The sequence below is a fragment of the Streptomyces vulcanius genome (assembly GCF_042653945.1).
Classification (GTDB): Bacteria; Actinomycetota; Actinomycetes; order Streptomycetales; family Streptomycetaceae; genus Streptomyces; species Streptomyces mangrovi.
The window spans coordinates 113005-168621 of the sequence record NZ_JBHSFK010000022.1 but is presented as its reverse complement, the minus strand read 5'-3'; the positions used below and the strand labels follow the sequence as shown (position 1 = coordinate 168621).

General features: G+C 70.8%; 54 protein-coding genes (2 of these 54 cut by a window edge). 32 read left to right on the top strand and 22 right to left on the bottom strand.

What is annotated here, in order from left to right:
* Window positions 1-102 carry the end of an aminotransferase-like domain-containing protein gene (locus tag ACFPIH_RS30850; RefSeq protein ID WP_381179362.1) on the top strand. It extends 1134 nt beyond the left edge of the window, so only the last 102 of its 1236 coding nucleotides appear in the window; its start codon lies beyond the left edge, outside the window; it ends in the stop codon at window positions 100-102.
* 25 nt (window positions 103-127) lie between these two features.
* Here ACFPIH_RS30850 and ACFPIH_RS30845 read toward each other — a convergent pair whose 3' ends face one another.
* The gene (locus ACFPIH_RS30845) at window positions 128-904 is read right to left on the bottom strand and encodes a DUF4253 domain-containing protein (RefSeq protein ID WP_381179359.1); all 777 of its coding nucleotides are present in this window, start codon (window positions 902-904) and stop codon (window positions 128-130) included.
* Window positions 905-1111: 207 nt separating this feature from the next.
* Between ACFPIH_RS30845 and ACFPIH_RS30840 the strand changes: the two genes are divergently transcribed.
* On the top strand, window positions 1112-1522 hold the full coding sequence (locus ACFPIH_RS30840; protein WP_381179356.1) for a hypothetical protein: 411 nt from the start codon (window positions 1112-1114) through the stop codon (window positions 1520-1522).
* A 29-nt stretch (window positions 1523-1551) separates the two neighbouring features.
* Here ACFPIH_RS30840 and ACFPIH_RS30835 read toward each other — a convergent pair whose 3' ends face one another.
* From ACFPIH_RS30835 to ACFPIH_RS30825, 3 genes are all read right to left on the bottom strand, one after another.
* The gene (locus tag ACFPIH_RS30835) at window positions 1552-2625 is read right to left on the bottom strand and encodes a helix-turn-helix domain-containing protein (protein ID WP_381179353.1); all 1074 of its coding nucleotides are present in this window, start codon (window positions 2623-2625) and stop codon (window positions 1552-1554) included.
* A 116-nt stretch (window positions 2626-2741) separates the two neighbouring features.
* Window positions 2742-3542, bottom strand: a complete 801-nt coding sequence (locus ACFPIH_RS30830; RefSeq protein WP_381179350.1) for a helix-turn-helix domain-containing protein — start codon at window positions 3540-3542, stop codon at window positions 2742-2744.
* Window positions 3539-4336, bottom strand: a complete 798-nt coding sequence (locus tag ACFPIH_RS30825) for a peptidoglycan-binding protein (RefSeq protein ID WP_381179348.1) — start codon at window positions 4334-4336, stop codon at window positions 3539-3541. The genes ACFPIH_RS30830 and ACFPIH_RS30825 overlap by 4 nt, the downstream gene beginning before the upstream one ends.
* A gap of 240 nt (window positions 4337-4576) precedes the next feature.
* Here ACFPIH_RS30825 and ACFPIH_RS30820 point away from each other — a divergent pair, with 240 nt between their 5' ends.
* Window positions 4577-4960, top strand: a complete 384-nt coding sequence (locus ACFPIH_RS30820; RefSeq protein ID WP_381179345.1) for a peptidase inhibitor family I36 protein — start codon at window positions 4577-4579, stop codon at window positions 4958-4960.
* Window positions 4961-5033: 73 nt separating this feature from the next.
* On the opposite strand, the gene argS is transcribed toward ACFPIH_RS30820, so the two are convergent.
* Window positions 5034-6800 carry an arginine--tRNA ligase gene (argS, locus tag ACFPIH_RS30815; RefSeq protein ID WP_381179342.1) on the bottom strand — a complete coding sequence of 589 codons (1767 nt, stop codon included), beginning with the start codon at window positions 6798-6800 and terminating at the stop codon, window positions 5034-5036.
* 135 nt (window positions 6801-6935) lie between these two features.
* On the opposite strand from argS, the gene lysS reads away from it, so the two are divergent.
* On the top strand, window positions 6936-8705 hold the full coding sequence (gene lysS / locus ACFPIH_RS30810) for a lysine--tRNA ligase (RefSeq protein WP_381179339.1): 1770 nt from the start codon (window positions 6936-6938) through the stop codon (window positions 8703-8705).
* Between the two features lie 79 nt (window positions 8706-8784).
* On the opposite strand, the gene ACFPIH_RS30805 is transcribed toward lysS, so the two are convergent.
* The 3 genes from ACFPIH_RS30805 to ACFPIH_RS30795 all read right to left on the bottom strand — a co-directional run bounded on the left by ACFPIH_RS30805 (window position 8785) and on the right by ACFPIH_RS30795 (window position 12093).
* Window positions 8785-10125, bottom strand: a complete 1341-nt coding sequence (locus ACFPIH_RS30805; protein WP_381179336.1) for a DUF2637 domain-containing protein — start codon at window positions 10123-10125, stop codon at window positions 8785-8787.
* 74 nt (window positions 10126-10199) lie between these two features.
* Window positions 10200-11120: a DUF3558 domain-containing protein gene (locus tag ACFPIH_RS30800; RefSeq protein ID WP_381179333.1), complete on the bottom strand. Its 921-nt coding sequence runs from the start codon at window positions 11118-11120 to the stop codon at window positions 10200-10202.
* Window positions 11121-11265: 145 nt separating this feature from the next.
* Entirely contained in the window at window positions 11266-12093 is an 828-nt protein-coding gene (locus ACFPIH_RS30795) for a DUF3558 domain-containing protein (RefSeq protein WP_381179330.1), read from the bottom strand.
* A gap of 194 nt (window positions 12094-12287) precedes the next feature.
* Between ACFPIH_RS30795 and ACFPIH_RS30790 the strand changes: the two genes are divergently transcribed.
* The gene (locus tag ACFPIH_RS30790; protein ID WP_381179445.1) at window positions 12288-13481 is read left to right on the top strand and encodes an RtcB family protein; all 1194 of its coding nucleotides are present in this window, start codon (window positions 12288-12290) and stop codon (window positions 13479-13481) included.
* 37 nt (window positions 13482-13518) lie between these two features.
* Here the strand turns inward: ACFPIH_RS30790 and ACFPIH_RS30785 are convergent, their stop codons facing one another.
* Window positions 13519-14349: an LAGLIDADG family homing endonuclease gene (locus ACFPIH_RS30785; RefSeq protein WP_381179327.1), complete on the bottom strand. Its 831-nt coding sequence runs from the start codon at window positions 14347-14349 to the stop codon at window positions 13519-13521.
* A gap of 155 nt (window positions 14350-14504) precedes the next feature.
* On the opposite strand from ACFPIH_RS30785, the gene ACFPIH_RS30780 reads away from it, so the two are divergent.
* Entirely contained in the window at window positions 14505-15029 is a 525-nt protein-coding gene (locus ACFPIH_RS30780) for a P-loop nucleotide/nucleoside kinase family protein (protein ID WP_381179324.1), read from the top strand.
* Between the two features lie 6 nt (window positions 15030-15035).
* Here ACFPIH_RS30780 and ACFPIH_RS30775 read toward each other — a convergent pair whose 3' ends face one another.
* The 3 genes from ACFPIH_RS30775 to ACFPIH_RS30765 form a co-directional block, all read right to left on the bottom strand.
* Entirely contained in the window at window positions 15036-15164 is a 129-nt protein-coding gene (locus ACFPIH_RS30775) for a hypothetical protein (protein ID WP_381179321.1), read from the bottom strand.
* The gene (locus tag ACFPIH_RS30770; RefSeq protein WP_381179318.1) at window positions 15165-15941 is read right to left on the bottom strand and encodes an SDR family NAD(P)-dependent oxidoreductase; all 777 of its coding nucleotides are present in this window, start codon (window positions 15939-15941) and stop codon (window positions 15165-15167) included. It abuts the gene before it with no gap.
* A gap of 75 nt (window positions 15942-16016) precedes the next feature.
* The gene (locus ACFPIH_RS30765) at window positions 16017-16355 is read right to left on the bottom strand and encodes a YnfA family protein (protein WP_381179442.1); all 339 of its coding nucleotides are present in this window, start codon (window positions 16353-16355) and stop codon (window positions 16017-16019) included.
* 114 nt (window positions 16356-16469) lie between these two features.
* On the opposite strand from ACFPIH_RS30765, the gene ACFPIH_RS30760 reads away from it, so the two are divergent.
* The 3 genes from ACFPIH_RS30760 (at window position 16470) to ACFPIH_RS30750 (ending at window position 18801) form a co-directional block, all read left to right on the top strand.
* Entirely contained in the window at window positions 16470-16937 is a 468-nt protein-coding gene (locus tag ACFPIH_RS30760; protein WP_381179439.1) for a hypothetical protein, read from the top strand.
* 110 nt (window positions 16938-17047) lie between these two features.
* Window positions 17048-18064 carry a permease gene (locus ACFPIH_RS30755; protein WP_381179436.1) on the top strand — a complete coding sequence of 339 codons (1017 nt, stop codon included), beginning with the start codon at window positions 17048-17050 and terminating at the stop codon, window positions 18062-18064.
* The gene (locus ACFPIH_RS30750; protein WP_381179315.1) at window positions 18061-18801 is read left to right on the top strand and encodes a TIGR03943 family putative permease subunit; all 741 of its coding nucleotides are present in this window, start codon (window positions 18061-18063) and stop codon (window positions 18799-18801) included. Before ACFPIH_RS30755 ends, ACFPIH_RS30750 begins: the two co-directional genes overlap by 4 nt.
* On the opposite strand, the gene ACFPIH_RS30745 is transcribed toward ACFPIH_RS30750, so the two are convergent.
* Entirely contained in the window at window positions 18767-19603 is an 837-nt protein-coding gene (locus ACFPIH_RS30745) for a DUF6597 domain-containing transcriptional factor (protein WP_381179312.1), read from the bottom strand. The genes ACFPIH_RS30750 and ACFPIH_RS30745 overlap by 35 nt on opposite strands.
* Window positions 19604-19720: 117 nt before the next feature.
* Between ACFPIH_RS30745 and ACFPIH_RS30740 the strand changes: the two genes are divergently transcribed.
* The 7 genes from ACFPIH_RS30740 (at window position 19721) to ACFPIH_RS30710 (ending at window position 26946) form a co-directional block, all read left to right on the top strand.
* Window positions 19721-20812 (top strand): LLM class flavin-dependent oxidoreductase, encoded by a 1092-nt coding sequence (locus tag ACFPIH_RS30740; protein WP_381179309.1) that lies wholly within the window; start codon window positions 19721-19723, stop codon window positions 20810-20812.
* The gene (locus ACFPIH_RS30735) at window positions 20809-21435 is read left to right on the top strand and encodes an FMN reductase (RefSeq protein ID WP_381179306.1); all 627 of its coding nucleotides are present in this window, start codon (window positions 20809-20811) and stop codon (window positions 21433-21435) included. The genes ACFPIH_RS30740 and ACFPIH_RS30735 overlap by 4 nt, the downstream gene beginning before the upstream one ends.
* A 105-nt stretch (window positions 21436-21540) precedes the next feature.
* Window positions 21541-22269 carry a response regulator transcription factor gene (locus ACFPIH_RS30730; RefSeq protein ID WP_381179303.1) on the top strand — a complete coding sequence of 243 codons (729 nt, stop codon included), beginning with the start codon at window positions 21541-21543 and terminating at the stop codon, window positions 22267-22269.
* Entirely contained in the window at window positions 22270-23691 is a 1422-nt protein-coding gene (locus ACFPIH_RS30725) for a sensor histidine kinase (RefSeq protein ID WP_381179300.1), read from the top strand. It begins immediately after the preceding gene.
* A 425-nt stretch (window positions 23692-24116) separates the two neighbouring features.
* Window positions 24117-25385 carry an ArgE/DapE family deacylase gene (locus tag ACFPIH_RS30720; RefSeq protein ID WP_381179297.1) on the top strand — a complete coding sequence of 423 codons (1269 nt, stop codon included), beginning with the start codon at window positions 24117-24119 and terminating at the stop codon, window positions 25383-25385.
* Window positions 25386-25505: 120 nt separating this feature from the next.
* Complete coding sequence (locus ACFPIH_RS30715) at window positions 25506-26186, top strand: hypothetical protein (RefSeq protein WP_381179294.1); 681 nt, start codon at window positions 25506-25508, stop codon at window positions 26184-26186.
* Window positions 26187-26304: 118 nt separating this feature from the next.
* Complete coding sequence (locus tag ACFPIH_RS30710; protein ID WP_381179291.1) at window positions 26305-26946, top strand: sigma-70 family RNA polymerase sigma factor; 642 nt, start codon at window positions 26305-26307, stop codon at window positions 26944-26946.
* A 53-nt stretch (window positions 26947-26999) separates the two neighbouring features.
* On the opposite strand, the gene ACFPIH_RS30705 is transcribed toward ACFPIH_RS30710, so the two are convergent.
* The 3 genes from ACFPIH_RS30705 to ACFPIH_RS30695 form a co-directional block, all read right to left on the bottom strand.
* Window positions 27000-27821: an SAM-dependent methyltransferase gene (locus ACFPIH_RS30705; protein WP_381179288.1), complete on the bottom strand. Its 822-nt coding sequence runs from the start codon at window positions 27819-27821 to the stop codon at window positions 27000-27002.
* 96 nt (window positions 27822-27917) lie between these two features.
* Window positions 27918-30419: an outer membrane protein assembly factor BamB family protein gene (locus ACFPIH_RS30700; protein ID WP_381179285.1), complete on the bottom strand. Its 2502-nt coding sequence runs from the start codon at window positions 30417-30419 to the stop codon at window positions 27918-27920.
* Between the two features lie 155 nt (window positions 30420-30574).
* Window positions 30575-31699 (bottom strand): FAD-dependent oxidoreductase, encoded by a 1125-nt coding sequence (locus tag ACFPIH_RS30695; RefSeq protein ID WP_381179282.1) that lies wholly within the window; start codon window positions 31697-31699, stop codon window positions 30575-30577.
* A gap of 237 nt (window positions 31700-31936) precedes the next feature.
* Here ACFPIH_RS30695 and ACFPIH_RS30690 point away from each other — a divergent pair, with 237 nt between their 5' ends.
* Window positions 31937-35584: an AfsR/SARP family transcriptional regulator gene (locus ACFPIH_RS30690; protein WP_381179279.1), complete on the top strand. Its 3648-nt coding sequence runs from the start codon at window positions 31937-31939 to the stop codon at window positions 35582-35584.
* Here ACFPIH_RS30690 and ACFPIH_RS30685 read toward each other — a convergent pair.
* The 3 genes from ACFPIH_RS30685 to ACFPIH_RS30675 form a co-directional block, all read right to left on the bottom strand.
* Entirely contained in the window at window positions 35551-36243 is a 693-nt protein-coding gene (locus tag ACFPIH_RS30685) for a serine hydrolase domain-containing protein (RefSeq protein WP_381179276.1), read from the bottom strand. The genes ACFPIH_RS30690 and ACFPIH_RS30685 overlap by 34 nt on opposite strands.
* 188 nt (window positions 36244-36431) lie before the next feature.
* Window positions 36432-36962: a GNAT family N-acetyltransferase gene (locus ACFPIH_RS30680; protein WP_381179273.1), complete on the bottom strand. Its 531-nt coding sequence runs from the start codon at window positions 36960-36962 to the stop codon at window positions 36432-36434.
* Window positions 36947-38200: a helix-turn-helix domain-containing protein gene (locus ACFPIH_RS30675; protein ID WP_381179270.1), complete on the bottom strand. Its 1254-nt coding sequence runs from the start codon at window positions 38198-38200 to the stop codon at window positions 36947-36949. Before ACFPIH_RS30675 ends, ACFPIH_RS30680 begins: the two co-directional genes overlap by 16 nt.
* 255 nt (window positions 38201-38455) lie before the next feature.
* Between ACFPIH_RS30675 and ACFPIH_RS30670 the strand changes: the two genes are divergently transcribed.
* Genes ACFPIH_RS30670 through ACFPIH_RS30650 form a run of 5 tightly spaced genes read left to right on the top strand, consistent with a single transcriptional unit; the run spans window position 38456 to window position 41782 of the window.
* Entirely contained in the window at window positions 38456-38959 is a 504-nt protein-coding gene (locus tag ACFPIH_RS30670) for an ATP-binding protein (protein ID WP_381179267.1), read from the top strand.
* Window positions 38960-39003: 44 nt separating this feature from the next.
* Window positions 39004-39306, top strand: a complete 303-nt coding sequence (gene tgmA / locus ACFPIH_RS30665) for a putative ATP-grasp-modified RiPP (RefSeq protein WP_381179264.1) — start codon at window positions 39004-39006, stop codon at window positions 39304-39306.
* A gap of 5 nt (window positions 39307-39311) precedes the next feature.
* Window positions 39312-40274 carry an ATP-grasp ribosomal peptide maturase gene (tgmB, locus tag ACFPIH_RS30660; RefSeq protein WP_381179261.1) on the top strand — a complete coding sequence of 321 codons (963 nt, stop codon included), beginning with the start codon at window positions 39312-39314 and terminating at the stop codon, window positions 40272-40274.
* Window positions 40264-41451, top strand: coding sequence for an ATP-grasp peptide maturase system methyltransferase (tgmC, locus tag ACFPIH_RS30655; RefSeq protein WP_381179258.1), 1188 nt, complete (start codon window positions 40264-40266; stop codon window positions 41449-41451). Before tgmB ends, tgmC begins: the two co-directional genes overlap by 11 nt.
* Before the next feature lie 31 nt (window positions 41452-41482).
* Window positions 41483-41782, top strand: a complete 300-nt coding sequence (locus tag ACFPIH_RS30650) for a DUF6087 family protein (protein ID WP_381179255.1) — start codon at window positions 41483-41485, stop codon at window positions 41780-41782.
* A 9-nt stretch (window positions 41783-41791) separates the two neighbouring features.
* Here the strand turns inward: ACFPIH_RS30650 and ACFPIH_RS30645 are convergent, their stop codons facing one another.
* Window positions 41792-42229: a hypothetical protein gene (locus ACFPIH_RS30645; RefSeq protein WP_010353923.1), complete on the bottom strand. Its 438-nt coding sequence runs from the start codon at window positions 42227-42229 to the stop codon at window positions 41792-41794.
* An 881-nt stretch (window positions 42230-43110) separates the two neighbouring features.
* On the opposite strand from ACFPIH_RS30645, the gene hemL reads away from it, so the two are divergent.
* From hemL to ACFPIH_RS30595, 10 genes are all read left to right on the top strand, one after another.
* On the top strand, window positions 43111-44430 hold the full coding sequence (gene hemL, locus ACFPIH_RS30640; RefSeq protein ID WP_381179252.1) for a glutamate-1-semialdehyde 2,1-aminomutase: 1320 nt from the start codon (window positions 43111-43113) through the stop codon (window positions 44428-44430).
* Window positions 44427-45122 (top strand): histidine phosphatase family protein, encoded by a 696-nt coding sequence (locus tag ACFPIH_RS30635; protein WP_381179249.1) that lies wholly within the window; start codon window positions 44427-44429, stop codon window positions 45120-45122. The genes hemL and ACFPIH_RS30635 overlap by 4 nt, the downstream gene beginning before the upstream one ends.
* Window positions 45123-45255: 133 nt before the next feature.
* Window positions 45256-46554, top strand: coding sequence for a polysaccharide deacetylase family protein (locus tag ACFPIH_RS30630; RefSeq protein ID WP_381179246.1), 1299 nt, complete (start codon window positions 45256-45258; stop codon window positions 46552-46554).
* An 88-nt stretch (window positions 46555-46642) separates the two neighbouring features.
* Window positions 46643-47233 carry a TlpA family protein disulfide reductase gene (locus tag ACFPIH_RS30625; RefSeq protein WP_381179243.1) on the top strand — a complete coding sequence of 197 codons (591 nt, stop codon included), beginning with the start codon at window positions 46643-46645 and terminating at the stop codon, window positions 47231-47233.
* A 1-nt stretch (window position 47234) separates the two neighbouring features.
* Window positions 47235-48008 carry a cytochrome c biogenesis CcdA family protein gene (locus ACFPIH_RS30620; protein WP_381179240.1) on the top strand — a complete coding sequence of 258 codons (774 nt, stop codon included), beginning with the start codon at window positions 47235-47237 and terminating at the stop codon, window positions 48006-48008.
* 4 nt (window positions 48009-48012) lie between these two features.
* Window positions 48013-49725, top strand: coding sequence for a cytochrome c biogenesis protein ResB (gene resB, locus ACFPIH_RS30615; protein ID WP_381179238.1), 1713 nt, complete (start codon window positions 48013-48015; stop codon window positions 49723-49725).
* Window positions 49725-50804: a c-type cytochrome biogenesis protein CcsB gene (ccsB, locus tag ACFPIH_RS30610; RefSeq protein ID WP_381179236.1), complete on the top strand. Its 1080-nt coding sequence runs from the start codon at window positions 49725-49727 to the stop codon at window positions 50802-50804. The genes resB and ccsB overlap by 1 nt, the downstream gene beginning before the upstream one ends.
* A 107-nt stretch (window positions 50805-50911) precedes the next feature.
* Window positions 50912-51505 (top strand): RNA polymerase sigma factor, encoded by a 594-nt coding sequence (locus ACFPIH_RS30605; protein WP_381179433.1) that lies wholly within the window; start codon window positions 50912-50914, stop codon window positions 51503-51505.
* A complete protein-coding gene (locus ACFPIH_RS30600; RefSeq protein ID WP_381179234.1) occupies window positions 51502-52428 on the top strand; it encodes a CU044_5270 family protein in 927 nt (308 codons plus the stop codon). Before ACFPIH_RS30605 ends, ACFPIH_RS30600 begins: the two co-directional genes overlap by 4 nt.
* A 207-nt stretch (window positions 52429-52635) precedes the next feature.
* On the top strand, window positions 52636-53331 hold the full coding sequence (locus ACFPIH_RS30595; RefSeq protein ID WP_381179231.1) for a class I SAM-dependent methyltransferase: 696 nt from the start codon (window positions 52636-52638) through the stop codon (window positions 53329-53331).
* 6 nt (window positions 53332-53337) lie between these two features.
* Here ACFPIH_RS30595 and ACFPIH_RS30590 read toward each other — a convergent pair whose 3' ends face one another.
* Together ACFPIH_RS30590 and ACFPIH_RS30585 are read right to left on the bottom strand one after the other, a co-directional pair.
* Window positions 53338-54894: a type 1 periplasmic-binding domain-containing protein gene (locus ACFPIH_RS30590; RefSeq protein WP_381179228.1), complete on the bottom strand. Its 1557-nt coding sequence runs from the start codon at window positions 54892-54894 to the stop codon at window positions 53338-53340.
* On the bottom strand, window positions 54895-55617 hold the end of the coding sequence (locus ACFPIH_RS30585; RefSeq protein WP_381179225.1) for a hypothetical protein. Its footprint extends 1389 nt past the window's final position; 723 of the gene's 2112 nt are visible here — the last part of the coding sequence; its start codon lies beyond the right edge, outside the window; its stop codon occupies window positions 54895-54897.

The following is a 55617-nucleotide window of genomic DNA, read 5'->3' as shown; positions in this document are numbered from 1 at the left end:
GCCGACCCCGACCGCTCCACCCTCCGGCTCTGCTTCGTGACCCAGACACCGGAGGAGATCGGTGAGGGGCTGCGGAGGCTGGGGCGGGGGCTCAGGGGGTAGCCGTCGGCGGCATCGGCCCCGGGTCTCAGTCCCACCAGAAGGACCAGGTGTGGTTGCCGACGAGGTCCTCGGCGTAGGCGGTCAAGGTGGCGTCCGTGTCGGGCAGCACGCTGGAGGGGCAGAAGGCGAAGTGCTCGGCGGTGATCGCCCGCGCCTGGGCGAGGTCGGCCGGCGGGGCCGCGACGGACACGTACAGGCGGTCGAAGCCCAGCGCGACGACGCGTATGCCGAAGCGGTCCTCCCAGGAGCGGAGGACGGCGCAGACACGGGCCACGTCCTCCTCGTGGTTCGCCGGGCCGGTCCAGCCGACGGCCGCCGGCAGGTCCGCGCTGCGGCGGGCGGACACCAGGGCCAGATGCGGCTCCTTGAAGCCGGGGACGCCTTCCGACAGCGCGTCGGCGACCTCGGTGGCGCGGGCATCCGGGGCGGCGGTGAGGGTGAGGCCCGCGGCGAGACCGGGCCAGCCGCCGTCCTCCTCCGCCGCGACCTCGGCCCAGTACTCCGCGAGCACCTCATCGGCGTCGTGGTCCCCGGGGTACGACATCGCTGCGGGCACCAACTCCCATTCCTCCGGGCCGCCCTGGCCGCCGCCGAGGTCCACGAGGACGGGCAGCAGCCCGGCTCGCCCGGCCGGACGGCCGAGAGCCTTCCAGGTGCCGGGTGCCGCCTGCTGTTCGGCGTGCCACAGCACGACCTCGCCCGTCGTCGCGTCGATCAGCCGCCCGAGCGGGAGTTGCAGCCCCAGGGAGCGCCCGCTGGGGTCGGTCGCGAGGTGGGGCAGCGGGTTGGGAAGAGTCGCCATACCGGTGACTGTAAGGGCAGGCACTGACAACGCGGGACGCGGTCGGCGAGCGTCTCAGGGGCGTCCCAGCCGGGCGGTGAGAAGCGCAGGTCAGAGGGGTGTTTTCGTCCCGGTGTCCCAGGGGGGCGGGTTTCCTTGCCGGGGTTTCGAAGGGTCTGCCAGCGTCGGGCCCCGAACCGGACGGACCCCAAAGGGTGGAGATCAAAAATGTCTGTACGAACCGCGAGGGCGAAGACGCTGACCCGGCTCGGCCTGGTGGCGGGACTCGCCGCCGCCGCGGCGGCCGTGACGGCCCCCACCGCCTCGGCCACCACCGCCCACGGGTGCGAGTGGCCGCGCGTGTGCTTCTACCTCACCGACGGCGACTGGGACAACGGCAACGGCACCCCGACGGCCGCCTTCCAGGACGTCACCTCGTCCTACCAGAACCTCGGTTCGCGCAGCCGGGGCGCCAACTGGGCGTACAACAGCCGTAACGACGACCGCGTCTTCCTGCGCTACATCCGCAACAGCACCGGCGCGACCGAATCCATCTGCGTGAACCCCAACACCGTGGCCAAGTTCACGTCGGACTTCACCGTGACGGGCATCCGGATCGAGACGGCGTCCTCCTGCTGAGCCGCTCCCTTCCGCTGCGCCGGCCGGGCTCACGGCCGGCGCAGCGCCTTTTCGCAGTAGGGCCAGTCGGCGAAGTCGCGGTCGCGGCTCCACAGGCGCTCGGCGGCCTCGATGTTCCACTCGGGGTCCAAGGCCTTGGCGGGAGTGCCGCCCAGCTCGCGCAGCCGAGCGTCGGAGAGCTGGAAGAGACCCCAGTTCCGGCTGCCGTTGGTGTTCGGCAGGATGTGCAGGGGGTCGAGGAAGGACTGGCAGTCGGCGATGGCCACGGCGTCGTCCGGTGCCTTGGCGAACACCTCGCGGATCCTCTTGCGGACCTTCGCCGGTGACCAGGTGACCATGCGTACCTTCGAGTCGTAGAGCGCCTTCATGGTGGCGTCGCCCACCACGCCGTTCGGCGGGATGCCCGCGAACACCTGGAACGCCGTCACCCGGCGCAGGGTCTGCGGGCCGAAGTCGCCGTCCACGTCGATGTCCGCGCCACGGCGTCGCAGCAGTGTCTGCACCTCGCTCACGCACGGGTCGTGCTGGCCCATGCTCACCACCGGCCGGCAGGCCTCCGAGAACAGCAGCCGGGTGTCCTCCGGCTCCTTCCGGGTGCCGGACGAGGAGGCGGCGGAGACTCCCCAGCCGACGAGCGCGAGCACGACGACTCCGGCGACGGCCGCGGTGGCGGTGCTGACGTGCGAACGGCGGTTCCTGTCCCACCAGTTCCGCTTCGGCTCCGGGGACTCCTGCAACTCCTGTCCGGGAGCGGGCACTTCGGGTTCGGGCTCGGGCTCGGGTTCGGCGGACTCGGCGGATTCGCGATCGGACTCGGATTCGCGTTCGCGTTCGGACTCGGGTTGCGGAGGGGTTCGGTCCGTGTCCGCCAGGGCCCAGAGCTGGTGCAGTTCGCGCAGTTCCGCGGGGGAGGCCCCGCAGACCGTGGCGACGCGGTGGGCCACGCCGTAGTCCTGTGGGACCGAGGAGCCCGCGCAGTAGCGGTGGAGGCTGGAACGGCTGATGCCGGTCTTCTGTGACAGCGCCTCGTAACTGAGCCCGGCCCTCTCCCGCAAGGCACGCAGACTGGCGGAGAACCGGTCGGTAGCCCCGTTTTGAATCATGAAGTCCCCCTTTGCTTACGGGACTTGGTCGGAGCCCCGGGGACAATGTGCCAGAAGTGAAGGGCTGTGCGCAGGTCTGGAGTACGCCTTGTGTTGTTTGTGTGAAGACGCGTCCTCTAGTCCACCCTGGCTCTGAAGCACTCCTTCCTGGCGCCCTTCGTGGGCAGGAAGCAGGCGCGGACCACGGTTCCCGGGCGGGTCGCCGTCATCGGGGTGTGGACGTAGGTGTCCGCCTCGGCGCGGTTGGCGACCCGGGCGACACGGCCCCGCAGTTCCACCCGGTCGCCGATCCGCGTGCCCCACATCCGTACCCAGGTCGCTCCGCACCCCTTGCTGTACCGCAGCTGCATCGACGCTCCGGTGGCGGTGACGTGCTCGGCCAGGGTTTCCGGTTCGGGGCCGCACTGCATGGCCACCGGGTCCCTGCCCTCGCATGCCCGGCCCCCGCAGCCCGGGCCGGTGGCGGACGGGGACGTCGGTGGCCATGCCGTCCCGCTCCGGTCGGGGAGGAGGAGAAGGGTCAGTACGACCGCACCGAACACCAGCGCGGACACCGACACCAGGACCGCCACGACCGTCGCTCCCCGGTGGCCGACGGCCGTGGACCCGCAGGGCGCCGGTGCCGAGAGGGGAGGAACGGGGGCGGGAGCCGGTTTCTGCCGCGTGTCGTTCCACTCCGACTGTGCCAGTTCCCGCAGCGCCAGGTACCGGCCCTCCGGTTCGCCGGCGAGTCGGCACAGCTCCTCGATCGCCGGGCGCGGTGGCAGTGTCCCGCCCTTGAGGTAGCGGTCCCAGGACGACTTGCTGAACGTGGTCTTCGCCGCGAGCCCCACCAGGCTCAGGCCCGTGCGGTCCTTCAACTCCCGCAGCCCGGCGGACAGTCGGGCGCTCTCCGGAGACGTCTCGGGCCCGGTCATCCGCGCAGCACCTTCCAGGTGTGCGGTCCGATCATGCCGTCCACCTCCAGACCGGATCGCTTCTGCACGGCTCTGACCGCCCGCCGCGTCAGGGGACCGAAGATGCCGTCGATGCCCCCTGGTGAGATACCCGCCCGGCGCAGCAGACACTGCGCCTCGGCCACGTCGGGACCGGCGTCGCCGGTGGCGAGGCCGGCGGTCCGGGTGCGGCTGATGCCCGCGTACCAGAGACCGGCGATCTGTTTGATCCGGCAGCTGTACACCGGGGCGGGCGAGGATCTGCCGGCGGTGGACGACGAGCCGGGCGGAGCGGCCACCGGTTCGCCGCTGTCGTCGTCGAGCCGCAGGACCAGGAGGACGGTCGAGGAGACGGCCAGCACCAGGGCCACCACCCCCGCGACGAGGGCGACGCGCAGGGAGGGACTCACCAGGAGGCGCGCGTGTCCGGCCTGCGCCGCCTCGGCGGCGGGCTCCGCGGAAGGCTCCGGCCCGGCCGGCCCCTCCGGCGCCGATAAGTTCACGCGTCTGTCGCCCCAGGCGGCCGCGGCGACCTCGTGCAGGGCGAGCAGCCGGACGGGATCGACCCCGCCGATCCGGGACAGTGCCTCCACGGCCTCGCGAGGCGGCAGCGACCGGCCGAGCAGATACCGCTCCCACGACTTCTCGCTGTATCCCGTCTTCGCCGCGAGTTGTCGCGTGCTCAGCCCGGTGTGATCTTTTAACTGACGTAACTGCGCCACCAACTGGCGTATACGCGGGTCCAGTTCGGCGGACAGCGCTTTGCGGCGCGCCATGTTGCCCCCAGTTGCGGTGATGGACCGTGGTCAGCGGCCTCCGCTTCGTCGCATTCTGCACGAGTTGCCCGATGTTCTGCCACAGATGTCCCGCTGTTCCGTCCCGACGGCTTGCGTCCGTGCAGGTCAGCGGATGGGACGTCCCGTGAGTACGTCAGTTCGGCGACGGCTGTGGCGGTCCCGTCCGCCGCCCCGCAGTCTCGGAGCCAACAGCCCGAACGAAACGAAGGGGGTAACGGCATGCGCATGACCAAGAAGCTCGCCGTCATAACCGGCGGTATCGCGCTGACCGGTGGTCTGCTGGCCGGAGGCACGGGGACCGCCGGCGCGGCCCCGGCCGCGCCGCAGGCGGCGTCGGACTGTCCGGCCGGCTGGTTCTGCGTCTGGGCCGGGCAGAACTACACCGGCCACATGCAGAAGGTCGCCGGGACGAACGCGAACCTCACCCAGTACTCGGTCTTCCAGAACTTCCAGTCGTGGTACAACCACGGCCGGTCCTGTGACTACAAGTGGTTCTCGGAGACGAACTACAACGGAACCAGCGCGGTCCTCGCGAGGGGGTCCATGGGGACCAGCAGCACGCACTACCGCCAGAACTCCAACAAGTGGGTCAACTGCGTCTGACCACTCGACCCACCGCAACGCCCGAGGGCGGCACCCCACCGCGGGTGCCGCCCTCGTCCGCTTTCGGCGTGCCTCAGAGCTTCTCGGGGGTCCTGATGCCCAGGAGGGCCATGCCCTGGTGGAGCGTGCGGGCCGTTACGTCGCACAGGAAGAGGCGGTTCTCCACCTGGGCGGGCGTGTCGGCCTTGAGGACCGGGCACTTGTCGTAGAACGTCGTGAACAGTGACGCCAGCTGGTAGAGGTACGCCGCCAGCTTGTGCGGGGCGTACTCCGCCGCCGCCTCCGCGACCGTCTCCGCGAACGCGTCCACGTGCAGGCCCAACGCCCGCTCCGCCGCCGCCAGTTCCAGTTCCGGGTGGGCCTGCGGGGCGATGTCGCCCGCCTTGCGCAGGATGGACCGGATACGGGCGTACGCGTACTGGAGGTAGACGGACGTGTCGCCGTTCAGCGAGACCATCTGGTCCAGGTCGAACTTGTAGTCCCGGTTCGCCGACGTCGACAGGTCCGCGTACTTCACCGCGCCGACACCCACCTGGGTGCCCCGCTCGGCGATCTCCGCCTCGGACAGCTGACGCTGGGTGTCCTTCTCCCGGACGACGGCCGTCGCGCGCTCGACCGCCTCGTCCAGCAGGTCCACCAGCTTGACCGTCTCGCCCTCACGCGTCTTGAACGGCTTGCCGTCCTTGCCGAGGACCGTGCCGAAGGCCAGCTGGTACGCCGTCACGTCCTCGCCCAGCCAGCCCGCCCTGCGGGCCGTCTCGAAGACCATCTTGAAGTGGAGCGACTGCCGCGCGTCCACCACGTAGACGAGCGTGTCCGCCTTCAGGCCGAAGACGCGGTCACGGATCGCCGAGAGGTCCGTCGCCGCGTAGCCGAAGCCGCCGTCGGACTTCTGGACGATCAGCGGGACCGGATTGCCGTCCGGGCCCTTGATGTCCTCGAAGAAGACGCAGAGCGCGCCCTCGGAGCGCACGGCGACACCGGACTCCTCCAGGAGGCGGCAGGTCTCGTGCAGCATGTCGTTGTAACCCGACTCGCCGACGATGTCCTCGTCCCGGATCTCCATGTCCAGCTTCTCGAAGACGGAGAAGAAGTAGATCTTCGACTCGTCCACGAACTTCTGCCAGGCGGCGAGCGTCCGCGGGTCGCCGGCCTGGAGGTCGACCACCCTGCGCCGGGCACGCGTCTTGAACTCCTCGTCGGAGTCGAAGAGCTTGCGCGCCGCCTTGTAGAGGCGGTCGAGGTTCGACATCGCCTCCTCGCCGCTGACCTGCGACTCCTTGTGGTCCAGCTCGTGCGGGTGCTCGTCCAGGTACTGGATGAGCATGCCGAACTGGGTGCCCCAGTCGCCGATGTGGTGGCGGCGCACGACGCTCTCGCCCGTGAACTCCAGAAGCTGGACCACCGCGTCGCCGATCACCGCCGAGCGCAGATGGCCGACGTGCATCTCCTTCGCCACGTTCGGCTGCGCGTAGTCGATGACCGTGGTGCCGGGACGGGCGGAGAGGGGCACACCGAGGCGGGCCTCGTCCGCGTACCGCGCGGCCAGGTTCTCGATGATCGCCCGGTCGGTGATCGTGATGTTCAGGAAGCCGGGGCCCGAGACCTCGATCTCCTTGATCACGCCTCCGGTCACGACCTGCGACACGACCTGCGTCGCCAGCTCCCGCGGGTTCGCCTTCGCCTTCTTGGCCAGCGCCAGGATGCCGTTGGCCTGGAAGTCGGCCCGGTCGCTACGTCGCAGCAGCGGGTCCGCACCGGCGGCCTCCGGCAGGGTGGCCGAGAGGGCGGACGCGAGGTGCTGCTGGACGGAGTCGCCGAGAGACGTGACCGAGGCCATAGGAGTGGGTGCCGTTCTCCTCGTGGGGATGGATAGACACCGCCAGTATCCCATGGGGGGTAAAGCGGTTTTCGCGGGTGCGGGGTGGTCTGGGAGTATGGGAGTCCCATACACAGGTTCCAGAATCAAGAGGACGTGCCGATCGTGGCTCAGAGCACCGAGACCACCGACTGGGTCTCCCGCTTCGCGGACGAGGTCATCGAGGAGTCGGAGCGTCGGGCCCCCGGCGCGGGGACATCAGTCGCTACCGCTCCGGTCGTCGTCGTCGCGTCCGGGCTCTCCCCCTCCGGCCCCATCCACCTGGGGAACCTGCGGGAGGTCATGACGCCGCACCTCGTCGCCGACGAGATCCGGCGGCGCGGGCACCAGGTCCGGCACCTGATCTCCTGGGACGACTACGACCGCTACCGCAAGGTGCCGGCCGGCATCGCGGGTGTCGACGACACCTGGGCCGAGCACATCGGCAAGCCGCTGACCTCCGTCCCGGCCCCCGCCGGATCCCCGTACCCGAACTGGGCCGAGCACTTCAAGGCCGCGATGACCGAGTCGCTGGGCGAGCTGGGCGTCGAGTTCGACGGGATCAGCCAGACCGCGCAGTACACCTCCGGCGTCTACCGGGACCAGGTGCTCCACGCGGTCGCGCACCGGGCCGACATCGACGCGATCCTCGACCAGTACCGGACGAAGAAGACGCCGGCCAAGCAGTCGCAGAAGCCCCTCGACGAGGCCGAGCTGGAGGCCGCCGAGGGGTCCGGGGCCGCGAGCGAGGACGACGGCAGCTCCGGGGCCGGATCCGTGGGGTACTTCCCGTACAAGCCGTACTGCGGCAACTGCGCGAAGGACCTGACGACCGTCACGGCCTACGACGACGACTCCACCGAGCTGACCTACACCTGCACCGCCTGCGGCTTCTCCGAGACCGTCCGGCTGAACGAGTTCAACCGCGGCAAGCTGGTCTGGAAGGTGGACTGGCCCATGCGGTGGGCCTACGAGGGCGTCGTGTTCGAGCCGAGCGGCGTCGACCACTCGTCCCCGGGATCGTCGTTCCAGGTCGGCGGCCAGATCGTCGGCATCTTCGGCGGGAAGCAGCCCATCGGGCCCATGTACGCCTTCGTCGGCATCAGCGGCATGGCGAAGATGTCCTCGTCCCGCGGTGGCGTCCCCACACCGGCCGACGCGCTGAAGATCATGGAGCCGCAGCTCCTGCGCTGGCTCTACGCCCGCCGTCGGCCCAACCAGTCCTTCAAGATCGCCTTCGACCAGGAGATCCAGCGGCTCTACGACGAGTGGGACAAGCTGGACGCCAAGGTCGCGGACGGGTCCGCGCTTCCGGCCGACATCGCCGCGCACTCGCGTGCGGTGCGGACGGCCGGCGTTGAGCTGCCGCGCACGCCCCGGCCGCTGCCGTACCGGACGCTCGCGTCCGTCGCCGACATCACCGCCGGGGACCAGGAGCAGTCGCTGCGGATCCTCAGCGAGCTGGACCCCGAGAACCCGATCGGGTCCCTGGAGGAGGCGCGGCCCCGGTACGACAAGGCCGAGGCCTGGATCAACACGCACGTCCCCGCCGACCAGCGCACCATCGTGCGGGCCGAGGCGGACGCCGAACTGCTGAAGTCCCTCGACATGGCTTCGCAGGAGTCGCTGCGGCTGCTCCGCGACGGGCTCGCCGAGCACTGGTCGCTCGACGGGCTGACGCACCTGGTGTACGGCGTCCCGAAGGTGCAGGCCGGCTTCTCCGCCGACGCCACGCCCAAGGAACTGCCGGCCGAGATCAAGACGGCCCAGCGGACGTTCTTCGCCCTGCTGTACCACCTGCTGGTCGGGCGGGACACGGGTCCCCGACTGCCCACGCTGCTCCTTGCGGTGGGGCAGGACCGGGTGCGGGCCCTGCTCGGGGAGTAGGCCGCGGTCGTGTTCTTACGGCGATGGGGGCGCCCGGTGTCGGTACCGGTCGCCCCCATCGCCGTACGCGCTGTCCGTGTTACGCGATGTGGTCCTCCTCCAGCTCCGCGTTGTAGCGGTGCTGGAAGCGTTCGTTGAGGGCCTTCAGGGCGCTCGGGCTGAGCATCGTGCCGTACGTCGCCTGGATGTTGTCGCCCAGGACGCCGGGGGTGGGGAAGCTGCCGTCTATCGACTGACGGAAGATCTTGTAGTACGCGTCCTCGTCCGGCTCGGGGGGCTCGGGGGTGCCGCCGCCCTCACCCAGCTCGCGGGTGCGGTTCGGGCCCACCGGGATGGGGAAGGTGCCCGTCTCCTCCGGGGAGGGTTCCTGGCCCGGGGCGGGGGGTTCCTCCTCGTACTGGTCGCGGTACTCGTCCGCCTGCTGCTGCTCCTCGTACCACTGGGCGTACTGCTCCGAGGGGTCGTAGGTGGGGTCGTAGCCGCCCTGGTACTGGGTGTTGGCGGGGGCGGCTGCCTGGAACCAGGGGCTTTCGTCGGGTTCCTGGACGGGTTGCTGTGCGTAGGGGCCGGGGGCTGGGACCTGGCGCTGCTCGCGGAGAGGTGCCGCTGTCTGTGGGACGGGCGCCGCCCCAGCAGCACGAATGCCCGCAGCCAGGGGGGCGGCTATGGCGGTTGCGGGGGCTGTCGGGGGGAGTTGCTGGTGTTGTTGGACCGGGGGGAGCAGGGCCGGTTCTATGCCTGCCGCTGCCAGGCCCGCCGGGGCCGTTTCCGCCAGGGGGACTCCGTAGCGGGCCAGACGCAGGGGCATCAGGGACTCGACCGGGGCCTTGCGGCGCCAGGCGCGGCCGAAGCGGGAGCGGAGCCTCGCCTGGTAGACGAGACGTTCCTGCTCCAGCTTGATCACCTGGTCGTAGGAGCGCAGCTCCCACAGCTTCATCCGGCGCCAGAGGAGGAACGTGGGCAGCGGGGAGAGCAGCCAGCGCGTGATGCGCACGCCCTCCATGTGCTTGTCCGCCGTGATGTCCGCGATCCGGCCGATCGCGTGCCGGGCCGCCTCGACGGCGACCACGAACAGGATCGGGATCACCGCGTGCATGCCCGTGCCCAGCGGGTCCGGCCAGGCAGCCGCGCCGTTGAAGGCGATGGTGGCCGCCGTCAGCAGCCAGGCCGTCTGACGCAGCAGCGGGAAGGGGATCCGGATCCAGGTCAGGAGCAGATCCAGGGCGAGCAGGACGCAGATGCCCGCGTCGATGCCGATCGGGAACACGTACGAGAAGTTCCCGAAGCCCTTCTCGAGGGCCAACTCGCGTACGGCCGCGTACGAACCGGCGAAGCCGATACTGGCGATGATCACGGCTCCGGCCACGACCACGCCTATGAGAACGCGGTGCGTACGAGTCAACTGGATTGGCGCGGCCACCTACTCCCCTCCCCTTGCGTGTTGCTGCGCGCAACAGGGTGGCACATGTGTGCGGCGAACGGGTTGCCGGACCGTCAGCTCTTCTTGGCGGACGAGGATGCCTTGGGGCTCGCCGACGTCGACTTGGACGGGGAGGCGGAGGCCCCCTTCGCCGGGGACGCGGAGGACGACTTCGAGGGGGCCGGGTTCGAGGGGGTGGCCGAACTGCCGCCACTCGCCTCGCCGTTGGCCGACTGGACCGCCGTCACCGCCTCCTTCGCCGCCTTGTTCGCGGCGGCGGCGAGAGTGTCCGCGCTCGGCGCCTTGTCGCCCGCCAGACCGGCGCCGTTGTAGTCGAGGGTGACGACCACGTTCTCGACGCGTGAGACGACCGTCTGCTGCTTGAAGCTCCCTTCCTTCTTCTTCAGGTCGTAGCGCACCGCCGTCGCCTCGTCGCCCGTGCCGGTGACCGTCTCGGTCTTGACGTTCTTCGCGTCCGTCACCGTCTGGGCGACCTTGACCTGCTTCGCGTAGTACGTCTCGGCCTGGGTCTCGGCGTCACCGGCCGCCGCGTCCGAGTCGAAGCGGAGGAAGGAGACGCTGAGCCAGCGGAACTGCGAGCCCTTCACACCGTTGTTCTGGAGGCTGGACCAGGAGCAGCCGGCGCGGGCGGCCGTGTCACTGGAACTGCCCTCCTTGCCGGAAGACGCTCCCTTCGGCACCAGGCCGGTCAGCGTCTTCTTCGACAGCACCTTGCAGGCGCCGGGCAGCGTCGCGTACGCGGCCGGCTGGACGGTGGGCGCGGAGGTCGTGGCCTCGCCCGCGCTGCCGGCGGCGCCCTGTGCGGATTCGTTCGAGCCGGAGGAGCCCGAGTCGGAGTCCGAGTCCGAGGAGCAGGCCGCGGCGAACAGCATCACCGGCACCGCGAGCGCGGTGGCGAGAACACGGTTCAGGCCTCCTGCGGTGCGGGTGGCGCGCTGGTCAAACTGGTCGTCTCGCTGGGCTCGTCGCTGCATGGTTCCTTCACTCATGACGCTTTTGACGCTCTCGGTTCCTGCGGTCGGATCGGGTCCGAGGGGCCACGGTACGCGGTGGGACAGCTGTGCGGTTCTGCTTCACCGGCTTTGCGAACGGGCGCCGGGCGGGCACCGAAGGGCGTTGTCAGGCCAGGGAGTCGGCCAACTGCGAAGCCAGTTTCCGGGCCTTGTCCTGCATTTCCTCACTGTCCGGAACCGCTCCGACCGTGGCCGGCTGCTCCTCGTACTCGATGGTCACGATGACGTTGGACGTGCGGAACGCCACAGTGATGGTCCGCTGCTTCACCGTCGAACCGGAGCTGCCGAGGACGTCGTCGAGGTACGCCTCGTCACCGAGGTCGTCCAGCAGGCGGGGCTGGAGGTCGGTGGGGGTGCCGGACGCGGAGGGCGAACTGGAGGGAGAGGCGGAGGAGGACGCGGACGGGGATGACGAGGCGGTGGCGGAGGCGGACGTCGAGGGGGTCGCGCTCCCGGATTCGGTGCCGGTGTCGGAGGCGGTGGGCTCCGGGAGATCGGCCGCGGTGATCTTCTTGCCGAAGAGGTCCTCGGCGTCGGTGTCGTCGCTGACGGAGGTGTCGTAGGAGACGACACGCTCGAAGTCGACGAGGAGGTGGTCGGTGTCGTCCGCCGACTGGACCTTCCAACGGCAGCCGACCTTGCGGTCCGTGTCGAAGGTCAGGGTCGCCTCGCCCGCGTAGGCGGTCGCGCGCTGCTCCTCGTCGGCGATCTCCCGGATGCCGGGCAGCAGCGAGTCGAGGGTGGCGCGGGGGACGACCCCGCAGGCCTCGGGGAGGGTGGTGTAGCGGCCGGGCTCGGCGGCGGCGGACGCGGTGCCGGCCTGGCCGGGGTTGGAGTTGTCCGTCGGACTGCCGTCGTCCGAACCGCTCGTGCAGCCTGCCAGCAGCGCCGCGAGGAGGGCGGCGACGCCGGGGACGTAGGCCTTCCGCTGCACGGTCGGCTCCTCTCGAACGGTCGTGACGTTGGCTTTAATCGGTTGCCGGGCGGGGGCGGCCCTTGCAGACAATGTGTATCGCACGCAACACCGTGGACGCCGGTCCACCGTCCTCTTTCGGTGACCTTGGCACCGGTTTTGCGGCTCATGGCTTTTGCTTTGCTTTGTTGTTTCTTCATGGGGATGAGGGCGATATGTCGTACGTGGAGATGCCGGGCGCGAAGGTGCCCATCCGGATGTGGACCGACCCGGCGGCGGTCGAGGAGGGCGCACTCCAGCAGCTGCGCAATGTCGCGACCCTGCCGTGGATCAAGGGGCTCGCGGTCATGCCGGACGTGCATTACGGGAAGGGTGCGACGGTCGGGTCGGTCATCGCGATGCAGGGTGCGGTGTGTCCCGCGGCGGTGGGGGTGGACATCGGCTGCGGGATGTCGGCGGTGAAGACCTCCCTGACGGCGAACGACCTGCCGGGCGACCTGTCCCGCCTGCGCTCGAAGATCGAGCAGGCGATTCCGGTGGGGCGGGGGATGCATGAGGATCCCGTCGAGCCGGGGAGCTTTCATGGCTTCGCCGCTGGGGGGTGGGACGACTTCTGGGGGCGGTTTGACGGGGTCGCAGAAGCTGTGAAGTTCCGGCGGGGACGGGCGGCTGCCCAAATGGGGACTCTGGGCGGGGGCAACCACTACCTCGAACTCTTGCTCGATTCTGCGGGGTCTGTGTGGCTCACTCTTCACTCTGGCTCCCGGAATATCGGCAAGGAACTGGCCGAGCATCACATCGGCGTGGCCCAGAAGCTTCCGCACAACCAGGGGCTGATCGACCGTGACCTCGCGGTGTTCGTCGCCGACACTCCGCAGATGGCCGCATACCAGAACGATCTCTACTGGGCGCAGGAGTACGCCAAGTTCAACCGGTCGATCATGATGGCACTCTTCAAGGACGTTCTCCGAAAGGAGTTCAAGAAGGCCCGGGTGAATTTCGAGCCCGAGGTGAGCTGCCATCACAACTATGTGAGCCGCGAGCGCTACGAGGGCATGGACCTACTCGTCACGCGTAAGGGAGCGATCAGTGCCAGGGCGGGCGAGTACGGGATCATCCCCGGCTCGATGGGTACCAGTTCGTACATCGTGAAGGGGCTCGGAAACGAGAAGGCATTCAACTCGGCCTCCCACGGCGCCGGTCGGCGCATGAGCCGCAACGCGGCCAAACGGCGCTTCTCGACGAAGGACCTGGAGGAGCAGACGCGGGGCGTGGAGTGCCGGAAGGACTCCGGTGTCGTGGACGAGATCCCCGGTGCTTACAAGCCGATCGAGCAGGTGATGGATCAGCAGCGGGACCTCGTGGAGGTCGTCGCGAAGCTGAAGCAGGTCGTTTGTGTGAAGGGCTGACCGATGAGGCCCCCGGTAGCCGGGGGCCTCACTCATGTCATTGATCGCCTGACGTCATAATCCGGCTGTTGCGGAATCGCCAGAGGCGCATACGGCAGCTCTGTTCGCTGCGTCCGAGTTTCGTGGCCACTGCCGTGACGTCGTTGGTCTCGAGGAGTAGCTGGTCTTCGGAGGCGGTCCAGCGCCTTGAGCGCACGATCCGCATGTCGTATGGGCGCCTCCAGGAGGCGACTGAGTCTGCTTTTACCTGCTTGCGTCCGAGGGACAGGCAGCCTGGGTAGTACAGGTCGGCTGCCAGAATCTGAGCGGCTTCCTTCTCGTAGACGATGTTGTAGACACCATCGCGCGTGTTGCGGTTCGTCATGCGCTCCACACCGGTGATCGACCGGGCATAGCTGCTCAGGTGGGCAGCGATTGCCGTGCTCGATGTGGTCAGGGAGACGAAGGGGATGCCTTGGCCTGCGTGGCCGATTGAGCCGTCGGCGTCGATGAGCCCTCGCAAGTAGTCTCGACAGGAGAAGTCGACGCTTGGTGGAGAGATTTGCCGCGATTTGCGACCATAGGGCAGGCCGAGGTTGTTGAGTTTCGTCCGCGCCTCAAGGGAGCACAGGGTCCACACCGCCGAGTGGTGGTTTTCGGCGAAGTTTGTGGACCGGGTGCGCTCGGTGACGCTGCTGTTGTATGGCGTCAGATGTTTGAACCGATACAGCAGATCGATGTCGCGGAAGTTGAGTTCGACGCTCAGGCGGCCCTTCTGTCCCGTGCCCTGGTAGAGGTGTCCGTCCGCCTGCAAGAAGCCGAACATGTACGCGTACTCCGGGACCGTCAGGTCCATGAACTGGTGGGCGATAGGCTCGCAGTCAGCCATGAGGAAGTCAGTCCTTCCTTGTTGGTCAGGCCCTCGCCAGGGATGCCGCCCCGGCGGGGGCCGTCGTGTTGATGTTCTGCTGCGAGGCTAGGTCTCCAGTTCGGGCGCCGAGCGGGTGATCGGGGTTGTTCACTCATGTGGGGGATGAGTCGCACGTGGCGACGTTGTTTTTAATGGTGGGGCTGCCGGGGGCCGGGAAAACCACGCGGGCTCGGGAGTTGGCCGATGTGCATCGTGCGCTGCGGCTGTCTCCCGACGAGTGGATGATTCCGTTGTTCGGGGAGTCCGAGGCGGGCGGGAAGCGCGCTGTGATGGAGGGGCGGCTGCTCTGGGTCGCGTTGGAGGCGTTGCGGGTGGGGACCGGGGTTGTTCTGGATTTCGGCTGCTGGTCCCGGGATGAGAGGTCGGCTGTCCGGTGGCTGGTGGAAGCCGTGGGCGGGGTCTGTCGGGTGGTGTATGTGCCAGTGGACCCTGAGACCCAGCGTGCTCGGATCGAACGTCGGCAGGCGACCACGCCGGATCAGACCTTTCCGATGAGCGAGGCGGACCTGCTGCGTTGGCGGGCGTTGTTCGAGGAGCCCGGGGCGGGGGAACTGGCCGGGGCGCCGATCGGGGCGCCCCCTGACGGGTGGTCGGACTGGGCGGCGTGGGCTGCCCATCAGTGGCCTTCGCTCGCCTGAGCCGGGCTACTTCGCGTGGCGCACCGCGTAGATCATGACGAACGCCACGAAGTGGATGCCGAAGAGGAAGTAGCCGAGCCACCACCACATCTGGCGTTCGTCATGAGGGTCCTTGTGAGGTTCCTTCGACGTCATCTACGACTCCCTGTGGACCTTGGTGTTCGAGGCCTGGGCCCGGGGGCGGAGGACCAGGAGGTCGACGTTGACGTGGGCGGGGCGGGTCACCGTCCAGGTGATGGTGTCGGCCACGTCGTCGGCGGTGAGGGGCTCGGCGACGCCCTCGTAGACCGCTGCGGCCCTGTCCTCGTCGCCTGCGAAGCGGGTCAGGGCGAACTCGTCCGTCTTGACCATGCCGGGGGCGATCTCGATCACCCGGACCGGGTGGCCGACGATCTCCAGGCGCAGGGTCTCGGCGAGGACGTGGGCGCCGTGTTTGGCGGCGACGTAGCCCGCGCCGCCCTCGTACGTGCCGTGGCCGGCCGTGGAGGAGACGACCACGACCGTGCCGTCGCCGCTCGCCACCAGCTTGGGCAGCAGGGCCTGGGTCATGTGCAGGGTGCCGAGGACGTTCGTCTCGTACATCGTGCGCCAGTCGGCCGGGTCGCCGGTGGCCACCGGGTCCGCGCCCAGGGCGCCGCCCGCGTTGTTGACCAGGACGCCGATGGTCTGGAACGCCGACGCGAACTCGTCGACCGCCTCGCGGTCCGTCACGTCCAGCTGGTACGCCGTCGCCGAGCCGCCCGCCGCGACGATCTCCTCGGCCAGCGCCTCGATACGGTCCTTGCGGCGGGCGGTGAGGACGACGCGGTAGCCGGCCGCGGCGAGCCGGCGGGCCGTGGCGGCGCCGATTCCGCTGCTCGCACCGGTGACGACGGCGATGCGGGAGGCGGCGGACGGGGCGGCGGTGGCCATGCGGTGCTCCTCGGGATGCCTTGGGATGCCTTGGGATGCCTTGCGGGTGGACTCCGACCCAGGATAGGTCGGGCCTCAGCCGCCGTTCCTCGGTGCCCACATGATGACCGCCATTCCCGCCACGCAGATCAGTGCTCCCGTCACGTCCCAGCGGTCGGGGCGGTAGCCGTCGGCGACCGTGCCCCAGGCGATCGAGCCCGCGACGAAGATCCCGCCGTACGCGGCCAGGATGCGGCCGAAGTGCGCGTCGGGCTGGAAGGTGGCGACGAAACCGTAGGCGCCCAGGGCCAGGACCCCGCCGGTGATCCACAGCAGGCCGCGGTGTTCGCGTACGCCCTGCCAGACCAGCCAGGCGCCGCCGATCTCGAAGACCGCCGCGACGACGAAGAGGGCGGCCGAGCGGAGGATGAGCATGGGCATGGGGAGCAGCTTGTCACCTGTTGGGGGGCGCCTCGGGTCGTGGGGCGCGGGGGATACATGGCCTGCGTACGACAGCCGTTTGCGAGTGAGGAGCGTGGCAGCGTGGCAATGCGCGCGATGCGGGGTTCGGTGCTGTGGGGGGCCGTGCTGGCGGTCGGGGTGGCCTCGCCCGCGGTGGCGGAGCCCGTCGAGGCCGATCTGTCGTATCACGGGTACGCCGTCATGGAAGGGGGGCGGGTCGACGTACGGCTGACTCCGCGCAATCACGGTCCGGCGGACGTCGCCGACGCGACCGTACGGCTGCGCTGGTCCGTGCCGCTGGAGGCGCGGACGGCGCAGCGGCTGCCGGCGGGGTGTGCGCGTACGGGTGAGCGGTCCGTGGTGTGCCGTACGGGGCCGCTGGCGGCGGACGGGCCGGGGGAGCGGATCTCGCTGGGGGTGTGGCTGCGGGGCCGGCCGGCGGAGGTGACGCTGGAGATGGACACCGTGTGGGCGGACGGGTCCGTGGACCGGAACCGTGACAACGACCGGCAGCAGGTGCTGGTGCTGGACACCGGGGACGCGTACTCCTTCTGATCCCCTTGCCCTGGTTCCCTGCCCTGATCCCTTGCCGTGGCTTTGCACTCCGCTGAGTACGATCTGCGGACGGTACCGGCGAAGCCGGGGGGCAGGGGGCGATGGGGGCGATGCAGGACACCGCGATACGGGCGGCCGAGGTGCCGGGGGCCGAGGCGCCGCCGGGTCGTCAACTGCCGCGCAACTGGCCGTTGCTGCTGCTGGGTGCCGCCGTGCTGCCCGGGCTGGTGCTGGTGGTCGTCGGGCGGTCGCTGGAGGAGCCGGCCGTGCAGGCGTGGCGGACGGTGGCGCTGGCGGTGACGGTGCAGGCGCTGCCGTTCCTGCTGCTGGGTACGGCGTTGTCGGGGGCGATCAACGCGTTCGTGCCGGCGAGTGTGTTCGGGCGGCTGCTGCCGAAGCGGCCGGCGCTGGCGGTGCCGGTGGCGGGGATGGCGGGGGTGGTGCTGCCGGGGTGCGAGTGTGCTTCCGTGCCGGTGGCGAACAGTCTGATCGGGCGGGGGGTCACGCCTGCGGCTGCCTTTGCGTTTCTGCTCTCCGCGCCCGCGATCAATCCCGTGGTGCTGACGGCGACCGCCGTGGCGTTTCCCGGCAGTCCCGAGATGGTGCTGGCCCGGCTGGTGGCCTCGCTGGTCACGGCGGCCGTGATGGGGTGGCTGTGGCTCTGGCTGGGGAAGGAGGAGTGGCTGCGGCCGACGGTTCGGCACTCCGGGCATGTGGTGGGGCGGAGCCGGTGGACCGAGTTCCGGCGCGGGTTTCAGCATGACTTTCTGCATGCGGGTGGGTTTCTCGTGGTGGGGGCGATGGCGGCGGCGACCTTCAATGTGGCGGTGCCGCGGTCGGTGCTCGACACGTTCTCCGGTTCGCCGTGGCTGTCGGTGCTGTTCCTGGCGGCCCTCGCGATCCTGCTGGCGGTGTGCAGTGAGGCGGACGCGTTCGTCGCGGCCTCGCTGAGCGGGTTCTCGCCGACGGCGCGGCTGGCGTTCATGGTGGTGGGGCCGATGGTCGATCTGAAGCTGATCGCGTTGCAGGCGGGGACGTTCGGGCGGGCCTTCGCGGTCCGGTTCTCCGGGGCGACGGTCGTCGTCGCGGTGGTGTGCAGCGCGGTCGTGGGAGGGGTGCTGCTGTGAGGCGGTTCGTGCAGGTCGCGTTGTTGGTGCTGAGTGGTCTCGGGTTGTTGCAGACCTCGCTGTTCACCGAGGAGTACCTGAGGTATGTGAAGGCGGGGATGCGGCCGTTGCTGGTGGCGTCCGGGGTGCTGCTGGTGGTGTTGGGGGTGCTGGAGGCGTGGGCCTCGTGGCGGGGGGAGCGTGAGCATGGTGAGGAGGGTGGGCATGGGCACGATCACTCTGGTGTGCCCCGGGTCGCCTGGCTGCTGTTTCTGCCCGTGCTGAGTCTGCTGTTCTACGCGCCGCCCGCGCTCGGGTCGTACACCGCCTCGCGGGAGCCGGCGAAGGTCGTCGCGACGGTGGACGACGACGGGTTCGATCCGTTGCCGAAGACGTCTCCGCTGCCGATCACGCTGACCGACTTCACCATTCGGGTGCAGCAGGACCGCAGCCTGGCGATCAAGGGGCGGGCCGTGCGGATGACGGGGTTCGCGTCTCCCGCGTCTTCCGCTGGTGGCGGTGGGTGGTATCTGACGCGGATCGTCGTCAGCTGCTGTGCGGCGGATGCGGCGACGTTGAAGGTGCGGGTGTACGGCATTGCCATGCCCAAGGCGGACACGTGGGTGACGGTCACCGGCGTGTGGCACGCGGGCGGGAAGCTGGGGACTTCGTCGGGGGCGGTGGCTCTGGACGCGCGGGGTTTGGAGCAGATTCGCAAGCCGTCTAATTCGTATATGGATGCGGTGCCATTGGGGTAGTGGGCCCCTGAGGGGCGCGGTGGCCGGCGTAGGTCGTTGGGGGGACGCCCACTGTCGCGGTGAAGTCGCGGATCAGGTGGGCCTGGTCCGCGTAGCCCAGGTCCGCGGCCAGGGACGCCCAGTCCACGGGCCCGTCCGTTTCCGCTCGTTCCAGGGCCTCGTGGATGCGGTAGCGGAGGATGACCCACTTCGGGCTTACGCCGATGTACGCGGCGAACAGGCGTTGTAGTCGTCGTACGGAGACTCCCTCCTCCTGGGCGAGGTCTGTGACCTTGCGGATGGTGCGGTCGGTGCGGATGCGGGCGGTGAGGGCCATCGCGTGGTCGGCCTGGGGGTCGGGGCGGGGGCCGAGGGAGAGGAGGTAGGTGTCGAGGGCGGCGACGCGGGCGTCCTCGTCGGGTGGGGTGAGGACGGGGGTGGGGTCGGTGTCCGGGAGGCGGATTCTCTTGCCCGTCCACTCCGACACCGGGCGATGAGGGGCGAAGGGGCGGAAGCCGCCGGGGCGGAACTGGATGCCGCAGACGCGGCCCCTTCCCTCCAGTTTCTGGGTGAAGAGGGTGAGGCCGATGCCGGAGATCTCGGCGAAGGGGGCCTGGTTCTCGTACTGCTGGAAGACGATGTTGACGGAGGGGTGCGGGACCACGTGCGAGGCGTACGGCTGGGGGAGGTTCCAGTCGATCAGCCAGTAGTGCTCTAGGTAGGGGCGCAGGGGTTCGGCGGGTTCGCGGCGGCGGAAGTCCACGTGCGCGAAGAGGTCGGTGGCGTCGACGATGCCTCGGGTGTCACGGCGTGGGGCGGCCATGTGATCGAGCGTACGGCGGGGCACTGACAACGCGTGGCAGCGGGCGGAATAGAGCGGAGGGGGGCTCTGTTGGGAGGGTATAGTTGAACGGTCAACAACCTTGGAGGGTGAGCGACCATGCAGTTCGGGATCTTCACGGTGGGCGATGTCACGCCGGACCCGACGACGGGCCGTACGCCGACCGAGCGCGAGCGGATCAAGGCCATGGTCGCCATCGCGCTGAAGGCGGAAGAGGTGGGCCTCGATGTGTTCGCCACCGGTGAGCACCACAACCCGCCGTTCGTGCCCTCGTCCCCGACCACCATGCTCGGCTATGTCGCGGCGCGGACCGAGAAGCTGATCCTCTCCACCTCCACCACCCTCATCACCACCAACGACCCGGTGAAGATCGCCGAGGACTTCGCGATGCTCCAGCATCTGGCCGACGGCCGGGTCGACCTGATGATGGGGCGCGGCAACACCGGGCCGGTGTACCCCTGGTTCGGGCAGGACATCCGGCAGGGCATCAACCTCGCCGTCGAGAACTACGCGCTGCTGCGCCGGCTGTGGCGCGAGGACGTCGTGGACTGGGAGGGGAAGTTCCGGACGGCCCTGCAGGGGTTCACCTCGACGCCCCGGCCGCTGGACGGCGTGCCGCCGTTCGTCTGGCACGGGTCCATCCGGTCGCCGGAGATCGCCGAGCAGGCCGCGTACTACGGCGACGGCTTCTTCCACAACAACATCTTCTGGCCGGCCGACCACACCAAGCAGATGGTCGAGCTGTACCGGAACCGGTACGCCCACTACGGGCACGGGACGCCCGAGCAGGCGATCGTGGGCCTCGGCGGTCAGGTGTTCATGCGGAGGAATTCGCAGGACGCGGTGCGGGAGTTCCGGCCGTACTTCGACAACGCGCCGGTCTACGGGCACGGGCCGTCCCTGGAGGACTTCACCGACCAGACCCCGCTGACCGTCGGCACACCCGAGCAGGTCATCGAGAAGACGCTGGCCTTCCGCGAGTACGCCGGTGACTACCAGCGCCAGCTGTTCCTCGTGGACCACGCGGGGCTGCCGCTGAAGACCGTCCTCGAGCAGCTCGACATGCTGGGCGAGGAGGTCGTGCCGGTGCTGCGCAAGGAGTTCGCGGTGGGGCGGCCGGCGGACGTGCCGGAGGCGCCGACCCACGCGTCCCTGCTGGCCGACGCGCAGAAGAAGGAGGTCGTGGCATGAGGCTCGTCGTCGTCTCGGCGGGGCTGAGCGTTCCGTCGTCGACCCGGCTGCTGGCCGACCGGCTGGCCGGGGCGGTCGGGCGGCAGGCCCCGGTGGACGTCGAGGTCGTGGAGCTGCGCGACCTCGCCGTCGAGATCGCGCACCACTTCACCAGCGGGTTCCCGGGGCGGAAGCTGGCGGAGGCGCTGGACGCGGTGAAGGCCGCCGACGGTCTGATCGTCGTCACGCCGGTGTTCTCGGCGTCGTACAGCGGGCTGTTCAAGTCGTTCTTCGATGTGCTGGACCAGGAGGCGCTGGCGGGCAAGCCGGTACTGATCGCCGCGACCGGCGGCTCCGCCCGGCACTCGCTGGTCCTGGAGCACGCCATGCGTCCGCTGTTCGCCTATCTGCGGGCCGTCGTCGTGCCGACCGCCGTCTACGCCGCCTCGGAGGACTGGGGCGCGGAGGGGCTGCCGGAGCGGATCGAACGGGCGGCGGGGGAGCTGGCCGGTTTGATGGGCGGGCTGACGGGCGGGCTGACGGGCGGGTCGACGGTGTCCGGGAAGCCCGCAGGGGAGGTCGGCGGCGCCTTCGACGTCGTACCGTTCGAGCAGCAGCTCGCCGCGTTGCGGCCCGCGGGGTGACGCAGCGCGACCGGTTCCGTCCAGGAGAGTGAGAGGGCAGTAAGAAGGGCGACGTAAGGAAGATCATCAGGTCGTCCGACGCTGAAAGCTTGGCAAACTGAACGCGTGCCTCAGACCGTGCTGCTAGCCGAAGACGACCGCGCCATCCGCAACGCGCTGGAACGCGCCCTGGCTCTGGAGGGCTACCAGGTCACAGCGGTGGCCGACGGGGTCGAGGCGCTGGCGCACGCCCACAAGTCGCCCCCGGACGTGCTCGTCCTCGACGTGATGATGCCCGGCATCGACGGCCTCCAGGTCTGCCGGGTGCTGCGCGCCGAGGGCGACCGTACGCCCATCCTGATGCTGACCGCGCTGGTGGAGACGGCCGACCGGATCGCCGGTCTGGACGCGGGCGCCGACGACTACGTCGTCAAGCCGTTCGACGTCGAGGAGGTCTTCGCACGGCTGCGGGCGCTGCTGCGCCGGACCAGGCCGGACGGCGCCGTCCCCGCCACCGAGACTCCTGTCGCCATCGCGCCCAGGCAGACCGGCGAGCGCTATCTGGAGGCCGCCGGGCTGCGCATGGACCCGCAGGCGCGGCGGGCCTGGCGCGGCGGGCGGGAGCTGGAGCTGACCCGCACCGAGTTCGAGCTCCTCGAACTGCTCGTGCGCAACGCGGGGATCGTCCTCGACCACTCCACCATCTACGACCGCATCTGGGGCTACGACTTCGGCCCCGGCTCCAAGAACCTCGCCGTCTACGTCGGCTATCTGCGCCGCAAGCTCGACCATCCCGGGGCCGGGCAGCTGATCCACACGGTGCGCGGGGTGGGTTACGTCCTGCGGGAGGACTGAGTGGCGCGGCCGGGCCGGCTGCGGCGGCTGCTGGTCCGGCCGCGGCCGAAGCTGGTGTCGCTGCGCACCACCTTCGCGGTGTCGTTCGCCGCGGTGACCGCCGTCGTGACGGTCCTGATCGGTGTGTCGTCGTACTCCGCCGCCGCCCGGCTGGTCAGGGTCGACCAGGAGTCGGTGTTCGACGAGGTCGTCCAGGATCTGCGGGACGAGGTGCGCGGGCATGTGATGGCGCCGGGGGACTTCTCCTCGTCCGCGCCGGGGCACGACATCGTCCGGCCGGCCCGGACCGACGTCCAGGTGCTGGGGCCGGACGGGTCGCTGGTCGACAGCGGGAGCCCCGGGCTGCCGGTGGTGGCCGCGGACCGGGAGGTCGCCGCGGCCCCGGCGGCCGGGGAGATGGTCGAGCACAAGGACGTGAACGTCGGCAGCGACGTCTACCGCGTCGCGACCGTCGCGCTCGGCGGCGGGCGGGGCGCGGTGCAGGTGGCGCAGGAGTTCAGCGACACCGAGGACCTGCTGCGGGCGCTCCAGCGGCGCACGCTCATCCTGATGGCGGCGGTGGTGACCGCGGCCGGGCTGTTCGGCTGGTGGCTGGCCCGGCGTATCACGCACCGGCTGGTCATCCTCACCACCGCGGCCGAGGACGTCGCGCGGACGCGCCGGCTCGGTGTGCAGGTGCCGGTCACCGGCCACGACGAGGTGGGGCGGCTTGGGCGGGCCTTCGACCGGATGCTGGGCCGGCTCGCCCAGTCCGAGGAGGACCAGCGGCGGCTGGTGCAGGACGCGGGGCACGAGCTGCGTACGCCGCTGACCTCGCTTCGTACGAACATCTCGCTGCTGCGGCGGATCGACGAGCTGCCCCCGGCCACCCGGGAGGAACTGGTGGCGGATCTGACGCAGGAGGCGCGTGAGCTGACCGATCTGGTGAACGAGCTCGTCGACCTCGCGGCCGGGCAGTCCGACAGCGAGCCGCCGCAGCGGGTGGACCTCGCCGACATCGCCGAGGAGGTCGCGGGGCTCGCCCGGCGGCGCACCGGGCGGGAGATCCTGGTGCGGGCGAGCGGTGACACCACCACCGACGGGCGGCCGGGGATGCTTCAGCGGGCGGTGTCGAACCTCGTGGAGAACGCGACCAAGTTCGACCGGGACGGCAGGGCGCCGATCGAGATCGCCGTCAGCGGGCCGGCCCGGCCGGGGCGGGTACGGGTCGAGGTGCTGGACCGGGGGCCCGGTATCTCCCAGGCCGACCTCACCCGTGTCTTCGACCGCTTCTACCGCGCCGCCGACGCGCGCTCCCTGCCGGGCTCGGGCCTGGGCCTGTCGATCGTGCGGGAGGTGGCCCTCTCCCACGGGGGCGCGCCGTTCGCCTCGCGGCGGGCGGGGGGCGGCTCGGTGATCGGGTTCACGGTGGGCGGACCGTGAGGGGCCGGCGGGGGCGGGGGCGGCGGGCGCCGGCGTGAGCGAGGGGGCGTCCCCGGGGTTCGGGCGAGTGGGCGGGGCCTCGGGTGTGTTTCTGGGGCGGGGTGAGTGGGCGGGGCTGCGGGCGCGTTTCCGGGCTTGGGTGAGTGGGAGGGGTTGCGGCCTGTCCCGGGGCGTCGGCGCGTGAGGGGCCCTGTGGGGCCTGTCCCGGCTGCCGGTGGGGCCGGAGGGGGCTGCCGGGTGTGCCCGCTGGGCCCTGGTGAGGTGCGAGGGGGCTGCCGGGTGTCCCCGTTGGGCCCTGGTGAGGCGCGAGGGGCTGGCGGTGTGTCCGTTGGCGCCGGTGATGTGCGACGGGGCTGGCGGTGTGTCCATGGGGTGTGGTGAGCAAGTATGCGTACGACTGGCCGGGTGGGACCGAGGGGATGCGCATGTTGACCGAGCAGGAGGCCGCCGTGCTTGCGGCCGTCGACGAGGAGAGTGCCGTACGGACGCTGCTGGAGCTGATCGCGATACCCAGCGTCACCGGCAGCGCCGCCGAGTCCGAACTCCAGCACCACCTGGCCGGACGGCTGGAGCGGCTCGGGATGGACGTCGACCTGTGGTCCATGGATCTGCCGGCGCTGCTCGACGACCCCGCCTTCCCCGGCATGGAAGTGCCGAGGGAAGAGGCGTGGGGGCTGGTCGGGGTCACGGAGGGCGGCGGTGACGACGGGCCGGCGCTGATCCTCCAGGGGCACGTGGACGTCGTACCGCCCGGTGATCCCGCGGCCTGGGAGGGGGACCCGTTCCGGCCCCGGGTGACCGGGGACCTCGTACACGGGCGCGGGGCCTGCGACATGAAGGCGGGGCTGGCGGCGCAGCTGGCCGCGCTGGCGGCGATCCGGGCCGCGGGGGTGCGGCTGCGCGGGCGGGTCGCGATGCACTGCGTCGTCGGGGAGGAGGACGGCGGGATCGGCGCGTTCGGGACGCTCCGGCGCGGCCACGGCGGTGACGCGTGCGTGATCGCCGAGCCGACCGCGGGGACGGTGATCACCGCGAACGCGGGGGCGCTGACCTTCCGGCTCACCGTGCCGGGGAAGGCCGCGCACGCCAGTTCCCGGGAGGCCGGCGTGAGCGCGATCGACGCCTATCTGCCGCTGCACGCTGCCCTGGCCCGGCTGGAGGCCGAGCGCAACCGGGACCCCGATCCGCTGCTCGCCGAGTACCCGATCCCGTACGCGCTGTCCGTCGGGACGCTGCGCTCCGGCGACTGGGCGAGCAGCGTGCCCGATCTGCTGGTCGCGGAGGGACGGCTCGGGGTGCGGCTGGGGGAGGATCCGGCGCGGGCGCGGGAGGCGCTGGAGCGGTGCGTGGCGGAGGTGTGCGCGGGCGACGCCTGGCTGCGGGAGCATCCGGTGGCGGTGAGCTGGCCGGGCGGGCAGTTCGCGAGCGGGCGGCTGGCGGCGGGGCATCCGCTGCGGGACACGGTGGCGGACGCGTACGCCGACGCGACGGGTGCGGCCCGGCCACGGGAGCGCGGGGCGACGTACGGCAGCGATCTGCGGCACTACACCGGGGCCGGGATACCGACGCTGCAGTTCGGGCCGGGGGACATCGCGGTCGCGCACAGCGCGGGGGAGCACGTGTCCCTACGGGAGGTGGGGGACGTGGCGCGGGCACTGGCGCTGACGGCGCTGCGGACGGCGGGGGTGCGGTGAGAAACCTCTGACACAGGAACGCCTCACGGCTGATGTCCCTCTTGGTCCGTGTGAGCGGGAGACGGGCGGTGTCCGTACTCCTGCCTGAGAGTCCCCGTACGGATGCGAGGATGAGGCGCCATGACTGCCGGGTGGTGTTCTCGCACGCTGAGGGCCGCGTTGTTCGCGGCCGTCTGTGTGCTGCTCGCCGCCCTGGGCCACGTCCTGATGTCCGGCGTTCCCGTGCCCGCGTGGACGCTGGCGGCGGGGGCCGCGGTGACCGGCGCGGCGGGGTGGTGCCTGGCGGGGCGTGAACGGGGGCTGACGGCCGTCGTCACGGTGGTGGTCGGGGCGCAGACGGGGCTGCACGCGGCGTTCGAACTCGCACAGTCGGCGTCGTCCTCCGCACCGGCGATGACCGGCATGCCGGGTATGACGGGTATGTCCGCCGCGGGTTCCATGAGTTCCATGGACGGCGGTCACATGGACGGTCACATGGCCGGCATGGACCACATGGCCGGCATGGGTGACATGAGCACCGCCGGTCTCTTCTCCTCCTCCCTCGGCATGCTCGCCGCCCACCTGCTCGCCGCGCTGCTGTCCGGGCTGTGGCTGGCCTACGGCGAGCGGGCCGCGTTCCGGATTCTGCGGGCCGTGGCCGGCCGGCTGGCGGCGCCGCTGCGGATGCTGCTGGCCCTGCCCCAGCCGCCGGACCGCCCGCGTGTCCGGATCCGGCGCCGTCGGTCGCAACGGGCGCCGCGGCTTCTTCTCGTCCACGCGATCACGTCCCGGGGTCCGCCCGTGGGGTGCGCTGCCTTCTGACGGCAGCCGGTGACCCGGGGCCGCCCGTGTGCGCCCCGGGCTTCGGCCGTACGTGCGCGCAGGCGCCGTAGGGCCGTTCCCCCGTTTTTCCCCACTTTCCCTGAAGGCGGACCCCAGGGTGATCACCCATGTTTCCGATGCCGCTGTTTCCGATGCTGCTGCTTCTGATTCGGCTGTTTCTGATGCCGTCGCTTCTGACGTCCATGTCTCGGATGCCGTCGCCTGCCCCGACGAGTCGATCACGGCGTGGGCGCTGGCCGCGCGTGCCGGTGACGCCGTCGCGGTGGAGCGGTTCGTGCGCGCGCTGCAGCGGGACGTCCGGCGCTATGTCGCCCATCTGTGCGCCGATCCCCAGGCTGTGGACGACCTCGCGCAGGACACGTTCCTGCGGGCGCTCGGCAGTCTGCACCGCTTCGAAGGGCGTTCCTCCGCCCGCACCTGGCTGCTGGCCATCGCCCGCCGCGCGGTGATCGACAGCTACCGGTACGCCTCCGTCCGGCCCCGCCCCTGTGACACCCCGGACTGGCAGCTGGCCGTCGAGTGGGCCCAGCCGCGCGGTCTGCCGGGCTTCGACGACGGCGTCGTCCTGCTGGATCTGCTGGCCGCGCTGCCGGACGAGCGGCGGGAGGCGTTCATCCTCACGCAGCTGGTCGGGCTGCCGTACGCGGAGGTGGCGCAGGTCAGCGACTGTCCCGTGGGGACGGTCAGGTCCCGGGTGGCGCGGGCGCGGGCGACCCTGCTGGACCTGATGGCGGCCTGACCGGGAAGGCGGGGGAGGGTGCGCGCAGGTCGCACCCTCCCGTTCGGTTCTCGTCAGGCGTCCTTGCGGGCCACCCCGCCGTAGATGCCGATCGGCGGGGTGCCGGGCCGGACGGGCTCGTCGGGGCGCCAGTCGGGGACCAGGACCAGACCCGGGTCGACGAGGGTGAAGTCGCCGAAGAAGTCCAGGACCTGGGCGCGGGTGCGGGGGTTCATGGAGGCGGTGGCGGTCTTGTAGACGGCCGCCGCGTCCTTGCGGCCGTCCTCGTGGACGTCCCCGGTGGCGTGGGAGAGGATCAGGTAGGAGCCGGTGGGCAGCGCGTCGCGGAGGGCGGCGACGACGGCGTTCGGGTCCTCCGCCTCGGTGACGAAGTGCAGGATCGCCACCAGCATCAGCGCCACCGGCTGGTCGAAGTCGATGATCTTGCGTACCTCGGGGTGGTCGAGGACGCCCCGGGGGTCCCGCAGATCGGCCAGCACGACGGAGGTGTCGGCCTCGTCGTCGATCAGGGCGAGGGAGTGGGCGCTGACGATCGGGTCGTTGTCGACGTAGGCGATACGGGTCTCGGGGGCGATGGCGCGCGCGATCTGGTGCACGTTGGGCTCGGTGGGCAGGCCCGTGCCGATGTCCAGGATCTGCCGGATGCCGCCCTCGGCGACGACGTGCCGGACGGCGCGGTGCATGAAACCCCGGTTGGCCCGGACCCCGACCCGTACCTCGGGGGCGGCCTGGATGAACTTCTCGGCGGCCTCCTGGTCGACCTCGTAGTTGTCCTTCCCGCCGAGGAAGTAGTCGTACATCCGGGCCGGGTGGGGCTTGCTCGTGTCGATCTCGAACGACTGGGCCTCGCTGTCGCCACCGCGGGGAGATTTCATGCTGCCTGGCTCCGTCCTGGACATGTGTGATGGTCAGATCATCGCAAACATCCGTGTGGCCAGGCGCAGTTCACCCCCCCCCTCGCGGCGATGACGTCACGCTCTCAGGGCGTAGACCTTGCCGTCGTCGCTGCCGACGTAGACGACGCCGTCCGCCACGGCCGGGGTGGATCTCACCGGACCCTCGGTGGCGTACGACCAGAGCCTGTCGCCGGTGCCGATGTCCAGTGCGTAGAGGGAGGAGTCGTGACTTCCGATGTAGAGCACGCCGTCGGCGGTGACGGGCGAGGAGTCGACGCGGTCGCCGAGGGTGTACGACCACTTCTCCGTCCCGCTGTCCGTCTCCACGGCGTGCACGGCGTCGTCGACGCCGACGCAGACGACGCCGTCCAGGACCAGCGGTCTCGTCGCCACCACGCCGTCGGTGGCGAACTGCCAGTTCCGGTCCCCGCTGCCGGCGTCCACGGCGTACAGATGGCTGCTTTCGGCGCCCATGTAGACGACGCCGCCGGCCACGGCGGGGGAGCCGGGCGCCGACTCGCCGCCGATGTGGTACGACCACTTCTCGCTGCCGGTCACCGCGTCGAAGGCGTAGAGGCAGCCGCAGTCGCTGCCGACGTACACCACGCCGTCCACCACGGTCGGCGAGGACTCCACGAGGTCGCCGGTGTCGTAGGACCACTCCTTCCTGCCGGTCGCCGCGTCGAGCGCGTAGAGGGAGCCGTCGTCGCTGCCGACGTAGACGATGCCGTTCGCCACCGTAGGCGAGGAGCGCACGTAGCCGCCGGTGTCGTAGGACCATGCCTTCTTGCCCGTCGCCGCGTTGACCGCGTGCAGGTGGCCGTCGTCGCTGCCGACGTAGACGACGCCGTTCGCCACGGTCGGTGAGGACCGCACGTCGGAGCCGATGTGGTACGACCACACGTCGTCGCCCGACGCCCCGTCCAGGGCGTAGAGGCAGCCGCAGTCGCTGCCGACGTACACCACGCCGTTCACCACCGTCGGCGACGAACGTACGAGGTCCCCCGTGTCGAACACCCAGAGCTTCGCGCCGCCCGACCCCCGGTCTCGGGGAGAGGGGTCGTCCGAGGTGGAGGCGGAGGAGTCGGTCGGGGTCGGCGAGTCGGAGGGATCCGCACTGCCGCCCTGTTCGCCTTGCCCGTTCAACTTCCAGCCGACGAAGGCCGCCCCGCCGAGCCCGACCGCGGCTGCCGAGAGCCCCAGGAGCAGGCTCCGGCGCGAGGGGGATGCCGTTCCGGTTGTCCCGGCCGCACCGGTGTGCGATCCGGGCGGTCCGACGATGACCGGAGGGGGCCAGCCTGCGTGGGGCTGCGGGGGCGGCCACCCTGCTTGGGGCTGGGGCTGGGGCTGGGGCTGGCTGGGAGGCGGGGGTCCCCAGGGGTGGGTGGTCGGGGCTTGGTGGACGGCCGGAGTGACTGGCGGTGGCGATGTGGGGGGCGGGAGCGGTGGGGCTGTCTGCTCCGGCTTGTCGGTTGCTGTCGGCGGGGCGGTGGGGGCCGGGGGTTCTTGTGGTGCCGGCACCGGTGCCTGTTGGAGTGCCGCGGCGGGCTTCGCATCCGCCGGCTCCGGTAGGGGCGCGGGCTCCCGCGGATCGGCCGGCCGGGGAAGGGGCTCGGGTTCCGGTGACGGTGTGGGCACCGGCACCGGCGGTGGAGTTCGGGGCAGGGCCGCGGACGTCTGCTCGCGTACCTCCTCGGCGACGGTCGCCGGCATCCACTCCGGCTCGGTCAGCAGGCCCGCCGTGCCGCCGTCGGCACCGCCCGCCCCGACCAGCCGTTCCAGGAGCGCGGCCACATCGGGGCGGCGGCCGGGGTCCTTCGCGAGGCAGTCGGCCACGATGTCACGGAGTACGGGCGGTACCCGGGTCAGCTCGGGCTCCTCGTACACCGTGCGGAAGTTCAGCGCGTTCGCGGCGCCGGTGCCGAAGGGTCCGATGCCGGTGCTGACGTAGACGAGGACCGCGCCGACGGAGAACACATCGCTCGGCGGTCCCACCGGATCGCCGGTGAGCTGCTCGGGGGACATGAAGCCGGGGGTGCCGACGACCGTGCCCACGTGGGTGAGCCGGGTATCCATGCTCGCTTCGGCCGCGCGCGAGATCCCGAAGTCGATCACCCTCGGGCCGTCGACCGCGAGCAGCACGTTGGAGGGCTTGAGATCCCGGTGGATCACGCCCGCCCCGTGGATCGCTTCCAGCGCCTCCGCCAGTCCGGCCCCCAGGGCCAGCGTCGGCTGCTCCGGCCAGGGCCCGTGCTCGGACAGGGCCTCACCCAGCGACAGGCCGGGAACGAAGATCGTGGCCAGCCAGGGTGGCGAGCCCTCCGGGTCCGCGTCGACGACCCCCGCGGTGAACGCCCCGTTGACGCGTCGCGCGGCGGCCGTCTCCCGTGCGAAGCGCCGCCGGAACTCCCGGTCGCCGGCGAGTTCCGGGCGCACCACCTTGACGGCTACCGGCCGGCCCCCCGGCGAGCGCCCCAAGTACACCTGGCCCATACCGCCGGCGCCGAGTCGGGCCACGATCCGGTAGCGCCCGACGAGACGTGGGTCGCTTGGTTCCAGGTCTGCGAACGTCCCCATCTTCGCTGTCACTCTCCCCGACGGCACGGCCTCCCGGAACCACGCCGAGCAACAGCATCCTCCCCGATCACGGCGGGCGGCTCAATGGATTCCGGGAACTGTCGGCTCGCCCTCGGCGCTGCTCCGCGGGGCTGCCCCCTGCAGTGAGCAGGCCGTCAGGGCTGCTCGCCCCGTGCGAAGAAGCTGATCAGGTCCTGGGATGTGGGTGTGCCGTTGCCGGCGGCTTCGGATTCGGCGGCGGCTGCGGCGCTGCGGACGAACATGGCCTGCTCGTACGCGGTGAGCGCGGCCTCCAGGTCGTTGGGGTGCGCGGCGACGGCCTCGCCGAGTTCGGCGCCGTCCAGCATGGCCAGGTTGGCGCCTTCGCCGTCCTGGGCTGCCAGGTGGGCGGCGTCGCCGAGCAGGGTCGCCCCCGGCACCCTGTCCCAGCGGTGCCCGCCCGGCAGCTTGTTGTGAGGGCGCAGGACCGGCGCCGTGTCGCTGTCGGTGATGAGGGCGGTGAGCTCGGGGGCCCAGCCGTCGAACTCCGCCGCGACCCGCGCGGTGGCCGCGGCGGCATCGGTGAAGTCGATACCGGCGAACCAGTCCAGCGCCCTGGGCAGCGTCACGTAGGTGTGCAGGGTCCCGCCGCTCTCCCGGTGGGCGGAGATCATCTTCCCGTCCGGCTCGAGCACGAGCAGCGACCCGTCACCGACCGCCTTCGCGGCGGCGGGGTGCCGGTTGTCGCCGTCGAACAGGTAGGTCTCGACGAACGAACTGCCGGTGTACTCGGGGGTGGCGTCGGAGAGCAGCGGCCGGACCCGTGACCACGCGCCGTCCGCGCCCACCAGCAGGCTCGTGACGACGATGCTGCCGTCGGCGAACGTCACCTCGTGGCGGCCCTCGCCGAGGGCGCGCACGCCGCCGGCCTTGTGTCCCCACCGGACGGTGTCGGCGGGCAGTGAGTCGAGCAGGATCCGTCGCAGCTCGCTGCGCTGCACCTCGGGGCGTCCGCCCGTGCCGTCGTCGGGCTGGTCGAGCAGGACGGTCCCGTCCGGGTCGAGGACCCGTATCGCCTGGCGGCCCTCCAGGACGATGCCGCGGAACTCGTCCATCAGGCCCGCCGCACCGAGGGCGAGCTGCCCGTTGTAGTCGTGGATGTCGAGCATCCCGCCCTGCGTGCGCGCCTCCGGCGATGCCTCCGCCTCGTAGACCGTGGCCGGGATGCCGTGGATGTGCAGGACGCGGGCGAGGGTCAGTCCGCCGAGTCCGGCGCCGATGATCGTGACAGGGCTGTTCATGGTGGTGGCTCCCACGGGATCGGGCCGCCCGGTGAGTTCCGGCCGGCCACCTCTGGAATGTCGGGCACTCGGAGACTGACGCGGGCCGCTCACACCGGGCACACGCGGCGCTGACAGCGGCGCACACGGCGCTCACACTCCCGTGAGCAGAGGGGAGAACCAGGGCACTGCCCTGACCAAAACCCAGGGCGCCGCCCTGATTTGGGGACTCGAGGGTGCGCGCGCGAAGATCGGGGGATGGACGGGGACGCGCGGCTTCGCATCACGCTGCTCGGCGCCTTTCAGGTGTTTCGCGGTGACACCGCCCTGCCCGTTCCGGGTGCGCGGTTGCAGGGTCTGGTCGTACGGCTGGCGCTCGCCGGCGGGCGCGCCGTCGCGCAGGGCGTCCTCATCGACGCGATCTGGGCCGAGGATCCGCCGGCCGGCCCCGCCCACGCCCTGCAGGCCCTCGTCTCGCGGCTGCGCCGGACCCTCGGTTCGGCCGGTGACGTCGCGAAGGTCGCGGGCGGCTACCGGCTGGACGTGGCCGCGGCCGACGTGGACGCGCTGCGGTTCGAGCAGCTCGCCGCCACCGGCCGTGACCACCTGCGCGCCGGCGACCCGAACGCGGCGGCGGCCGTGCTCGGCGAGGCCGTGGCCCTGTGGGACGCCCATCCCGGCACCGAGCCCGGCACCGAGCCCGGCGCCCAGTCCGGCACCGAGCCCGGCGCCCAGTCCGGCACCGAGCCCGGCGCCCAGTCCGGCACCGAGCCCGGCGCCCAGTCCGGCACCGAGCCCGGCACCGAGTCCGGCGCCCAGTCCGGCACCGAGCCCGGCACCGAGTCCGGCGCCCAGTCCGGCACCGAGCCCGGCACCGAGTCCGGCGCCCATCCCGCCGCCCATCCTGGTGCTCCTCCCGCCGCCCCTCCCGCCGCATATCCCGCCGCTTGTCCCGGCACCGAGCCCACGGTCGTAGCCGCCGTGGCGCCCGCCGCCGCGACCCGGCTGGCCCACACCGCGGTCGAGGCCGTCGCCGACCTCGCCGACGCCGAACTGTCCCTGGGCCGTGCCGACTCGGCCGCCGTCCGCCTGACCGCCCTGCTCGCCGAGCAGCCGGTCCACGAGCGGGCGGCCGCGCTGCTCATGGACGCGCTCGCCGCCCAGGGTCGTCAGGCCGAGGCCCTCGCCCTGTACGAGCGGGTCCGCGCAACCCTGGCCGACGACCTCGGCACCGACCCGGGCGCCGCCCTGCGCGAACGCCACCTGAGCCTGCTGCGCGCCGAGCGCCCCGCGCCGGCCGCCGACGCCGCGCGGACCAGGCCGGGCAACCTGCCCGCACCGCTGACCAGCTTCATCGGGCGCGACGACGACCTCGTCCGGATCGACACGCTGCTCACCGCCGGGCGCCTGGTCACCGTGACCGGTCCCGGCGGCGCCGGAAAGACCCGGCTCGCCGTCGAGGCCGCCCGCCGTCGCCACCGCCACGAGTACCGCGACGGCGCCTGGATGATCGACCTCGCCTCGGTCACCGAGCCGTCCAAGGCAGGCGCGGCCCTGCTCGCCGGGATCGGGCTGCGAGGCGGCGCGCTGTTCGAGGCCCGGACGCGGGTCGAGGGCGACGAACTGGACGTACTCGTCGACCGGCTCGGCGGCCGGGAGAGCCTGCTGCTCGTCGACAACTGCGAGCACCTGATCGACGCCGTGGCCCACCTGGTCGCGGCACTGCTGCCCCGCTGCCCCGGGCTGCGCGTGCTCGCCACCAGCCGCGAACCCCTCGCGGTCGACGGCGAGGCGCTCGTGCCGCTCGGCCCGCTCGCGCTGCCCGGCCCGGACGACGGCGTCGAGCAGGCCCGGCGGGCGGCGTCGGTACGCCTGTTCGCCGAGCGGGCCGCGGCCGTGCGCCCCGGCTTCGAGGTCGACGGGACGACGCTGCCCGAGGTCCGGCGGGTCGTCCGCGGCCTGGACGGGATGCCGCTGGCCCTCGAACTGGCCGCGGCCCGGCTGCGGACGCTGTCGCTGCCCGAACTCGCCGACGGGCTCTCCGACCGGTTCCGGCTGCTCACCACCGGCAGCCGCACCGCGCTGCCCCGGCACCGCACGCTGCGCGCGGTCATCGCCTGGAGCTGGGACCTGCTGAGCGAGCACGAGCGTACGGTCGCCGAACGCGTCTCGGTCCTGCCCGGCGGCGTCACACCGGCCTCGGCCACCGCGGTCTGCGCCGGAACCGCGGTGCCGCCCGCCGAGATCCCCGAACTGCTCGCCTGCCTGGTCGACCGGTCACTGCTGCAGCTCGCGCCCGATCCGGGCCGCTACCGCATGCTGGAGACGCTGCGCGAGTACGGCACCGACCGCCTGGCCGGGACGGACGACCTCGGCACCGTCCGCGACCTGGCCGCCGCCCACTTCACCGAGCTGATGGCCCGCCACGACCCGCAGCTGCGCGGCCCCGGCCAGCTGGCGGCCATCCGAGCCATCAGTGCCGAGTACGACAACACGCTCGCCGCCCTGCGCCACCTGTGCGCCACCCACGACGCCCCCGGCGCGACCACCCTCGCCCTGAACCTGACCTGGTACTGGCAGATGTTCGGCCGGTACTCCGAGGCGGCCTACTGGCTGGGCGAAGCACTGGCGGTGCCGGTGCCGGTGCCGGTGGCCAGCGGTGAGCCGACGCCCGACCGCGACTGCGCCCGCGCGATCCACCTGCTCAACCGCGGTCACACCCGGCCGGGGACGACCGCCGAAGAGGCCGCGCACGACCAGGCCGAGATACGCGAGCTGGCCGACCGGCTGCTCGCGTACCCGGAACTCCCCGGCCGGTACGCCGCGCTCACCGCCCTCCCGCTCGCGTTCCGGCAGGGAGAGAGGACGCAAGGGGAGAGGACGCAGGGGGAGAGGACGCAGGGGGAGAGGTCGCAGGGGGAGAGGTCGCAGGGGGAGAAGACCACGCCCGCGATCATCGGGCATCTGGCCGACGGCGACGACGTGTGGCTGTCCGGGCTGGCCCGCATGTTCCGGGCCCAATACGCCGAGAACGCGGGCGAACTCCACGAGGTGCGCACCGACGTGGAGGCGGCCCTGGCCTGCTTCCGGCAGGTCGGCGACCGCTGGGGCCAGGCCGACGCGCTGCCGATGCGCGCCCGGCTGCGGCAGTACGACGACGACCTCGACGGCGCGCTGGCCGACCTGCGCGAGGCCCGTTCGCTGGCGGGCGGGTTCGGCTCGCTCAGTCTCAGCGACGAGGTGTTCAGCGACCTGCGCTGGATCGACCTGCACCTGCGGCGCGGCGACACCGACCTGGTGATCGCGCTGATCGACTCGGCCCGGGAGCGGGCGCTGCGCGCGAACTCGCCGGAGATGGTGTTCCTCGTCGACGCGTGGGAGGCCGTCTTCCGGACCGGGCTCGGCGACCTGGAGCGGGCACGGGAACTGCTCGACGAGGCCGAACGGGGTCTGCACGGCGACACCTCGTTCCCCGGTGACCACGCGCGGACGCTGGTCGGCAGCGCACGGGCCTCGCTCTGCCTGGAGACGGGCGACCTGGCCGGCGCGCAGAAGGAACTGGCGAAGGCGTACGCGGCGGGACTGGAGACCCGGGATCTGCCGGTCCTGTCGCTGGTGGCGGTCAACGCGGCCGCGCTGGCAGAGGCGCACGGGCGCCATCACCAGGCCGCCGTCCTGCTCGGAGCCGCCTCCCGGCTGCGCGGCGCCCACGACCGCACCGACCGCCAGGTCCGCGCCCTCACCCGCCGAGGGCGTGCCGCGCTGGGCGAGAAACCCTTTGCCGCGGCCTACGCCAAGGGCTGGCAGCTGGACGCCAAGACGGCCGCGACCCAACTCGCTGTCGGGGGTTTTGTCGTACCGGGTGGCGATGCTCAGGGCGAAGCGTCGATTCCGAGGGCGCTGTAGACGGCGGTGACGTGGGCGGCGGCTCGTGGGGAGCCCAGGATGTCGGGCCCCATGTTGTTCATGACATAGCTGATCGTCATGCGCCGGCCGAGGTCCATGATGGCCATGGAGCCTCCCCAGCCGCCCCAGAAGGCGACACGGCCGTCGGGGATCCAGGGCAGGGTGCGCCGGTCGGGCAGCGCGTATCCGATGCCCCACCTGAGGTGCAGGCCGCTGACGAGATCCGCACCGCGGGACTGCTCGTCGAAGATGAGCTTGACGGTGTCGGGTCGCAGGAGCCTTCCGTGGGCGGTGGCGCCTTCGCGGGACACCGGCGCGAGGATGTCGGCCACGGACAGGGCGTTGCCGTGCCCGTTGGCCGCGCCCAGGTCCGCGGCGCGCCAGGCCGGGGAGTTGGCCGCCGACGCACGGAAGGAAGGGCCCGTGAAGGTCTTGTACGCGACGGTGTCGTGGTCGAGCACCGACGGGTCGAAGTCGAGTGCCGGAGGAACGATGTCGGCGACCCGCCCGAGGTCTGCCTCGTCCGGCCCGATCCGGAAATCGGCACCGAGCGGCTCGACGATGTGCCGGCGCACGAAGTCGCGCAGCGACAGACCGGTCAGGCGGTGCACCAACTCGCCGACGAGGTGGCCGTAGTTCAGGACGTGGTAGCCCTGCATGGAATCCCCCCCCCGGCGACCCGATCGTCTTCGACGGCGTCCTCCCCGAAACGGTGACGGCACTGGAAGCCGAACGCGACCGGCTGACCGAGCGCATCGACATCCTCACCCGCAACCGGGACGCCGTCGCCGCCTACCTGGGGGAGCTCCGACAGCGGTCACGCTGATCCACGAAGCTCGGTTCGCCGTCAGTCTTGAAGGGCCTTGACCATGACCGCGTACACCGGTGAGTCGGCGAAGGGCTGTTGCTCGCCGGCCTTGGTGTATCCCCAGGACTCGTAGAGGGCCTGGACCTTGGGGTGGGTCACGTCGACCAGGAGCACGGCGAGGTCTTCCGTGCGTTCCTTCAGCAGAGCTTCGTGGAGGCGTTCGGAGATGCCCCGCTTGCGCCACTGTGGACGCACCATGACCTCGGACACGGCGTAGGTCGAGGAGTAGCCGTTGTTCGGCTCGTAGTCGGTGGAGCGCCACCATTCGCGGCCGGGGGCGAGCGGGGCGCCGTAAGCGAAGCCGACCGGCTCGTCGGCGTTGTACGCCACCACGCAGGAGAACCCGTCCATGGCTGACCAGTGGTCTACGAACCAGGCGAAGCGCTGGTGGAACGGGTCGTCCATCTGGTCGGCGTAGGCGTCGGCGTGTACGTCGATGAGTATCTGACGGAAGTCCTCAGGAAGGCTTCCATGCTGGAAATGACGCAGGTCGGTCACCCTTGGCTCCATTCGGTTCTCATGCGGTCTGCCCAGTCGCGTGCGTAGGAGGTGGAGGGGGCGAGGACGAACAGGCCCCGGTGGAAGTCGCCGATGAGGGTGCGCATGCGGCCGGGCAGAGGGTCGCCGTCCATGATCGTGAAGACGCCGGTGGCGGTGACCGTGGCCTGTTCGGCTTCTCCCTGGTGGAGCTGGGCGAGGGCGAGTTGGGTGGTTGCGAGTGCCCTGTTGCGCCGGAAGGTGGTCGGGATCTTCGCCAGTGCGCGGTGTGCCATGGCTTCGGCGTGGGCGTGGCGGCCGCTGTTGAACTGCACGACGGCGCCGAGGTGGTCGAGTTCGGCCTGGCCGTAGAAGGCCGTCCAGCGCGGACGCTCGCGCTGCGCCACCTTGGCGAAGGCGTCCTGCGCCGATCCGAGGGATCGCAGGCTGGAGCGCCCGTCGCCGAGTGCCGCGTACGCAACGGCTGCGCGGACTCGGCCCAGCGAGTCGAAGAACGGGTCGCGGCGGGCTGCCGAGGAGGCTTGGGCTGCCTGTGCGGCGGCGAGGGCCTCGGGCCAGTTGTGTCGCTGGTAGGCGAGCATCGAGAGGTTGACCCAGACGCGCATTTCGGTGGGGCCGTCCTGAGAGAGGCCGGCGTACGTCGCGGATTCGTTCAGGTAGGTCTGGGCCTGGTCGAGGTTGCGGGCGTCGATGCAGGACCAGGCGGCGATGGTGGTGAACTCGGCGGCCAGTGAGTACAGGGCCCTGCGGACCCGTTCGCCGGCGTTGCGCTGCTGCAGGTCCAGCATGCTGTCGCGGCCCTGGACGGCGGCCCTCTCCAGTTCCGTGTGCCCGCCCTGGCGGTCGTCGGCTTCGACGAGGGCGTTCATCCCGGCCGCGACCCGGGCCACGTCCGACATGCCGACCGTGCGGCGCTGGGCCACCAAGGGCACCGCGGCGGCCGCGGTCCCGGTGGCCGAGGCGAGGAAGGCGCGACGCCGCACGGGGTCCTCCTGCGGGTGTTGCATGGTGCGTGGTGCGCTGAACCCTAAGTCCTGGACAGGGCAGCCGAACACCCGCTCCAGAGCCGCGCATGTGCGGCCGATGGGGCGGCGAGAGGTGCCGTTCAGCAGATTGCGGACCGTGCGGGCGGAGACGTCACCGGGCCTGCCAGTGATGTCTGCCAGCGCAGAGTTCATCCGATCTGCCAATTCTTCCTGGGTGAGCCCGAGTTCCTCCATCCGGCTCTTGAGGACGGCGTTCGCTCCCATGACACCGACCGTAGCCCTGCGGTTACGAGCCGAGCCAGACCCGAGGTCACGGGGGGGTAAAGTCTTCCGGTTCCGGGCAGTCGAGCGGGGCGCCACCTTTCCTGTTCCTGGCCGGTCAGAGGTCGTTGACTCGGTATCAGCCGTCGAGCGGACGAGGTCCCCTTCCCCGCCCCGCGACGGCATGGAGGAGAGCCCGCCCTTGCGCACCCCGTCGTCGGGGCGGGCGTCCAGCCTCGGAGGGATGACCCCGTGACCATGACCTCAGCCAGACCGACAGCGACAGGCACCCCGGGCTACACCGAGACCGTGCCGTGCGAGCCGGAGTCCGCTCGCCGCGCCCGCCTGCTCGTCTCCGCCGCTCTGAACACCTGGGGCATAGGCGAGCTGGCCGAGGCCGGAACGCTGATCGTCTCGGAGCTGATCAACAACGCCGTCGACCACGCGCGGTGTCGCGTCGTTCGGGTCGTGGTGCGGCGTGAGACGGACGACGTGATCCGGATCGGCGTCGCCGACAAGAGCCGGGAAACCCCGAAGCCGGGCCGCCCTGACGACGACTCCGAGGACGGCCGTGGCCTGCTCCTGGTGGAGACGCTGAGCTGGCGGTGGGGCTACGACCTGCATCGCTGGGGCAAGCTCGTCTGGGCCGAGCTGAAGCTGCCGGATGTGACGGGTCCTCGACGGGCTTCGGAGCCCTCTCTTGCGGCGACCCATGAGACTCCTGCTGAAGCAGGTCCGAGTTCTCGGACACCAGGCGGGTGAGCACATCACGTGAAGAACAGGAACTTCCGACAGAAAGGCAGACCGTGTTCAACTACATGGACCGCTTCCCCACAGGCAGCCCACTGCCGCAGGGACACCTGACCGCGGCCCCGTGGGGCCTGCGTCGCATCGCCCCGTACCCGCCTGCCGAAGGCCCCGACTACGCGAGGGTGGCGCTGGATCCCGCGACACAGACGGCCCGGTACTTCGACGCTTCCGGGGCGCCCACGATGTCCCCAGGGCACGGCACCTCCTCGGGTACGAACCCCAAGACCGGAACCACGGGCCAGGGCGACCGCAACAGCGACTCCCCGGACAGCGACACGGGGAACGACACCGACCAGTGACTGTGGTGACGAACGACGATCGTCCGGTCCTGGTCGTCACGAACCTTGATGACCCGACTGCGGACTTCGTGATCGCCGAGCTGCACGACCGGGGCGTCCCGGTCGTGCGGTTCGACTCCGGTGACTTCCCCGCCACCCTGTCGTGCTCGGCCGCCATCGGCGACACGGACAACTGGCGGGGAAGGGTGCAGACCCCGAGCCGCCGTGCCGAACTTGGCTCGGTGCGGTCCTTGTACTACCGGCGCCCTTCCGGGTTCGCCTTCCCGCACCTCGACAGGCAGGACGAGCGCTTTGCCGTCGCCCAGGCCCGCTACGGGCTGGGTGGCATCCTCACTTCGCTGCCCGGCTGCCTGTACGTCAACCACCCCAACCGCATCGGTGACGGCGAGTACAAACCGGCCGGACTCGCCGCCGCGGCGGCGGCCGGCTTCGCCCTGCCACCCACACTGATCACCAACGTGCCCAGCGACGCACGGGCGTTCATCAGGGCGCACGGCCCGGCCATCTTCAAACCCATTTCGGTGCCGCTCTACCTGGTCGACGGCAAGGCCCAGACGGTTTCCGTGACCGAGGTGGCCGCCGACGAGATCGACGAGTCGGTGGCCGGCACCATGCACCTGTTCCAGAAGCGTGTGGACAAGGTCGCGGACGTCCGGGTCACAGTGATCGGAGAGCAGGTCTTCGCGGTGCGGATCGACTCCGGTCTCCTCGACTGGCGTACGGACTACGGCACTCACACGTACACGCCCCTGGTCACGCCACCCGTGGTGGAGCAGGCCATGCGTGCCTACCTGAAGCACTTCGGGCTTGTCTTCGGGGCGTTCGACTTCGCCCTGACCGATTCCGGGGAGTGGATCTTCATCGAGTGCAACCCTTCCGGGCAGTGGGCCTGGATGGAACAGCCGACTGGCCTGCGCATGACCGCCGCACTCGCCGATCTTCTGGAAGGAGGGCTTGGTGCCTGCTGAGCCCGAAATCGAGGCAGCCGCAGTGGGCCTCCGGCGGCAGCTCGCAGACCAGTTGGAGAAGAACGGCCGACTGCGGTCGCGCCAGTGGCGCGCAGCTGTGGAGGCCGTGCCCCGCCACGCCTTCATCCCGCGCTTCTACCGGGAGAGCGACGCCCCCGGCGTCACCGCATGGGAGCCGGTGACCCCGGAGATCGCCGGTCAGGAGGAGTGGCTCCGCCTCGTCTACTCGGACGAGACGTGGATGACCCAGTTCGACGGAGGGGACATCGACTGGGCCGACCCGCAGCCGATCAGCAACGCGGCCCCCACCTCGTCGTCGACGCTGCCGAGCCTCGTCGTCCGGATGCTCGAAGACCTGGACGTGCACGAGGGCATGAACGTTTTGGAGATCGGCACGGGCACCGGCTACTCGACGGCGCTCATGTGCCACCGGCTCGGGAGCGAGAGGGTGACCTCTGTCGAGACGGACGAGGGCGTGGCGCGGCGAGCCCGCGACGCCCTCGCCACGGCCGGTTACTCCCCCCACCTGCTGGTGGGCGACGGCAGCGTCGGCCACCTGGACGGTGCCCCCTACGACCGGCTGATCGCTACGTGCGGCTTCCGCAACATCCCACCCGCCTGGCTGGAGCAGGTGCTGCCCGGCGGGGTCATCCTCACCACCCTGCGCGGCTGGATGCGCTCCCTTGGTCTGGTCAAGCTCATCGTCACCGGAGACAGCGCGAGCGGCTGGTTCAGCGAGGACGACCCGAGCTTCATGATCGCCCGCCAGCAGGACGCGCCGAAGAGCCTCGGGACGGTCCCGGGGCCTGACGACGGAACGACGCGGAGCGCAGTGGGCGGGCCGGAGATTCTCACCTGCCCGGGGTCGGCCTTCATGGCGCAGCTCGCGGTGCCGGACGCCCGCTTCTTCTCCATGCCGGTCGACGGCGGCACGGTCGGCACGTTCGTGCTGGACAGCGTGACCGACTCCTTCGCTGTGCTCGCTTCCACGGAGAGCGGCTGGCGGGTTCGCCAGGGCGGCCCGCGCCGCCTCTGGGACGCGGTCGAGTCGGCGGTGGGCACCTGGGAGGAGTACGGCTCACCGAGCACCGCCGCGTTCGGGTTGACGGTCGCCCGTGACGCCCAAGTCGTCTGGCTCGGGAATCCGAGTGGGCCTCAGTGGCCGCTAACCTCCTGAGGCACCGACCACCGACGCGAGGAATGCCGCTATGGACGACGAGCCGCTTAAGGACTGGGCGGAACGCCGTGACGCGATGATCGGCCGACTGCGTGCCGTGCCAGTCGTTCCGGGCGGTGATGGGCTCAGAGGGTCGCACCTGCACCCGGAAGCGCCCCGCGTCATCGAGCGCTGGAACGGCCATACGTGGGAGCCGTACGGCTTCGCCGCCGACCTGGCCGAGGCGAGGGCGATCCTCTGGCCAAGGAAAGCCGACGAGCCCGCGTCCCCTGTGTCGAAGCCACTCGGCTCTGGTACGGGAAGACACCGCAAGCCGCAAACCCCGCGGTGAGAACTCGGCTCAGGGCCACACCAGGCAATAAGGCTGATGCCCCGCCTCATGCAGACGGTGTGAGAAGTCCTGCCACTCGTGGAGCAGTTGGTAGACGTTGAACGCGTCGCGGGGGCCGCCCCGGTCCGGGACCGTCGACCAGATGAAGGCTGCCGCGCCGACCGCTTCCTCGCCGATGTCGCGGAGGGGGTCCACCACCGTCATGGGGAGCTTGACCACCGCGTAGTCGGGGTGCAGGACGACGAGTTCGAGCGGGGGCACCTTGTGGAGGGGGACGCCTTCGATGCCGGTCAGCACCATCGCGGCCATCGTCTCCGGCTTGATCTTGGTGAACATGCCGTTCATGCCGAGCTCGTCGCCGCCGAGTTCCTCGGGACGCATCGAGATAGGGACGCGGGCCGCCGTCGCGCCGTCCGGCGCGCCGAAGTACTTGTACGTCACCCCCACCCGACCACCATTCCTGCTCTCCGCCCGGAGGCGGTCGACCCCATGGTCGACTCGCCGGTCGATCCGCTCGGGGTCGTTCGGTACACCCTGGTTCCCACCCTGGTTCACGCCATGGTTCACACCCTGATTCACGCCCGGGCTCGCGCCGGCGTTCATACCAGGGTTCGAACCGGGATTCACACCAGGGTTCATACCAGTGTTCGCACCGGGGGGCATAGCCGGGGGCATTCCGGGAGGCATGGCCGGAGGCTGCATAGTCGGGGGCATGCCCGGATTCGTTCCTGGGCTCATGCCCGGATTCATCCCTGGGCTCATCCCCGGGCTCATGCCCGGAGTCCCGCCCGGGCTCATGCCCGGATTCGCGCCCGGGCCCATGCCCGGGTTCATGCTCGGGTTCATTCCGGGGTTCTGACGTGCTTCGTTGGCTTCCTCCGCGTCGCGCCGGTGCCTTCCCCGCCGGGCACGTCGAGGACCCAGGTCGTCAGTCCCCTCGCCCAGTCCGCCACCGCGATGCATATCTCCACCCGACTGCTTTTCTAGGAGGCGTGGCCCCCGCCGCGCAACCCGATCATCGTGTCAGTGACCTCCCCCAAGGCCGCCCGCCGAAACGTGCGCTGAAACACCTGTCCGCAGGATCTTCGCAACCTCCCGACACACATCGTCGAGGCGAGCTGCGTCTTCAGCTCCCAGTTTCGCAGATGGCGGACGCGAGGGGAGTCCCGTCGGCCCCCGGGGCCGCTGGCCTACTCTGGGGTGTCACCGGCAACCGGAGTCCAGCACGCCGGAAGCGTCCGGTAGGTCCGGAAGCATCCGGGAAGTCTGGGAAGTCTGGGAAGTCCAAGAGTTTCGATACGTCCGAGAAGGCGGAGAAGTCGCGGGTTATGAGCGAACTGCCCTATGCATACGATGCGCCCGTCTCGCAGGCGCTGTTCGACCGAGCGGCCGTCGTCACACCCGGTGGTGTGAACTCCCCGGTCCGTGCCTTCCGGGCCGTCGGCGGTACGCCCCGGTTCATGGTGTCCGGTACGGGGCCGTATCTGACCGACGCCGACGGGCGGGAGTACGTCGACCTGGTCTGCTCCTGGGGGCCCATGATCCTCGGGCACGCGCACCCCGAGGTGATCGCCGCCGTGCAGGGCGCCGTCGTCCGCGGTACGTCCTTCGGGACGCCCGGTGAGGGCGAGGTCGAGCTCGGCGAGGAGATCGTCGCGCGGGTGGACCCCGTGGAGCAGGTGCGGCTGGTCAGCAGCGGGACCGAGGCGACGATGTCGGCCATCCGGCTCGCCCGTGGCTTCACCCGGCGGTCCAAGGTGATCAAGTTCGCCGGGTGTTATCACGGACACGTCGACTCGCTGCTCGCCGCCGCCGGGAGCGGGGTGGCGACCTTCGCGCTGCCCGACACCCCCGGTGTCACCGGTGCCCAGGCGGCCGACACGATCGTGCTGCCGTACAACGACCTGGAGGCCGTGCACGAGGCCTTCCACCGGCATCCCGGGGAGATCGCCTGTGTGATCACCGAGGCCTCGCCGGGGAACATGGGGGTCGTGCCACCGCTGCCCGGGTTCAACCAGGGGCTCAAGGACGCCTGCGCCACCAACGGCGCCCTCTTCATCTCCGACGAGGTCATGACCGGGTTCCGGGTCAGTCGGAGCGGCTGGTTCGGGGTGGACGGGGTGCGGCCGGACCTCATGACCTTCGGGAAGGTCATGGGTGGGGGCTTCCCCGCTGCCGCCTTCGGGGGGCGGGAAGACGTCATGGCGCATCTCGCGCCCGCCGGGCCCGTCTACCAGGCCGGCACCCTCTCCGGGAACCCGGTCGCCACCGCCGCGGGGCTCGCCCAGCTCCGGCTCCTCGACGACGCCGCGTACGCCAAGGTCAACACGGCCTCCGAGCGGATCCAGGCGCTGGTCTCCGAGGCGCTCACCAAGGAGAGCGTCGCGCACACGCTGCAGAGCGCGTCCAACATGTTCTCCGTCTTCTTCACCGACCGGCCGGTGCGCAACTACGAGGACGCCCGCGCGCAGGAGTCCTTCCGCTTCACCGCCTTCTTCCACTCGCTGCTGGCGAACGGCGTCTATCTGCCGCCGTCGTCCTTCGAGTCCTGGTTCGTTTCCTCGGCCCACGACGACCGGGCCATCCAGCGGATCGCCGACGCCCTTCCGGCGGCGGCCCGAGCGGCTGCGGAGGCCACAGCAGCATGACCATCGAATTCAACGGCAGCAACGACATCACCGTCGTCCACCTCATGCGGCACGGTGAGGTGGCCAACCCGGACGGGGTGCTCTACGGCCGTCTCGCCGGGTACCACCTCTCCGAGCTCGGCCGGCAGATGGCCGACCGGGTCGCCGAGCACCTCTCCTCCCGCGATGTGACGTACGTCGTCGCCTCGCCGCTGGAGCGGGCACAGGAGACGGCCACCCCGATCGCCAAGGCGCACGGGCTCGACCTCGCCACCGACGAGCGGCTCATCGAGGCCGACAACGTGTTCCAGGGGAAGACCTTCGGGGTCGGCGACGGCGCGCTGAAGAATCCGGAGAACTGGAAGCACCTCGTCAACCCGTTCAAGCCGTCCTGGGGCGAGCCGTACGTCGACCAGGTCGTCCGGATGAAGGGCGCGCTGGACGCGGCGAAGGACGCGGCGCGCGGGCACGAGGCGGTGCTCGTCAGCCATCAGCTGCCGATCTGGATCGTGCGGTCGTACGTCGAGCGGCGCCGGCTGTGGCACGACCCGCGCAAGCGGCAGTGCACGCTCGCCTCGCTGACGACCTTCACCTACCGAGGCGACCGGATCGTCTCCGTCGGCTACAGCGAGCCCGCCCTCGACCTCGTGCCGGCCCATCTCCGGGCGGGGGCCAGGCCGGTGAAGGGGAAGGGCAAGGCCTTCGGGGCGTGAACCCAGCCTGAGTGCCCCCTGAGTTCCCCCTGGGTGTTCGCTGTTACCGAATCCGGAAGTATGAGCGGAACCCGCTCGTTCGTCGTGTCCTCTGAATGAGTGACCATCAGAGAACACGACGAACGGGATTGCCATGGGCGCCATCACCCGAAGGGGAGCACTCGGACTCGGTGCCGGGGCCGCCGCCGCTGTCGGACTCGTCGGCTGCGGCAGTGAGAACGGCTCCGGCGAACCGGGCCGCGCGCATGGCTCCAAGGGCTCCAAGGGCTCCGGGAAGGACGGCTCGCCCAAGCCGACCGCCACCGCCCGCCCCCTCGGTGACGGCTCGACCTCGTTCACCGGCAAGCAGCCCCACCAGCCCGCGAAGCCCGAGCCGCTGGAGCCCGGCCAGGAGCCGCCGCAGTTCGTCGTCTTCTCCTGGGACGGCGCCGGCGAGGTCGGCAACGGGCTCTTCCCGCGCTTCCTGGACCTCGCCAAGAAGCACGGCGCGTCGATGACCTTCTTCCTCTCCGGGCTGTATCTGCTGCCCGAGTCGAAGAAGCGGCTCTACGACCCCCCGAACAACCCGCGCGGCGCCTCCGACATCGGCTACCTCACCGACGAGCACGTGAAGATGACGCTCGAGAACGTCCGCCGGGCGTGGCTCGAAGGCCATGAGATAGGCACCCACTTCAACGGGCACTTCTGCGGCGAGGGCCACGGCTCGGTCGGCAGGTGGACGCCCGCGCAGTGGCAGAGCGAGATAGACCAGGCGAAGGGTTTCGTGAAGGAGTGGCGGACCAACACCGGCTGGACCGACCTGCCGGCCCTCCCCTTCGACTACGACAAGGAACTCGTCGGCGGCCGTACGCCCTGTCTCCTCGGCCAGGACAACCTGCTGCCCACCGCCCGCGCCCTCGGCTGGCGCTACGACGCCTCCTCGCCGGGCGGGCGCCAGGTGTGGCCGGCGAAGAAGCAGGGGATCTGGGACCTGCCGCTCCAGGCGGTGCCGTTCCCGGGCCACAGCTTCGAGGTCCTCTCCATGGACTACAACATCCTCGCCAACCAGTCGATCAACTCGACCAACGCGCCCGCCCACAACTACCCGGGCTGGCGGGAGCAGGCCTCCCAGGCGTACATCCAGGGATTCAAGCGGGCCTACGAGACGAACCGCGCCCCCTTCTTCGTGGGCAACCACTTCGAGAAGTGGAACGGCGGCATCTACATGGACGCCGTCGAGGACGCGTTCAAGCACATCGCCCGGGAGAAGGAGAACGGCGCGGACGTACGCATCGTCTCCTTCCGGCAGTTCGTCGACTGGATGGACGTACAGAAGCCCCAGGTCCTCGAGAAGCTCCGTACGCTGGATGTCGGGCAGCAGCCGGCCGGCGGCTGGAAGGCGTTCACCCAGCCGGAGACCGCGACTCCCTCAAGCACCGCGTCCGCCGCCTGAAAGCCGTCTGAAAGCCGCCTGAAATGCGGGTTTCCGCCCGCAAGGGGGGTGCGCAAGATCCCCAGAACGGGCATGCGAAACTTTTCACATGAGTGCCGCCAGCCGCACCCCCCTGTCTGCCGCCGTCGCCGTCGCCGCGGCGCTGCTGTTGTCCGCCTGTTCCTCCGGAGGCACCTCCGGAGGGGGCGGCGGCACCGGGTTCATCATGGGCAAGGACGGCATCTCCACCGTCAAGAAGGCGCAGCGGGCCACGGCACCCGACCTGTCCGGCAAGACCATCGACGGCAAACAGCTCGACGTCGGCGACTACCAGGGCAAGATCGTCGTCCTGAACGTCTGGGGCTCCTGGTGCGCGCCCTGCCGGGCCGAGGCGCCGGGCTTCGAGAAGGTCTACCAGGACCTCAAGGCCAAGGGCGTGCAGTTCGTCGGGATCAACACCCGTGACACCAGCACCCAGAACGCCGTCGCCTTCGAGAAGCAGCAGGGCGTCACCTACCCCAGCCTCTACGATCCGACGGGCCGGCTGCTGCTGCGCTTCAAGAAGGGCACGCTCAACCTCCAGGCGGTGCCCTCCACCCTGGTCCTCGACCGGGACGGCAAGATCGCCGCCCGCTCGCTGGCGGCGCTCAGCGAGGACAGGCTGCGCGCGATGATCACTCCGGTCCTCGCGGAGAAGTGACGTGAGCGCGCTCACCACCCTCGCCGCGGCCACCGACCCCAACCAGACGGTGCTCAGCGGCGCCCTGCTGCTCGCGCTGCCCATCGCCCTGCTCGGCGGGCTGGTCTCCTTCTTCTCGCCGTGCGTCCTGCCGCTCGTCCCCGGCTATCTGTCGTACGTCACCGGCGTCGCCGGCACCGATCTGGCGGAGGCCCGGCGCGGCCGGATGGTCGCCGGTGCCTCCCTCTTCGTCCTCGGCTTCACCGCCGTTTTCGTCTCCAGCGGGGCCCTGTTCGGCTACTTCGGGGACACGCTCCAGGCGAACAGCGGTGTCCTGTCCAAGGTGCTGGGCGTGCTGATGATCGTCATGGGTGTCTTCTTCATGGGCCTGATGCCCTGGATGACCCAGCGGGAGTTCCGCCTCCACCGAAAGCCCGTCGCCGGGCTCCTCGGCGCACCCTTCCTCGGCGCGCTGTTCGGTATCGGCTGGACCCCGTGCATCGGCCCCACCCTCGCCTCCGTGATCGCGCTCTCCTCCCAGCAGGGGAGCGCGGGCCGCGGTGCCATACTGACCGTCGCCTACTGCCTCGGCCTCGGCCTGCCCTTCGTGCTCGCCGCGGTCGCGTTCCGCAAGGCGCTCGGCGCCTTCGGCTGGGTCAAGCGCCACTACGTCTGGGTGATGCGGATCGGCGGCACGATGATGATCGTGACCGGTCTGCTGCTGCTGACCGGTGCGTGGGACCGCCTTGTGCAGGACATGCAGTCCTGGTCCGCCGGCTTCACTGTGGGGATCTGAACCAATGACCAAGACCGCGACCACCGGTGACACCCCGGCCGCCCCCGAGGACCAGGATCTCGGGGCCGCCGGCTCCCAGCTGTCCACGGCCCCCGCGGAGTCGCTCAACGCGCCCGCCCTCGGCGTCATCGGCTGGGCCCGCTGGTTCTGGCGCCAGCTCACCTCGATGCGGGTCGCGCTGCTGCTCCTGCTGCTGCTGGCGCTCGGCGCGATCCCCGGCTCGCTGATCCCGCAGTCCGGCACCGACGAGACGAAGGTCGCCGAGTTCCGCGCCGCGCACGGGACGCTCGCGCCGGTCTACGACAAGCTCGGCCTCTTCCACGTCTACAGCTCGGTGTGGTTCTCCTCGATCTACATCCTGCTGTTCGTCTCCCTCATCGGCTGCATCGTGCCCCGCACCTGGCAGTTCACGGGCCAGCTGCGCAGCCGTCCGCCGGGCGCGCCCAAGCGGCTGACCCGGCTGCCGGCCTACACGACCTGGCGTACGGAGGCCGAGCCGGAGCAGGTCCGCGAGGCCGCCCTGGCCCTGCTGAAGAAGCGGCGCTTCCGCGCGCACCTCGCGGGGGACGCCGTGGCGGCCGAGAAGGGGTACCTCCGCGAGGTCGGCAACCTCGCCTTCCACATCGCGCTGATCGTGATGCTGGTCGCGTTCGCCTGGGGCCAGCTCTACAAGTCCGAGGGCAACAAGCTGGTCGTCGAGGGCGACGGGTTCTCCGACACCCTCACCCAGTACGACGACTTCAAGTCCGGCAGCCTCTTCAGCGTCGACGACCTGACGCCGTTCAGCTTCACCCTGGACAAGTTCACCGGCACGTACGAGACCAGCGGCCCGAACAAGGGCACCCCCCGCACCTACCAGGCCGCCATCGACTACAGCGTCGGTGCCTACGGCAAGGACCGGAAGACCCTCGTCAAGGTCAACCACCCGCTGGAGGTCGGCGACTCCAAGATCTACCTCACCGCCCACGGCTACGCCCCGGTCGTCACCGTCCGGGACGGCAAGGGCGACGTCGTCTACAGCGACGCCGTACCGCTGCTGCCGCTCGATTCCAACGTCACCTCCTCCGGAGTGGTGAAGGTCTACGACGGCTACAAGAACGCCAAGGGCGTCACCGAGCAGCTCGGCATCTCGGCCTTCTTCCTGCCGTCGTACGTCAAGGGCATGGAGACGGCCTCCTCCTTCCCCGCGCTGCTCAACCCCGTACTCAACCTCACGCCGTACCACGGCGACCTCGGTGTCGACTCGGGCATCCCGCAGAGCGTGTACCAGCTCAACAAGACCAACATGAAGGAGTTCAAGGACTCCAAGGGCGCGCAGGTGCGGGAGAACCTCAAGCCCGGCGAGACCATGACCCTCCCGAACGGCGCCGGCACGGTCACCTACGAGGGCACCAAGCAGTGGGCGAACTTCCAGATCACCCAGCAGCCGGGCAGCGGCTGGGCGCTGGGCGGCGCGCTCACCGCGATCTTCGGCCTGGCCGCCTCCCTGTTCATCCAGCGCCGCCGGGTGTGGGTGCGCGCGGTCAGGGGCGCCGACGGGGTGACGGTCGTCGAGATGGCCGGGCTCGGCCGCAGCGAGTCCGCCAAGGTGCCCGAGGAACTCGGCGACCTCGCCGGGATCCTGTACGACCAGGCTCCCGGAGCCTCTCCCGACCCTGACACCCCCGAATCCCCCGAACCCGAAGTCGTACCTGCCGAAGGGGCTGAGCAGCAGTGATGGTCGCCGCCGCCACCAACGAGAACCTCGCGAGCATCAGCAACACGCTGATCTACTCCGCGATGGCCGTCTACACCCTGGCCTTCTTCGCCTACATCGCCGAATGGCTCCTCGGCAGCCGCAGCAAGGTGGGCCGTACGGCTGCCGCGTTGACCGCCGACGGGAAGAAGAAGGCTCAGGCGCCGGCCGTCACCGTCCAGACGAACGGCGGCACCACCGTCCTGGAGCGTCCCCAGGTCGTCGTGCGCGCCGCGGCCGGCGCCCGGGACGTGCCCGACGGGCCCGGCGCCCACGGCGGGGACGAGCAGGGCGATATGTACGGCCGGATCGCCATCTCCCTCACGGTGCTCGCCTTCTTCGTCGAGCTGGCGGGCGTGATCGCCCGCGCGGCCTCGGTGCAGCGGGCGCCCTGGGGCAACATGTACGAGTTCAACATCACCTTCTCCACGGTGGCCGTCGCCGTGTACCTCGGGCTGCTGGCGCTGAAGAAGAACGTCCGCTGGCTCGGACTGTTCCTGATCACCACGGTCCTGCTCGACCTGGGTCTCGCGGTCACCGTCCTGTACACGGCGAGCGACCAGCTGGTCCCGGCGCTGCACTCGTACTGGCTGTACATCCACGTCTCCACGGCGATCTTCTGCGGCGCGGTGTTCTACGTCGGCGCGGTCGCCACGATCCTCTACCTCTTCAAGGACGCGTACGAGAACAAGCTCGCGACCGGCGGCAAGCCGGGCCGCTTCGCGAACTCCGTCCTCGACCGGCTGCCCGCCTCCGCGTCCCTGGACAAGTTCGCCTACCGCGTCAACGCGGCGGTGTTCCCGCTGTGGACCTTCACGATCATCGCGGGCGCGATCTGGGCGGGCGACGCGTGGGGCCGCTACTGGGGCTGGGACCCCAAGGAGACCTGGTCGTTCATCACCTGGGTCGCCTACGCCTGCTACCTGCACGCCCGCGCCACGGCCGGCTGGAAGGGCCGCAAGGCCGCCTACCTGGCCATGATCGCCTTCGGCTGCTGGCTGTTCAACTACTACGGCGTCAACATCTTCGTCTCGGGCAAGCACTCGTACGCGGGCGTGTAGGCCCCGTACCAGCGAGGCCGGTTTCTGTGACCTGAGTCACGGGAACCGGCCTTCGTCGTGCGGACAGGCTGAAGAACGTGGATACGAATCCGAGTACTCAGAGAATCCTGAGGAGACGCATCCGCGCGGGGGACCACGACGCCTTCGGCGAACTCTTCGACGCCTACGCGCGCTCCGTCTACAACCATGCCTTCCGGCTCACGGGGGAGTGGGCGGTCGCCGAGGAGGTCGTCTCGCTGACGTTCCTGGACGCCTGGCGGCTGCGCGCGAAGCTCGACGAGGACGGCGGTTCCGTCCGCCCGTGGCTGCTGGGCATCGCCACGAACGTCACGCGCAACACCCGCCGCGCCGCACGGAGACACGCGGCGGCCGTCTCCCGGCTCCCGCGCGACGAGGTCGTACGGGACTTCGCCGAGGAGGTGGCGGAGCGGGTGGACGACGCGGCACAACTGGCCCTCGTCCGCGCCGCCCTGGCCACCCTGCGGCGGGCCGAGCGGGAGGTGCTGGCGCTGTGCGTGTGGTCCGGCCTCGACTACCGGGCCGCCGCCGAGGCGCTGGGGGTGCCGGTCGGGACCGTACGGTCGAGGCTCTCCCGGGCGCGGACGAAACTCGCGAAATGTGTGGAACCACCGCAGAGCAGCGGACAGGTGAGAGGTGACCGCACGACAGCGGTCGGGCCCCAGAGGGAGGGAAACCGATGAGCCACCTGCCTGAGCACGACCTTCCGCCGGGCCGTCACCGACTCCTCAAGGAGCACCTGATGACCGAGATCCGGCACACCGAGGAAGCCCCGGCCCGGTGGCGCGTCCGGCTGCGGCCCGCGCTCGTCGCGGCCGCCGTCGCCACCGCCGCAGCCGTCACCTTCGTCGTCCTGCCGTCGTCCGACGGGGGCGGGGCGAGTGCCCGGCCGCCCACCAGGGCGACGGTGGCTCTCCTGGAGGACCTCGCGCTGGCCGCCGAGCACGAGCAGCCCTACGGCAAGGTCCGTGACGACCAGTTCGTGTACGTCGACAGCAAGGTGGCCGTCGGTCAGGCGGCGGACGGCAGGTTCACCGTCTCGCCGCTGCACCGGCAGGAACTGTGGATGTCGGTGGACGGCCTGCACGACGGGCTGGGCCGGGAGACGGGCCGGGGCGACTGGGAGATCCCGGTGGACGTCAGGCCGGGCGGAGTGGGCTGGGAGGTCTCCCCCTTCTACAACCATGTGAAGACGCTGCCCACCACCAGCGACGAGATGTGGGACTACCTGTACGACACGGCCCCGAAGTACAGCGGTCAGGAGCGGTACCAGGCGATGTTCGTCCTGGCCGGCGATCTGCTGAGTCAGGCGCTGCTCCCCTCGGAGCAGGGCGCGGCGCTGTTCCGGGCCGTCGCCCGGATCCCGGGGGTGACGGTGGTCGGGAACGCCGTGGACGCCATCGGACGGCACGGTGTCGCCATCACCCGCAAGGACCCCGACAACCCCAGCCGGGACGAGTGGATCTTCGACAGGAAGACCTACGAGTTCATCGGCCATCGCTCGGTGGCCACGGAGGACTTCTCGAACGTGAAGAAGGGCACGGTCATCGGCAACACGGCCGTTCTGAGCAAGGCCGTCGTCGACCACGCGGGCGAGCGACCTTAGAAAAACCCGCCTCCGCTCCGCCGGAAACACCGCCTCCGCGCCCGTCCACCGGGGCGTGGAGGCCCGTCCGCCGCCCACCGGGAGCCGGGTTCCCGGCCCGGCTCCGCCGGTCGCCACGCGGCGGACCGAAGCCCTCGCCGCACACCGTCCGACCTGGTCAACTGCCGTTTCCGTACCTATGGTCGGTGCCTCGGAAGGGGGGGCCGGATGGACCGGAACATGCGTACCGTCGAGGACGTACTGCGGCTGCTGGACGGGTTCTTCGAGCCGGCGGCCGGACGCTGGGACAGGTTCTACGCGGACCGGGACCGGCCGGTGCCGTTCTTCGTCGACAAGCCCGACGAAAGTCTCGTCTCGTATCTCGACCGCGGCCTGGTCGCCCCCGGCGGACGGGCCCTGGACCTCGGCTGCGGGCCCGGTCGCAACGCCCTGTATCTCGCCTCCCGGGGGTTCGAGGTGGACGCCGTCGATCTGTCGCCGCAGGCCGTCGCGTGGGGTGAGGAGCGGGCCCGGGCGGCGGGCGCGGCGGGCGTCCGCTTCCGGTGCGGGGACGCCTTCGCCCTCGCCACCGGCCCGTACGACCTCATCCACGACTCCGGCTGCTTCCATCACCTGCCGCCGCACCGCCGGATCAGCTACCTGGACCTTCTCGACCGCGTCCTCGCGCCCGGCGGCCATCTCGCCCTCACCTGCTTCGCCGCCGGCGCGATGGGCTCCGAACTCCCCGACGCGGACTTCTACCGGGAGGGCCTGCTGCACGGCGGCCTCGCGTACACACCGGAGTCGCTCCGCCGGATCTTCGCCGGCCTCACCGAGGTCGAACTGCGCCGCATGCGCGACGAACCGGCCGGCTCCCCGCACTTCGGGGAGCCGTTCCTCTGGACGGCCCTGTTCCGGCGATGAGGGCGGCTACGAGGCGGGTGGCAGGCACTCCTTCGCCGGTGGCTCTCCCTCCGGCCAGGCGATGCGGACGAAGCGGGAGATGCCCTCGGGGGTCAGCTCGACGATCGGTACGGCCTTGTCGTACGGGTTCCCGTGGACGTCCAGGCAGATCCAGCCGCTCGCCCCGCTCACCCGCAGTGAGCCCTTGACCTGCGGCCACTGGAGGCCGACGTCGGCGAGGGACGGGAACAGCCGGCCGTCGGGGGTGGCCTCGCGGATACCGTGCACGGCGAGGGTCATCGCGTCGTAGCCGATGATCAACTGGCCGTCCTCCAGGGCGGTTTCGCCGATCGGGCCCACGGGTGCGCGGGTCGCCCGGGCGAGGAGGTCGGTCAGCGTCCTGGCGTCCGCCGCCGAACCCCCGGTCTTCGCGGGGTCCTTCGCCCAGGCGTCAGGGTGGGCGAGGGCGGTGTAGCGCACGGAGAGGTTGTGGTCGAGGGCCGAGTGGTCGAGGTCCTTCTCCCCGGTGAGGTACGACCCCTCGTCGCCCGTCAGCAACGTGAACTTCCGGTCCTGGCAGCCGCGGGTGCCCAGCGCGTTGATGAACTGCCGCAACTGCGTGTGCCGTCCGGCGAACAGGATGGTGTCCGTGCCCGGCGCGGTGTCGCACACCAGATGGGTGATCTGCCGGAAGGTGTTCGCGGTCGTCCCCTCCTGGCTGCGGTCGGCGGGCGGGGTGAACGGCTGCGGCTCGTACGGCGAGCCCTTGATCAGCGCGGCGAACGACTGCTGCAGCGTCCGCGTGTACGGGTCGCCCGGCTTGTCGTACACCAGCAGCGCCCGCCCCGCGCCCACCTTCGCGAACGACGCCAGGGCACGGGCCTCGTCGGTGTTGGTGGGGGAGACCCGGGCGAGCCCCGGGAACGCGTCCTTGTTCGCCGCGCTGTTGGCGAGGTCGTCGGCGGTGATGGAGGAGCCGACCACCGGGATGCCCCGCGCGGTGAGCGCGGCCACGGCCCGCTTGTTGTAGTCGGTGCTCATGCCGACCCCGGCGACCGCCCGCAGCCGGTCCTCGCTCTTCGCCATCGCCGACAGCCGGTCGACGAGCAGCTCCCAGTGGTCGCTGGTGGCACCGGGGTTGGCCAGCACCAGCCGGATCGCCGGGGACTGCCCGTTGGAGGCGTGGTTGGCCTGGTACTGCGCCAGGTAGGCGCCCTGGAGCTCGTGCTGGATGTCGCTCAGCGTGGAGGGGGTGGAGGCGGTGTACGGCAGCATCAGCGCGACCGTGACGTAACCGCCCTTCTTCAGGCGCTCGTTCTCCCGGTGGATCGCGTTCACCGCGTCCCGCAGCTGGGGGTGCCCGAAGTCGTAGGCGGCCGTCGCCACGCCCACGCACTCGTCGCTGTTCTCGGGCCGTACGACCCCGGGCGCGCAGGAACGGTCCTCATGGAGAGCCGTCCGCACCGCGAAGAACAGACCGGTCACCAGGACGGCCGTGACCAGCACGGCCGTATAGCGGTAGAGGCGGATCTCCCAGATCTCCCGCAGCCACCGTACGAACGGGCCGCTGACTCCACCCGGCATCTAGGCCTCCCCGTCGCCTTCGCCCGTCGGTATGCGCAGCGGACGGCCCGCGAGCGCGTCCCCGGGCCAGGACCGGGAGGCCGCGAACAGCAGCGCGCCCCCGGCAGGCCGGAGATCGGACAGTTGCAGCAGCTCGAACTCCAGCCGCCCGCACACCCGTGGATCGGGCAGCACCAGCGGGTCGCTCACCTGCCACACCGCGTGCAGCAGCCGCCGTATCCGCAGATGCAGCGCGCGGTCCACGCCCTCGGGCGGCTCCTGTACGGCGTCCATCCGGCCCAGCGCGACGGCGGTACGCAGGTCGGGGTCGCCGGCGTCGCGGCCCTCGGCGTCGTGCGCGTGGAAGTAGGGGGCGGTGGCCAGGAAGCGGAGGGTGCCCAGCCAGTCGCGGGTGCCGAGGACGGGGAAGGTGTCGCGCAGGTGGGCGACCGCGCCGCCGGTGTCGCCGAGAGCGAGCTCGTGGTGGAGCCGGTAGCGGGCGTGACCGATGTCGTCCTGTGCGTAGTGCCCGGTCATCGTCTCGTGCGTCTCGCGCCACTTGGCGTGGTCGGCGTTGCGGTGGTGCAGCCGGAGCAGCAGCAGGGTGCGGATGAACGGGTCGCCGACGAAGTGGCCGCCCCCGGCGCCGAGTCCCTCCTCGGTGAGCCGGGCCCGCAGCGACCGTACGCCCGACGAGCCGAAGTCCTCCGGGAGCCGCGCGTGGGCGAGGGCCACGGCGGAGTC

Bases quoted from the DNA above. Each gene is read 5' to 3' on its own strand.
- ACFPIH_RS30790 (WP_381179445.1), top strand. From the start codon at position 12,288: ATGTCGTACGTGGAGATGCCGGGCGCGAAGGTGCCCATCCGGATGTGG.
- ACFPIH_RS30745 (WP_381179312.1), bottom strand. From the start codon at position 19,603: ATGGCCGCCCCACGCCGTGACACCCGAGGCATCGTCGACGCCACCGAC.
- ACFPIH_RS30755 (WP_381179436.1), top strand. From the start codon at position 17,048: ATGCAGGACACCGCGATACGGGCGGCCGAGGTGCCGGGGGCCGAGGCG.
- ACFPIH_RS30785 (WP_381179327.1), bottom strand. From the start codon at position 14,349: ATGGCTGACTGCGAGCCTATCGCCCACCAGTTCATGGACCTGACGGTC.
- ACFPIH_RS30740 (WP_381179309.1), top strand. From the start codon at position 19,721: ATGCAGTTCGGGATCTTCACGGTGGGCGATGTCACGCCGGACCCGACG.
- ACFPIH_RS30715 (WP_381179294.1), top strand. From the start codon at position 25,506: ATGACTGCCGGGTGGTGTTCTCGCACGCTGAGGGCCGCGTTGTTCGCG.
- ACFPIH_RS30765 (WP_381179442.1), bottom strand. From the start codon at position 16,355: ATGCTCATCCTCCGCTCGGCCGCCCTCTTCGTCGTCGCGGCGGTCTTC.
- ACFPIH_RS30680 (WP_381179273.1), bottom strand. From the start codon at position 36,962: ATGGAGCCAAGGGTGACCGACCTGCGTCATTTCCAGCATGGAAGCCTT.
- ACFPIH_RS30775 (WP_381179321.1), bottom strand. From the start codon at position 15,164: ATGACGTCGAAGGAACCTCACAAGGACCCTCATGACGAACGCCAGATG.
- ACFPIH_RS30590 (WP_381179228.1), bottom strand. From the start codon at position 54,894: ATGCCGGGTGGAGTCAGCGGCCCGTTCGTACGGTGGCTGCGGGAGATC.
- ACFPIH_RS30840 (WP_381179356.1), top strand. From the start codon at position 1,112: ATGTCTGTACGAACCGCGAGGGCGAAGACGCTGACCCGGCTCGGCCTG.
- ACFPIH_RS30630 (WP_381179246.1), top strand. From the start codon at position 45,256: ATGGGCGCCATCACCCGAAGGGGAGCACTCGGACTCGGTGCCGGGGCC.
- ACFPIH_RS30835 (WP_381179353.1), bottom strand. From the start codon at position 2,625: ATGATTCAAAACGGGGCTACCGACCGGTTCTCCGCCAGTCTGCGTGCC.
- hemL (WP_381179252.1), top strand. From the start codon at position 43,111: ATGAGCGAACTGCCCTATGCATACGATGCGCCCGTCTCGCAGGCGCTG.
- ACFPIH_RS30625 (WP_381179243.1), top strand. From the start codon at position 46,643: ATGAGTGCCGCCAGCCGCACCCCCCTGTCTGCCGCCGTCGCCGTCGCC.
- ACFPIH_RS30830 (WP_381179350.1), bottom strand. From the start codon at position 3,542: ATGACCGGGCCCGAGACGTCTCCGGAGAGCGCCCGACTGTCCGCCGGG.
- ACFPIH_RS30600 (WP_381179234.1), top strand. From the start codon at position 51,502: ATGAGCCACCTGCCTGAGCACGACCTTCCGCCGGGCCGTCACCGACTC.
- ACFPIH_RS30735 (WP_381179306.1), top strand. From the start codon at position 20,809: ATGAGGCTCGTCGTCGTCTCGGCGGGGCTGAGCGTTCCGTCGTCGACC.
- ACFPIH_RS30595 (WP_381179231.1), top strand. From the start codon at position 52,636: ATGGACCGGAACATGCGTACCGTCGAGGACGTACTGCGGCTGCTGGAC.
- ACFPIH_RS30705 (WP_381179288.1), bottom strand. From the start codon at position 27,821: ATGAAATCTCCCCGCGGTGGCGACAGCGAGGCCCAGTCGTTCGAGATC.
- ACFPIH_RS30650 (WP_381179255.1), top strand. From the start codon at position 41,483: ATGGACGACGAGCCGCTTAAGGACTGGGCGGAACGCCGTGACGCGATG.
- ACFPIH_RS30695 (WP_381179282.1), bottom strand. From the start codon at position 31,699: ATGAACAGCCCTGTCACGATCATCGGCGCCGGACTCGGCGGACTGACC.
- ACFPIH_RS30690 (WP_381179279.1), top strand. From the start codon at position 31,937: ATGGACGGGGACGCGCGGCTTCGCATCACGCTGCTCGGCGCCTTTCAG.
- ACFPIH_RS30825 (WP_381179348.1), bottom strand. From the start codon at position 4,336: ATGGCGCGCCGCAAAGCGCTGTCCGCCGAACTGGACCCGCGTATACGC.
- ACFPIH_RS30720 (WP_381179297.1), top strand. From the start codon at position 24,117: ATGTTGACCGAGCAGGAGGCCGCCGTGCTTGCGGCCGTCGACGAGGAG.
- ACFPIH_RS30635 (WP_381179249.1), top strand. From the start codon at position 44,427: ATGACCATCGAATTCAACGGCAGCAACGACATCACCGTCGTCCACCTC.
- ACFPIH_RS30800 (WP_381179333.1), bottom strand. From the start codon at position 11,120: ATGCAGCGACGAGCCCAGCGAGACGACCAGTTTGACCAGCGCGCCACC.
- ACFPIH_RS30700 (WP_381179285.1), bottom strand. From the start codon at position 30,419: ATGGGGACGTTCGCAGACCTGGAACCAAGCGACCCACGTCTCGTCGGG.
- ACFPIH_RS30670 (WP_381179267.1), top strand. From the start codon at position 38,456: ATGACCTCAGCCAGACCGACAGCGACAGGCACCCCGGGCTACACCGAG.
- ACFPIH_RS30770 (WP_381179318.1), bottom strand. From the start codon at position 15,941: ATGGCCACCGCCGCCCCGTCCGCCGCCTCCCGCATCGCCGTCGTCACC.
- ACFPIH_RS30820 (WP_381179345.1), top strand. From the start codon at position 4,577: ATGCGCATGACCAAGAAGCTCGCCGTCATAACCGGCGGTATCGCGCTG.
- argS (WP_381179342.1), bottom strand. From the start codon at position 6,800: ATGGCCTCGGTCACGTCTCTCGGCGACTCCGTCCAGCAGCACCTCGCG.
- ACFPIH_RS30845 (WP_381179359.1), bottom strand. From the start codon at position 904: ATGGCGACTCTTCCCAACCCGCTGCCCCACCTCGCGACCGACCCCAGC.
- ACFPIH_RS30675 (WP_381179270.1), bottom strand. From the start codon at position 38,200: ATGGGAGCGAACGCCGTCCTCAAGAGCCGGATGGAGGAACTCGGGCTC.
- ccsB (WP_381179236.1), top strand. From the start codon at position 49,725: ATGGTCGCCGCCGCCACCAACGAGAACCTCGCGAGCATCAGCAACACG.
- ACFPIH_RS30760 (WP_381179439.1), top strand. From the start codon at position 16,470: ATGCGCGCGATGCGGGGTTCGGTGCTGTGGGGGGCCGTGCTGGCGGTC.
- ACFPIH_RS30685 (WP_381179276.1), bottom strand. From the start codon at position 36,243: ATGCAGGGCTACCACGTCCTGAACTACGGCCACCTCGTCGGCGAGTTG.
- resB (WP_381179238.1), top strand. From the start codon at position 48,013: ATGACCAAGACCGCGACCACCGGTGACACCCCGGCCGCCCCCGAGGAC.